This window comes from Vibrio sp. R11-SG3-ISO9 (genome assembly GCF_059834255.1).
This window is the reverse complement of the sequence record NZ_JCBDGU010000052.1, coordinates 173,015-230,685: the sequence shown is the minus strand read 5'-3', so window position 1 is coordinate 230,685 and position 57,671 is coordinate 173,015. Positions and strand designations below refer to the sequence as shown.

The 57,671-nt window shown below is 45.7% G+C and carries 53 protein-coding genes (2 of these 53 running past the window's edge); 26 read left to right on the top strand and 27 right to left on the bottom strand.

The window, feature by feature from the left end; translation table 11 throughout:
- Positions 1-519, top strand: partial view of a sodium/glutamate symporter gene (gltS, locus tag AC6R05_RS20180; RefSeq protein WP_032553627.1) — the 3' portion only. It extends 708 nt beyond the left edge of the window; only the last 519 of its 1,227 coding nucleotides appear in the window; the start codon falls outside the window, past its left edge; it ends in the stop codon at positions 517-519.
- A 304-nt stretch (positions 520-823) separates the two neighbouring features.
- On the opposite strand, the gene norW is transcribed toward gltS, so the two are convergent.
- The 4 genes from norW to AC6R05_RS20160 all read right to left on the bottom strand — a co-directional run bounded on the left by norW (position 824) and on the right by AC6R05_RS20160 (position 5,610).
- Positions 824-1,987: an NADH:flavorubredoxin reductase NorW gene (norW, locus tag AC6R05_RS20175; protein ID WP_500648450.1), complete on the bottom strand. Its 1,164-nt coding sequence runs from the start codon at positions 1,985-1,987 to the stop codon at positions 824-826.
- 1 nt (position 1,988) lies between these two features.
- Positions 1,989-3,506, bottom strand: a complete 1,518-nt coding sequence (gene norV, locus AC6R05_RS20170) for an anaerobic nitric oxide reductase flavorubredoxin (RefSeq protein ID WP_500648449.1) — start codon at positions 3,504-3,506, stop codon at positions 1,989-1,991.
- A gap of 321 nt (positions 3,507-3,827) precedes the next feature.
- A complete protein-coding gene (locus AC6R05_RS20165) occupies positions 3,828-4,484 on the bottom strand; it encodes an NAD(P)H-dependent oxidoreductase (protein ID WP_150868330.1) in 657 nt (218 codons plus the stop codon).
- A gap of 256 nt (positions 4,485-4,740) precedes the next feature.
- On the bottom strand, positions 4,741-5,610 hold the full coding sequence (locus AC6R05_RS20160; RefSeq protein ID WP_500648448.1) for a glycerol kinase: 870 nt from the start codon (positions 5,608-5,610) through the stop codon (positions 4,741-4,743).
- A 541-nt stretch (positions 5,611-6,151) separates the two neighbouring features.
- Here AC6R05_RS20160 and AC6R05_RS20155 point away from each other — a divergent pair.
- The 3 genes from AC6R05_RS20155 to AC6R05_RS20145 all read left to right on the top strand — a co-directional run bounded on the left by AC6R05_RS20155 (position 6,152) and on the right by AC6R05_RS20145 (position 9,920).
- Entirely contained in the window at positions 6,152-8,044 is a 1,893-nt protein-coding gene (locus AC6R05_RS20155) for a PTS mannitol transporter subunit IICBA (protein WP_500648447.1), read from the top strand.
- Positions 8,045-8,184: 140 nt separating this feature from the next.
- Positions 8,185-9,333 (top strand): mannitol-1-phosphate 5-dehydrogenase, encoded by a 1,149-nt coding sequence (locus AC6R05_RS20150; protein ID WP_500648446.1) that lies wholly within the window; start codon positions 8,185-8,187, stop codon positions 9,331-9,333.
- Positions 9,334-9,383: 50 nt separating this feature from the next.
- The gene (locus AC6R05_RS20145; RefSeq protein WP_191907534.1) at positions 9,384-9,920 is read left to right on the top strand and encodes an MltR family transcriptional regulator; all 537 of its coding nucleotides are present in this window, start codon (positions 9,384-9,386) and stop codon (positions 9,918-9,920) included.
- 360 nt (positions 9,921-10,280) lie between these two features.
- Here AC6R05_RS20145 and nagB read toward each other — a convergent pair whose 3' ends face one another.
- Positions 10,281-11,081 (bottom strand): glucosamine-6-phosphate deaminase, encoded by an 801-nt coding sequence (nagB, locus tag AC6R05_RS20140; protein WP_032553615.1) that lies wholly within the window; start codon positions 11,079-11,081, stop codon positions 10,281-10,283.
- 463 nt (positions 11,082-11,544) lie between these two features.
- Positions 11,545-11,898 carry a MaoP family protein gene (locus AC6R05_RS20135; RefSeq protein ID WP_032553614.1) on the bottom strand — a complete coding sequence of 118 codons (354 nt, stop codon included), beginning with the start codon at positions 11,896-11,898 and terminating at the stop codon, positions 11,545-11,547.
- A gap of 156 nt (positions 11,899-12,054) precedes the next feature.
- Here AC6R05_RS20135 and AC6R05_RS20130 point away from each other — a divergent pair, with 156 nt between their 5' ends.
- Positions 12,055-12,945, top strand: coding sequence for a LysR family transcriptional regulator (locus AC6R05_RS20130; protein ID WP_500648445.1), 891 nt, complete (start codon positions 12,055-12,057; stop codon positions 12,943-12,945).
- Positions 12,946-13,057: 112 nt separating this feature from the next.
- Here the strand turns inward: AC6R05_RS20130 and AC6R05_RS20125 are convergent, their stop codons facing one another.
- Positions 13,058-13,261, bottom strand: coding sequence for a hypothetical protein (locus AC6R05_RS20125; RefSeq protein ID WP_032553612.1), 204 nt, complete (start codon positions 13,259-13,261; stop codon positions 13,058-13,060).
- Positions 13,262-13,491: 230 nt separating this feature from the next.
- Between AC6R05_RS20125 and AC6R05_RS20120 the strand changes: the two genes are divergently transcribed.
- The 3 genes from AC6R05_RS20120 to AC6R05_RS20110 all read left to right on the top strand — a co-directional run bounded on the left by AC6R05_RS20120 (position 13,492) and on the right by AC6R05_RS20110 (position 15,867).
- Complete coding sequence (locus tag AC6R05_RS20120) at positions 13,492-14,883, top strand: DNA-3-methyladenine glycosylase 2 family protein (RefSeq protein WP_500648444.1); 1,392 nt, start codon at positions 13,492-13,494, stop codon at positions 14,881-14,883.
- Positions 14,884-14,920: 37 nt separating this feature from the next.
- A complete protein-coding gene (locus tag AC6R05_RS20115) occupies positions 14,921-15,406 on the top strand; it encodes a methylated-DNA--[protein]-cysteine S-methyltransferase (protein WP_152470084.1) in 486 nt (161 codons plus the stop codon).
- Between the two features lie 89 nt (positions 15,407-15,495).
- Complete coding sequence (locus AC6R05_RS20110) at positions 15,496-15,867, top strand: hypothetical protein (protein WP_500648443.1); 372 nt, start codon at positions 15,496-15,498, stop codon at positions 15,865-15,867.
- Positions 15,868-15,961: 94 nt separating this feature from the next.
- Here the strand turns inward: AC6R05_RS20110 and nhaD are convergent, their stop codons facing one another.
- Together nhaD and AC6R05_RS20100 are read right to left on the bottom strand one after the other, a co-directional pair.
- Complete coding sequence (gene nhaD / locus AC6R05_RS20105) at positions 15,962-17,398, bottom strand: sodium:proton antiporter NhaD (RefSeq protein ID WP_500648442.1); 1,437 nt, start codon at positions 17,396-17,398, stop codon at positions 15,962-15,964.
- Between the two features lie 166 nt (positions 17,399-17,564).
- Entirely contained in the window at positions 17,565-17,735 is a 171-nt protein-coding gene (locus AC6R05_RS20100; protein WP_285465375.1) for a hypothetical protein, read from the bottom strand.
- A gap of 530 nt (positions 17,736-18,265) precedes the next feature.
- Here AC6R05_RS20100 and AC6R05_RS20095 point away from each other — a divergent pair.
- The 4 genes from AC6R05_RS20095 to AC6R05_RS20080 all read left to right on the top strand — a co-directional run bounded on the left by AC6R05_RS20095 (position 18,266) and on the right by AC6R05_RS20080 (position 21,089).
- Positions 18,266-19,003: a nucleoside recognition domain-containing protein gene (locus AC6R05_RS20095; protein ID WP_500648441.1), complete on the top strand. Its 738-nt coding sequence runs from the start codon at positions 18,266-18,268 to the stop codon at positions 19,001-19,003.
- A complete protein-coding gene (locus tag AC6R05_RS20090) occupies positions 19,003-19,470 on the top strand; it encodes a YjiG family protein (RefSeq protein ID WP_032553605.1) in 468 nt (155 codons plus the stop codon). Before AC6R05_RS20095 ends, AC6R05_RS20090 begins: the two co-directional genes overlap by 1 nt.
- A 693-nt stretch (positions 19,471-20,163) precedes the next feature.
- Positions 20,164-20,550 carry an MAPEG family protein gene (locus AC6R05_RS20085; RefSeq protein WP_500648440.1) on the top strand — a complete coding sequence of 129 codons (387 nt, stop codon included), beginning with the start codon at positions 20,164-20,166 and terminating at the stop codon, positions 20,548-20,550.
- Between the two features lie 8 nt (positions 20,551-20,558).
- Positions 20,559-21,089, top strand: a complete 531-nt coding sequence (locus AC6R05_RS20080; protein ID WP_150868349.1) for a DNA mismatch repair protein — start codon at positions 20,559-20,561, stop codon at positions 21,087-21,089.
- A 42-nt stretch (positions 21,090-21,131) separates the two neighbouring features.
- Here the strand turns inward: AC6R05_RS20080 and AC6R05_RS20075 are convergent, their stop codons facing one another.
- Both AC6R05_RS20075 and AC6R05_RS20070 read right to left on the bottom strand, forming a co-directional pair.
- Positions 21,132-21,758 carry an START domain-containing protein gene (locus tag AC6R05_RS20075; RefSeq protein WP_500648439.1) on the bottom strand — a complete coding sequence of 209 codons (627 nt, stop codon included), beginning with the start codon at positions 21,756-21,758 and terminating at the stop codon, positions 21,132-21,134.
- 139 nt (positions 21,759-21,897) lie between these two features.
- On the bottom strand, positions 21,898-22,755 hold the full coding sequence (locus AC6R05_RS20070; RefSeq protein WP_500648438.1) for a DUF2608 domain-containing protein: 858 nt from the start codon (positions 22,753-22,755) through the stop codon (positions 21,898-21,900).
- Between the two features lie 331 nt (positions 22,756-23,086).
- Here AC6R05_RS20070 and AC6R05_RS20065 point away from each other — a divergent pair, with 331 nt between their 5' ends.
- Positions 23,087-24,553: a bifunctional NUDIX hydrolase/phosphatase PAP2 family protein gene (locus AC6R05_RS20065; protein WP_500648437.1), complete on the top strand. Its 1,467-nt coding sequence runs from the start codon at positions 23,087-23,089 to the stop codon at positions 24,551-24,553.
- A gap of 93 nt (positions 24,554-24,646) precedes the next feature.
- Here AC6R05_RS20065 and AC6R05_RS20060 read toward each other — a convergent pair whose 3' ends face one another.
- Positions 24,647-25,123, bottom strand: a complete 477-nt coding sequence (locus AC6R05_RS20060) for a YHS domain-containing (seleno)protein (RefSeq protein ID WP_152470091.1) — start codon at positions 25,121-25,123, stop codon at positions 24,647-24,649.
- A gap of 110 nt (positions 25,124-25,233) precedes the next feature.
- Here AC6R05_RS20060 and AC6R05_RS20055 point away from each other — a divergent pair, with 110 nt between their 5' ends.
- A complete protein-coding gene (locus AC6R05_RS20055) occupies positions 25,234-26,058 on the top strand; it encodes a cupin domain-containing protein (RefSeq protein WP_500648436.1) in 825 nt (274 codons plus the stop codon).
- An 84-nt stretch (positions 26,059-26,142) separates the two neighbouring features.
- Here the strand turns inward: AC6R05_RS20055 and AC6R05_RS20050 are convergent, their stop codons facing one another.
- Positions 26,143-27,183, bottom strand: coding sequence for an acyltransferase (locus AC6R05_RS20050; protein ID WP_500648435.1), 1,041 nt, complete (start codon positions 27,181-27,183; stop codon positions 26,143-26,145).
- A 124-nt stretch (positions 27,184-27,307) separates the two neighbouring features.
- Positions 27,308-28,264 (bottom strand): AEC family transporter, encoded by a 957-nt coding sequence (locus AC6R05_RS20045; protein ID WP_500648434.1) that lies wholly within the window; start codon positions 28,262-28,264, stop codon positions 27,308-27,310.
- Between the two features lie 195 nt (positions 28,265-28,459).
- Here AC6R05_RS20045 and AC6R05_RS20040 point away from each other — a divergent pair, with 195 nt between their 5' ends.
- Complete coding sequence (locus AC6R05_RS20040) at positions 28,460-29,071, top strand: TetR/AcrR family transcriptional regulator (protein ID WP_150868362.1); 612 nt, start codon at positions 28,460-28,462, stop codon at positions 29,069-29,071.
- A 126-nt stretch (positions 29,072-29,197) separates the two neighbouring features.
- A complete protein-coding gene (locus tag AC6R05_RS20035) occupies positions 29,198-30,043 on the top strand; it encodes an alpha/beta hydrolase (protein ID WP_150868364.1) in 846 nt (281 codons plus the stop codon).
- A gap of 106 nt (positions 30,044-30,149) precedes the next feature.
- Here AC6R05_RS20035 and AC6R05_RS20030 read toward each other — a convergent pair whose 3' ends face one another.
- Together AC6R05_RS20030 and AC6R05_RS20025 are read right to left on the bottom strand one after the other, a co-directional pair.
- Positions 30,150-32,690: a glycosyl hydrolase family 18 protein gene (locus AC6R05_RS20030; RefSeq protein WP_500648432.1), complete on the bottom strand. Its 2,541-nt coding sequence runs from the start codon at positions 32,688-32,690 to the stop codon at positions 30,150-30,152.
- Positions 32,691-33,061: 371 nt separating this feature from the next.
- Positions 33,062-33,526 carry a DUF2850 domain-containing protein gene (locus AC6R05_RS20025; RefSeq protein WP_150868368.1) on the bottom strand — a complete coding sequence of 155 codons (465 nt, stop codon included), beginning with the start codon at positions 33,524-33,526 and terminating at the stop codon, positions 33,062-33,064.
- A gap of 326 nt (positions 33,527-33,852) precedes the next feature.
- On the opposite strand from AC6R05_RS20025, the gene ppnP reads away from it, so the two are divergent.
- The gene (ppnP, locus tag AC6R05_RS20020; RefSeq protein ID WP_032553586.1) at positions 33,853-34,134 is read left to right on the top strand and encodes a pyrimidine/purine nucleoside phosphorylase; all 282 of its coding nucleotides are present in this window, start codon (positions 33,853-33,855) and stop codon (positions 34,132-34,134) included.
- 402 nt (positions 34,135-34,536) lie between these two features.
- Here ppnP and AC6R05_RS20015 read toward each other — a convergent pair whose 3' ends face one another.
- Positions 34,537-35,382 (bottom strand): pirin family protein, encoded by an 846-nt coding sequence (locus AC6R05_RS20015; RefSeq protein WP_500648431.1) that lies wholly within the window; start codon positions 35,380-35,382, stop codon positions 34,537-34,539.
- A gap of 256 nt (positions 35,383-35,638) precedes the next feature.
- Between AC6R05_RS20015 and AC6R05_RS20010 the strand changes: the two genes are divergently transcribed.
- Complete coding sequence (locus AC6R05_RS20010; protein WP_150868374.1) at positions 35,639-35,920, top strand: hypothetical protein; 282 nt, start codon at positions 35,639-35,641, stop codon at positions 35,918-35,920.
- On the opposite strand, the gene AC6R05_RS20005 is transcribed toward AC6R05_RS20010, so the two are convergent.
- On the bottom strand, positions 35,917-37,074 hold the full coding sequence (locus AC6R05_RS20005) for a GGDEF domain-containing protein (RefSeq protein WP_150868805.1): 1,158 nt from the start codon (positions 37,072-37,074) through the stop codon (positions 35,917-35,919). The genes AC6R05_RS20010 and AC6R05_RS20005 overlap by 4 nt on opposite strands.
- Positions 37,075-37,355: 281 nt before the next feature.
- Between AC6R05_RS20005 and AC6R05_RS20000 the strand changes: the two genes are divergently transcribed.
- Complete coding sequence (locus tag AC6R05_RS20000) at positions 37,356-40,283, top strand: alkaline phosphatase family protein (RefSeq protein ID WP_500648430.1); 2,928 nt, start codon at positions 37,356-37,358, stop codon at positions 40,281-40,283.
- A gap of 40 nt (positions 40,284-40,323) precedes the next feature.
- Here the strand turns inward: AC6R05_RS20000 and AC6R05_RS19995 are convergent, their stop codons facing one another.
- The 3 genes from AC6R05_RS19995 to trhO form a co-directional block, all read right to left on the bottom strand.
- A complete protein-coding gene (locus tag AC6R05_RS19995; RefSeq protein ID WP_500648429.1) occupies positions 40,324-40,794 on the bottom strand; it encodes a GNAT family N-acetyltransferase in 471 nt (156 codons plus the stop codon).
- An 88-nt stretch (positions 40,795-40,882) separates the two neighbouring features.
- Positions 40,883-41,146, bottom strand: a complete 264-nt coding sequence (locus tag AC6R05_RS19990; protein ID WP_032553577.1) for an HP1242/YdcH family protein — start codon at positions 41,144-41,146, stop codon at positions 40,883-40,885.
- Between the two features lie 133 nt (positions 41,147-41,279).
- A complete protein-coding gene (trhO, locus tag AC6R05_RS19985; RefSeq protein ID WP_500648428.1) occupies positions 41,280-42,263 on the bottom strand; it encodes an oxygen-dependent tRNA uridine(34) hydroxylase TrhO in 984 nt (327 codons plus the stop codon).
- A 253-nt stretch (positions 42,264-42,516) separates the two neighbouring features.
- Here trhO and AC6R05_RS19980 point away from each other — a divergent pair, with 253 nt between their 5' ends.
- Both AC6R05_RS19980 and AC6R05_RS19975 read left to right on the top strand, forming a co-directional pair.
- Positions 42,517-43,458: a LysR substrate-binding domain-containing protein gene (locus AC6R05_RS19980; RefSeq protein WP_500648427.1), complete on the top strand. Its 942-nt coding sequence runs from the start codon at positions 42,517-42,519 to the stop codon at positions 43,456-43,458.
- Between the two features lie 232 nt (positions 43,459-43,690).
- Positions 43,691-44,719: a hypothetical protein gene (locus AC6R05_RS19975; RefSeq protein WP_500648426.1), complete on the top strand. Its 1,029-nt coding sequence runs from the start codon at positions 43,691-43,693 to the stop codon at positions 44,717-44,719.
- A gap of 86 nt (positions 44,720-44,805) precedes the next feature.
- Here the strand turns inward: AC6R05_RS19975 and AC6R05_RS19970 are convergent, their stop codons facing one another.
- A complete protein-coding gene (locus tag AC6R05_RS19970; protein WP_500648425.1) occupies positions 44,806-45,063 on the bottom strand; it encodes a DUF2999 family protein in 258 nt (85 codons plus the stop codon).
- 105 nt (positions 45,064-45,168) lie between these two features.
- Complete coding sequence (locus tag AC6R05_RS19965; protein WP_500648424.1) at positions 45,169-46,320, bottom strand: aminotransferase-like domain-containing protein; 1,152 nt, start codon at positions 46,318-46,320, stop codon at positions 45,169-45,171.
- Positions 46,321-46,436: 116 nt separating this feature from the next.
- Here AC6R05_RS19965 and AC6R05_RS19960 point away from each other — a divergent pair, with 116 nt between their 5' ends.
- Both AC6R05_RS19960 and AC6R05_RS19955 read left to right on the top strand, forming a co-directional pair.
- The gene (locus tag AC6R05_RS19960) at positions 46,437-47,306 is read left to right on the top strand and encodes an AraC family transcriptional regulator (protein ID WP_500648423.1); all 870 of its coding nucleotides are present in this window, start codon (positions 46,437-46,439) and stop codon (positions 47,304-47,306) included.
- Between the two features lie 23 nt (positions 47,307-47,329).
- Positions 47,330-47,578 carry a hypothetical protein gene (locus AC6R05_RS19955; RefSeq protein WP_390518281.1) on the top strand — a complete coding sequence of 83 codons (249 nt, stop codon included), beginning with the start codon at positions 47,330-47,332 and terminating at the stop codon, positions 47,576-47,578.
- A gap of 90 nt (positions 47,579-47,668) precedes the next feature.
- Here the strand turns inward: AC6R05_RS19955 and lldD are convergent, their stop codons facing one another.
- Complete coding sequence (gene lldD, locus AC6R05_RS19950) at positions 47,669-48,811, bottom strand: FMN-dependent L-lactate dehydrogenase LldD (protein WP_150868387.1); 1,143 nt, start codon at positions 48,809-48,811, stop codon at positions 47,669-47,671.
- Between the two features lie 238 nt (positions 48,812-49,049).
- The gene (locus AC6R05_RS19945; protein ID WP_500648422.1) at positions 49,050-50,744 is read right to left on the bottom strand and encodes an L-lactate permease; all 1,695 of its coding nucleotides are present in this window, start codon (positions 50,742-50,744) and stop codon (positions 49,050-49,052) included.
- A 183-nt stretch (positions 50,745-50,927) separates the two neighbouring features.
- On the opposite strand from AC6R05_RS19945, the gene AC6R05_RS19940 reads away from it, so the two are divergent.
- Both AC6R05_RS19940 and AC6R05_RS19935 read left to right on the top strand, forming a co-directional pair.
- A complete protein-coding gene (locus AC6R05_RS19940) occupies positions 50,928-51,836 on the top strand; it encodes a LysR family transcriptional regulator (RefSeq protein WP_032553566.1) in 909 nt (302 codons plus the stop codon).
- A gap of 117 nt (positions 51,837-51,953) precedes the next feature.
- Entirely contained in the window at positions 51,954-54,002 is a 2,049-nt protein-coding gene (locus AC6R05_RS19935; RefSeq protein ID WP_500648421.1) for a prolyl oligopeptidase family serine peptidase, read from the top strand.
- 170 nt (positions 54,003-54,172) lie between these two features.
- On the opposite strand, the gene AC6R05_RS19930 is transcribed toward AC6R05_RS19935, so the two are convergent.
- Positions 54,173-55,801 carry an ABC transporter ATP-binding protein gene (locus AC6R05_RS19930; protein ID WP_500648420.1) on the bottom strand — a complete coding sequence of 543 codons (1,629 nt, stop codon included), beginning with the start codon at positions 55,799-55,801 and terminating at the stop codon, positions 54,173-54,175.
- A 13-nt stretch (positions 55,802-55,814) separates the two neighbouring features.
- Positions 55,815-56,309 carry a hypothetical protein gene (locus AC6R05_RS19925; protein WP_032553561.1) on the bottom strand — a complete coding sequence of 165 codons (495 nt, stop codon included), beginning with the start codon at positions 56,307-56,309 and terminating at the stop codon, positions 55,815-55,817.
- A 257-nt stretch (positions 56,310-56,566) separates the two neighbouring features.
- On the opposite strand from AC6R05_RS19925, the gene AC6R05_RS19920 reads away from it, so the two are divergent.
- Positions 56,567-57,671, top strand: the beginning of a protein-coding gene (locus tag AC6R05_RS19920) for a Lon protease family protein (RefSeq protein WP_500648419.1). 1,256 nt of this gene lie beyond the right edge of the window; 1,105 of the gene's 2,361 nt are visible here — the first part of the coding sequence; it begins with the start codon at positions 56,567-56,569; its stop codon lies beyond the right edge, outside the window.

The window sequence follows — 57,671 nt, the reverse complement described above, 5'->3', positions numbered from 1 at the left end:
GGTGCTAAGTACTTAGAGCAGTGGGTATCGACCTTTGAAATCAAATGGCTGATGATTCCAGACTTTGTGTATGCGCTGTTTATCGGTGTGTTCATTACCAACGTATTTGAAGTTACTAAGCTGCATAAAACAGACAGTGAAACGGTTGATATTCTGGGCACAGTGTCGCTTTCTCTGTTCTTAGCAATGGCATTGATGAGCCTAAAACTATGGAATATCTTTGACCTTGCAATCCCGTTCTTGGTGATCTTGAGTGTGCAAGCGGTCGTGCTGGGTTTGTTCTCGTACTTCGTAACATTCAAAGTGATGGGTTCAAACTATGATGCTGCGGTGATGTCGGGTGGCCACTGTGGCTTCGGCTTAGGTGCAACACCAACTGCGGTTATGAATATGGGCTCGCTGGTGAACCGATTTGGTCCATCGCCACAAGCCTTCATGGTGGTGCCGATTGTGGGTGCATTCTTCATCGACATCGTTAACCTGATCATCCTACAAGGCTACATCTCGTTTATCGGTTAATGTAATAATTGCAGTCACTGTTTCAGACAGGCCTTTAAAAGAAAAGCTCCACGTTACGCGTGGAGCTTTTTTTGTAGGTTTGAACTTGGAGTTAGTAACAACTTAGAGTTAGTAACAAAGTAAGGGATTGTTAAGTGCAGGGCTTACAGGCACTTACACTACAATATCGCCAGCCATGTTACCTTATAACTTCATTAGATTTGTAACTCGGAATCGCTCTTCTTGAGTTAGTTGTGGGGCTGTTCGGCTTGGGTTTGAACAGCCCATTTTTTTATCTTCTTATTGCTTGTGTTGCTAGCTAGAGCTAGGCGGTTTGTAGCTCGCGAAATAGGTTAAAGGAAGAAGATGAATCCTCACCAGTGACGACAAATCCCACCATTTTATCGCTTTCATCAAACGCTCGTGCAATGATGCCAGTTGGTTTGATGCTGGCCTCCCAACGCGCATCTGTTGCGAATTTTCCAGAAATTAGGACCGGGTATTTAGGTGTTTTTACCTTGGTCATCATGTGCGGCAGCGAGAGTTTGCTCGATTGACCGAGCAGTTGCTTAGCAAGCACATTGGCCGAGAGAATTGCTGGCTGTAAGTAAGCGCGTATTTGCCCACCAATCTCAGCACAATCGCCAATCGCATAGACATCTGCTGTGCTGGTCTGCATCTGTTCATCAACCAGAATACCCCGTTGAGTCTCGATACCCGCTTGCTGAGCCAACGCAATATTCGGTTTAAGCCCTGCAGCAACGATCACCTCATCAACTTCCAAGGATTGTTTCTGTTCATTGGCGGCCGATGTCGGAGACTCCAGCCACAATGTCTTGTTGGCTTCGTTATCCACTATCTCAGCTGCCTGCAAGTTGGTTTTAATTCGCACCCCTGCATCATTTAGAGCGTTTTCCAATTCTCTAGCAATGAACCTAGGCAGTAAGCTCGCCAGTAGTGATGGAGCAGGCTCCACAATAGTGACCTGTTTCCCTGATGATTGCAGATCGAGTGCGAGTTCGACTCCGATCAGTCCGCCACCGATGACCGCAACGCTATTGGCTGTCTGAAGCCTCTCGTGGCCTTGCGAGAACTCTTGCAAACTGTTCATGGTTAACAGCGAGGCTTTATGCTTTGCTAATGTTGGTGGCACAAAAGTATTCGCTCCGGTTGCCAGCACCAATTTAGAATAGCTATAGCGCTCGCCATGTTCAGTGATCAGCGTGTGCTCGTCAGTATCCACTGAGGTGACGCACGTATTGGTGATCATGGATACACGATACTTGTGCTCAAGCTGCTCTGCTGTATGTGTGACCAAATCACTTGGACACTGCTTTTCACTGAACACGTGCGACAGACTTGGTTTGTTGTACTCGACACCTTGGTCTGCAGTAATGACCGTGATTGGCAGTTCGATATCACTATTGCGTATCATCTTGATGGTTTGTAGGGCAGCGAAGCCACTGCCGATAATAATGATGGGGGCCATGTTATACCTCCACAAACACTTCTTTGCCCAAGTGGCACTCTGGACACAGGAAGCTATCGGGTACTTGCTCCCAAGGTGTGCCAGGAGCGACATCTTGGTTGGGCTCGCCCTGTTTAGGATCGTAAACCCATTCACAAACCGTGCAGCGCCAGCAAGTACAGTCGTCGGCATGGGGAAGGTGCTGCTCTGTTTGCTCACCTTGTTCAGTTTGCTCAGACATAGGAGTGTCAACTTGCTCAGATGTAGGAGCTTCAGTTTGCGTGTCCGATGCTTCTAATCGGGTTACTTGCTGCTCGGCTACTTTAGGCTGGTTGTACGATTCATCTTGGTTCCAGACCTCGGCCAGAGTCGCACCGTAATCAATACACTGACGCAGAGCATCGGTATCTGGCTTCCAATGGATGTGTTGTGATGGGCTTACCTCAAAGTTTGCCTCACGCAAGCGATGGTCAATGCGCTTAACCGCACCACCAGTCCAACCTGATGAGCCAAAGGCGGCGGCTTTTTTATCTGCAAAGCGCAGGCCGTGCATTTCTTCAAGCAAGGCTGCGATTTGCGGCATCATCACGTTATTCATCGTCGAAGAGCCAACGAGCACGCCCTTAGAGCGGAAGATATTGGCGAGAATATCGTTCTTATCATGCTTCGAAATGTTGAACACTTTAATCGCTGTATCAGGGCTGCCTTGACGAATACCCTTGGCGATAGCGTCGGCCATCATTCGAGTGTTGTTAGACATGGTGTCATAAACAATGGTGATGCGATCTTCTTTGTAGGCTTTCGACCACTCATAGTATTGCTCGACAATCTGCGTAGCGTTGTCGCGCCAAATACAACCATGTGAAGTGGCGATCACATCGATCGGCACACCAAGGCTAAATACTTCTTCAATTTTGGCTTTTACCAGAGGGGCGAACGGCGTCAAGATATTGGAGAAGTAGCGTAAGCACTGTTCGTGCAGCTCTACTTGATCGAGTTGGTCGTTGAATAGGCGCTCGTCGCAGTAGTGCTGTCCAAAAGCGTCATTACTGAATAGCACTTCATCACCTGTAAGGTAGGTTGCCATAGAGTCAGGCCAGTGCAGCATTTTCATTTCAACGAAGATAAGCTGTTTACCGTTACCAATGTCTAGGGTATCGCCCGTTTTCACGGTGCGGAAGTTCCAGTCAGGCTGGTGGTGGTGGCCTACGATCGAGTTAACGCCCGCTTCAGTACAATAAACAGGTGTGTTAGGAATTTTAGCTAACAGCGCTGCGAGTGCTCCAGAGTGATCTTCTTCGGCGTGCTGACAGATGATGTAGTCGATCTCATTAAGGTCGATCTCCATTTCTAGGTTTGCGAGGAATTGATCTGTAAACCTGTGGTCTACGGTATCAACCAGCACGGTCTTCTCTTCACGAATCAAGTACGAGTTGTAACTTGTCCCTTTATTCATGTGGTACTCTTTGCCGTGGAAATGCTCTGTTTCCCAGTCGTGAATACCAACCCAGTGGACATTTGATTTAACGTGAATTGTCATAACGATACTACCTTATATGAATGTTTCTAAGGTCTGTATTGCATCAGTTGTGCCATGTTTTTAACTTATTGATAGATATAAAATTATTGATTTTAATGGCTTTGTTTTGAGTCTGAATGACTCTGGGTGTTTTTGAGTCTAATTAAATGCTATATGTCTTTTAGACTTGGGGTGGCGATGCGATTTTTTCTTCATATAGCGTTAATGTATTTTGTCTTATTCTCTGTTTCCTCTCTTCCAAATACAAAAAAGGCCAGACGTGTGTCTGGCCAAATAAAGCAGTGCAGTGTGCGATTATTAATCGCGACTCTTAAAGACGGATTATAGAGTCTCTACAACTTGTTCTAGTGCTAGGCGTGCCTTTGGTAGGCCGTGGTTGTAGTCTTCGCCATCTTTGTGGTAACCGATAGCCAGTGCAACATCTACAACGTGACCTTCTAGCTCTTCAGCGAACTTCTCACCGATAAGTGCTGAATCCACACCTTCCATTGGAGTCGATGCAATACCTAGACGCGCTAACGTGTGTAGGATGTTACCTAGAGCAATGTAAACCTGAGCTTTAGTCCAGTTACCGTTGAAGCCTTCTTCGTCAGTATTCATGTCTGCGAATGCGTAAGCACCCATGAACATGTCGTACATGTCTGCAGGTAGGTGGCCAGAACTTACTTCAGCATCTACACGCTTAGCAAATTTCTCTTTTGTGAATTTAGGGTCGTGAGCAAATAGAATTGTGTGAGACGCTTCTTTCGCATGCGGTTGGTTAAACTGGTGCATGTTCTCAAACGTGTCGTGGAAGCGTTGTTTTGCTTCGTCACTCTCAATGATGATGAATTTCCAAGGCTGAGAGTTAATGGAAGACGCAGATAGACGCAGTGCTTCTTTGATGATTTCCATATCTTCCGCAGAGATGCGTTTGTCAGCATCGTATTTTTTAGCAGTGTAGCGAGTGTTCAAATCTTTGATGATTGGATGAGTCATGTTGGCTCCTAGTATCTATATGAATAAATGTTTTAGGGTTTAATGTTCAGTAACGTCAACAATAAACGGACAACCTAACTGGTCATCGAACATGCCCCAATGATCGAGAATCTGCGGTAGCTCAAATCGATGGGTGTAAGATAAAGGAACTCTCGAAGGAGAAAAATAGCGAAGATCTCAAATGACTATGGACTTAAATATCCATAATCATGTGAGCTATGTTGTATTATGCGTGCCACAGAGAGTCGAAAGCGACTTAATAGGCCTTAATGCCGAATTGTCGTAAAAGAGGAGGGAGCACACTGTCGAGGTTAGGAATATCTTCTGGGTAGATTTCTATTAGATCGAAGCCGTGCTCTTTATAGACTTTCTGTGTCGTTTCTTTTTGCGTGTTGTCTATGGCGCCTTTGTCACTACCCCAAAACTGGATATAGACCTTGCCCGAGGGTAAATAGAAATCACTGACGATTTCGGTTGCGATAGGTAGCGGGCGCTCATAAGCATGGACGACACCAGCCATATAAAGCCAGTTATCGATGATAAGTTCACCCTTTGAACGAACATAGTGCCCATCCAAGGTGCGATGCTTGGCTTCAAATTTTTGTCTAAAGCTAGAGAAAGAGACATCGGTTGAATGGCTTTCAGCATCTTTACCGAGAAACTCAACCACAGACTGTTTCAAGCGTTTGTTCTTCGCCACAATATCGTGCCAAACCACAAAGGCGTTATTGGTGGCCTTGTCCTCTCTCTGTTCTCCGCCAACCTTTAGTCCGGTATTGGTAATGTGCCATCCATCGTCTTCACGGCGAATCCAGCCCAACTCATTGAGGAGTAGATTAATCTTTTTGGCACTTAACTGGAGGGACTGGCCCAGCTGCGTCGCTGTTAGGGTAGTTCCTGCTGTAGAAGCGGTATCGATCAATAGGTTTTGTGGCCAAACGATAAATTGCCCAAACTTTGTGTGATCGACATATTCGCCCCCAAACGCTTCACCACGTTCGGTCAATACCCATTTATCTCCACCACGCACAATATAACCAGCACTCTTTAATTGGCTAAAAAGAGTTTTAGGTTCTAGGTCTTTCAGCTTGGCAAGCGCTGATGTTGATAGCTTATCTGATGTCATAAAGGGCACTCTTGTGAACCGTCGGAATCTGAAGTGTTTAGCAATCCTCTTTATATCATTAATTGTAAAGAAGGAGAGTAGGAGTTCTGGCGAACTGTGGCACTAAACTTCAATTAGCGTTCAAAGCTACCCATACGTCAATTGTGTAATTAAATTACATAAACAGCAGTTTAACTCACTTTGATGCATATAAAATGAACTTGGTATGCTGTGTTTTTAATCTCTGATCTATGCTTAATTGAGCTCTCTTAACTGAAGTGTGATCTTGATCGCTATTTATTTTTTATTGCTCGAGAATAAAGTGTGATCTATATCTCATGTTATTGATATTTATTCTCATTAATTTGGTGGTGTAATTTAGATTCAGCCTATTTTTGTGATCAAAGTCATCAGCGTTAACTCCTTGTTGTATTTTGAGTGTGATCTGAATCACCAAATTGGCGTCGACGTGCGTTTTAAAAATCTTGTGTTAGATTTTACTCAACTTTTGAGCACACACTTTCGGTCATTTGACCAACCAATACACTACGGGGTTCTACCTATGTTATCACCAGAAGCTAAGATCAAGGTTCAAAACTTTGGTCGATTCTTATCCAATATGGTAATGCCAAACATCGGCGCATTCATTGCGTGGGGTTTCATTACTGCACTATTCATTCCAACTGGTTGGCTCCCTAACGAAACGTTAGCGTCTATGGTTGGCCCGATGATCACTTACTTGCTGCCTCTACTTATCGGTTACACCGGTGGTAAAATGGTTGGCGGCGACCGTGGTGCGGTAGTAGGTGCTATCACAACAATGGGTGTTATCGTAGGTACGGACATTCCAATGTTCATGGGTGCGATGATTGTTGGTCCTCTTGGTGGTATCGCAATTAAGAAATTCGATGAAGCTGTTCACGGTAAAGTGAAAAGCGGCTTCGAAATGCTAGTGAACAACTTCTCTGCCGGTATCATCGGTATGATCTGTGCGATTATCGCTTTCCTAGCAATTGGTCCTGCAGTAAAAGTTCTTTCTGGCGGTCTAGCTGCTGGTGTTAACGCAATGGTTGAAGCTGGTGCACTTCCTCTAGCATCTATCTTCGTTGAGCCTGCGAAAATCCTATTCCTAAACAACGCAATCAACCACGGTATCTTCTCTCCGCTAGGTATTCAGCAGTCTGAAGAGCTTGGTCGTTCAATCTTCTTCCTAATCGAAGCGAACCCAGGTCCAGGTCTAGGTCTACTACTAGCTTACATGGTGTTTGGTAAAGGTAGCGCGAAGCAGTCTGCTGCGGGTGCATCTATCATCCACTTCCTAGGTGGTATCCACGAAATTTACTTCCCATACGTTCTAATGAACCCACGTCTAATCCTAGCGGTAATTGCAGGTGGTATGGCTGGTGTGTTCACTAACGTAATGTTCAGCTCGGGCCTAATCTCTCCAGCGTCTCCGGGTTCTATCTTTGCAATCCTACTGATGACACCAAAAGGTTCTTACATCGGTGTGATTCTATCGGTTATCGCAGCAACAGCAGTATCGTTCCTAGTTGCGTCAATTCTTCTAAAAACATCAGCACAAGATGACGACGAAGATTCACTAGAGAAAGCATCAGCACAAATGAAAGACATGAAAGCGTCTTCTAAAGGTGCAACAACAGGTGCAGACATCAACCTAGCAGACGTGAAAGCAGTATACGTAGCATGTGATGCGGGTATGGGTTCAAGTGCAATGGGTGCAGGTCTACTTCGTAAGAAAGTAGATGCAGCGGGCCTAGATATCACAGTAACCAACTACGCGATTAACAACCTGCCAGCTGATTCACAAATTGTAATTACGCACAAAGATCTAACGGACCGTGCACGTAAAACAATTCCAGGTGCAATGCACATGTCTCTAAGCAACTTCCTAGACGGTGCGGTTTACGACAACTTGGTAGCAGAGCTTGTTGAGGCACAAAGCGGTGACGCAAAAGCAGCACCTGCGGCAGCGCCAGCACAAGAAGAGTCAAAAGAAGAGGGTCTAGCACTAACTAGCGATGCAGTATTCCTTGGTCTTAAAGCGACAGACAAAAACCAAGCAATCAAGTTTGCCGGTGAGCAACTAGTAAAACTTGGCAACGTAGCACCTGAATATGTCGATGGCATGTTCGCTCGTGAGGAACTGGTTTCAACTTACCTAGGTGAGTCTATCGCAGTACCGCACGGCACGATTGAAGCAAAACAGCACGTACAAAAGACCGGCATCGTATTCTGTCAGTACCCTGAAGGTATTCAGTGGGGTGAAGACGAAGATGATATCGCGAAGATGGTAATCGGTATCGCGGCTCAAGGTGATGAGCACAACATGGTACTGATGGCTATCACGAATTCACTTGATGACGAAGAAGCAGTGGAACGCTTGCAGAACACCAACAACCCAGAGGATGTTCTGAAGATTCTAAACGGACAATAAGAAGCTTTAAGTCAAGCTCCTGAGTGAACCGAGGCCAGTCCCCCCTGGCCTCATTTTCCCAGTCTAGATAGCTCACGGTTTAGAAGTATGTTGTTGAACCGTCATCTATACAGATTACATAGTTAAAAGGTCTAAAAATTATGAAAGCGTTACATTTCGGTGCTGGTAATATCGGTCGTGGTTTCATTGGTAAGTTGCTTGCTGACGCAGGTCTTGAAGTCACGTTTGCAGACGTTAATGAGACTGTGGTTAATGCGCTAATCGAGCGTAAAGAGTACCCAGTTAAGATTGTTGGCGAAGAGTGTGTTGTGGAAGTAGTTAAGAACGTAACAGCAGTAAACTCAGCGACAGGCGCAGTGGTTGACTGTATCGCTGAGTCAGACCTAATCACAACGGCTGTTGGCCCTACTGTATTAAAGATCATCTCTAAGTCGATCGCACAGGGTATTGAGAAGCGTGCAGCTGCAGGTAACACTGCACCAATGAACATCATCGCGGCTGAGAACATGGTTCGTGGTACTAGCCAACTTAAGGCTGCAGTTCTTGAGCACCTATCTGATGAGATGAAGGCGTTCACTGAAGAGAACATCGGTTTCGTTGATTCAGCGGTAGACCGTATCGTACCGCCAGCAGAAGCAGGTGAAACAGATCCTCTAGCGGTAACTGTTGAAACGTTCAGCGAGTGGATCGTAGACGAGACTCAATTCAAAGGTGAGATTCCAAGCATCCCTGGTATGGAGTGCACGGACAATCTAATGGCGTTTGTTGAGCGTAAGCTATTCACGCTAAACACGGGTCACCTTGTTACGGCTTACCTTGGTGTACTTGCTGGTCTTGAGACAATTAAAGACTCTATCGAAAACGATGAGATCCGTGCGCAAGTAACAGCAACGATGGAAGAGAGCGGTGCGGTTCTAATCAAACGCTACGGCTTTGATCCAGAAGCTCACGCAGCTTACATCCAGAAGATTCTAGGTCGTTTTGCAAACCCATACCTTCGTGATGAAGTGGACCGTGTTGGCCGTCAACCAATCCGTAAACTGAGCCCACAAGATCGTCTAGTCAAACCACTGAACGGTACGCTAGAATACGGCTTACCAAATGAGAATTTGATTAAAGCGATTGCTGCGGCATTCCATTACAAGAACGAAGATGACCCTCAAGCGGTTGAACTTCAAGCAATGTTCGCAGAAAAAGGTTTTGCTGAGACATTAGCACATTATTCTGAGCTGAATATCGACTCAGAAGTTGTTAAACTAGCGGAACAAGCTTACCAAGCATTGAAATGATAAATCATCAAAGTGCCACTCCTGTGGCACTTTCTTATTACAGAGCCGTTATGCCGATACATCCTAGCCATGAAACAGAACTCCTAGAAGCACTAGCAGAGGCGACTACTGCCAATGCTTGTTTTATGGCGGCTTACGATGCTCTGGATGATACGGTCGATGCGGTTCTAAAAGGCATTTTCCAGAAAGATGACACAGCAGTGAAGTTTGTTGTCGAGCCTCTTCTTAATAGCGGAGGCCCGCTAGGCGAAATCATGGTTCGCGCGAAACTGCTGCTGGGTTTGGGTGTAATCAGCAAAGAAGTCTATGATGATCTGGAGATTTTTGTCACTTTGAAAGAGTGGGCGAAAATTCAAGGTGATGAGGTTTCCTTCACTGACCCTAATGTTCTGTTTGAGTTGAATAAAACCCATGCCATTCAAAAGATCATGCCGATTGAATACGATGCTGAAATGGTTGAGTCGATGTCGGGTCCGATGCTCGATATGTTCATGGGTCGCCATAATCAAAAAGTTCAGTCGACTATTGTTTTGGCGATTACGGATCTCATTAACACTCTTTGCCGCGATAACGCATTGATTGTTTAGTCACATTCTGCATTTCAGCTGTCTATTTTCTGTGTTTTAACTAACTTCCTTCTTAGTTTCAACTACCTAATTGCACTGCTTTCCCTTTCTTTAAGTATTAGCCTTTGAGTGTAGTCAGCTCGGCTTAGATCAACCTTCCCCTATGGGTTGCCAGCTTGAGTTAGGGAAAGCTCGCTTTCTTCATTATCTCTCTGTTTTAGAACTTCTTTTCCTTTTGACTACCGTATTCGACGTTCGCAAATTTGTTCCCCGCTATTGTCATGAAGGCCAGTATTTGAGTTATCGATAGGCGTTACTTAGTGAAATAGCAGGCACAAAAAAAGCCACCGAAGTGGCTTTTTATTTCAACAAGACCTCAGATTATAGGTCTTGGATGTTCTCAGCTTCTAGCTCTTGGAAGTAGCGTAGAGTCTTAACTTTTAGCTCTTGTTGAGCTGGCTCATCAGCAACGATGATAGCTTTACGGTGCATTTGTAGCGCTGTAACAGTCCACATGTGGTTTACAGAACCTTCGATAGCAACTTGTAGAGCTTGTGCTTTGTTGTGACCCATAGTCAGGATCATTACTTCTTCAGCGTCTAGTAGAGTCGCAACACCGATAGTTAGTGCGTATTTTGGCACTTGGTTGATGTCGTTGTCGAAGAAGCGAGAGTTCGCGATGCGAGTCTCTTCAGTTAGCGTCTTGATACGAGTACGAGAAGCTAGAGAAGAACCTGGTTCGTTGAATGCGATGTGACCGTCGATGCCGATGCCGCCCATGAACAGGTTGATTTTACCGTAAGAACGGATTTTTTCTTCGTAAGCTGCACAGTGAGCGTCGATGTCTTCTGCTTGGCCGTCTAGTAGGTTGATGTTCTCTTCTTGAATATCAACGTGGTTGAAGAAGTTTGTGTACATGAAAGTACGGTAAGACTCAGGGTGGTTAGGATCGATACCTACGTACTCATCCATGTTGAAAGTAACAACGTTTTTAAAGCTAACTTCACCCGCGTTGTATAGCGCGATTAGCTCTTTGTAAGTCGTTAGTGGTGTGCCACCAGTAGGTAGACCAAGAACGAATGGACGATCAGCTGTTGGGTTGAATGCTTTGATTGCGTCAACGATATGACGAGCTGCCCATTTACCTACTTGTGCCGCGTTGTTTAAAGGAATAAGTCTCATTTTTGTAGCCCCTAAGATAAATAATTTATAGTGTGCTGAAACATTAATTCGCATTATAAAATAAGTGATCTGTTTCTGCCATTGTTTTAGGTCAAATTTTTAGTTTTTTAATGATATCTGTGACAGTAAGTCTCAAAATTGCACAATATGTATAGGGATATTTATCTTCGTTAAACAAGCTTCATCTGCTTGTCATAAAAGGAATTTTTGATGGGCTGTGAGCTGTGAATTAGTGTATGGCTGGAGATATGAAAACGGTAAATTTTTTTGGATTGAAAATGGCGTAAATGGGTAGTGGAGCTTGAATGGAAAGCGTCGATGTGCAAAAGCCTGACAGCGAGCTTAATAACGCTATCATTATGAAATTTATAAAAATATTGTAAAGGTAGCCTTATTCGCTACACTTGTAGAAGGTGTGTTAGGAAGTAAGCTCAAGGCGCAAAAACACCTTGAGCTCAGAAGATTAATCTTCCAACACTAACTCGCTGTCGTACTCTTCTCTTGGCACTTCGCCACGTTTGCAGCCATTAAGAGTGTGGAAGCGACGACGCCCGCGAGCAAGCTGGATGTATTTCAACCAAACACGCTCTAACTTAGACTTCGCCTTGTGAGGGTGCGATAACACTTTCACAAAGTGTTTTTCTTCAGCATTGATCGGTGCAAGTTCACCGGATTCAAGTGCTAGCATGGTATCACCAAACAAGGTTAGGATTTCTTCTTCGACAAGAGTAAAATCACCTGACTTAGCAAACCCTCTTGGGAATTTATTGGTGTCATAAAAACGTTTTTTTCCGTGTCGGAATTCGGTCTCAGACATAACAGCCTCAGTAATGTGGTTGGATTGAAATTAGTGTTTTTGTTGCTCACGCGAAAATATTGTTAAAAGGCAAAAATGGAAAACAAAACGTTTTTGCCCTTACGATAAACAATCCTAGATCTGCTAGTTAGCAGATTTATTACAGAGATGTATTTGATGGATGTGAAAGTATTTAGAACCTTTCTAGAGGTTGCAAGGGTGCGCCATTTCGGTCGTGCCGCTGAAAACTTGTATTTAACTCAAGCGGCCGTGAGTGCCCGTATCAAGCAGCTTGAAGGCTATTTTGATACTCAGCTTTTTATACGCGATCGCAACAATATTAAGCTGACCTCCTCTGGCGAGCGTTTAATTGGTTATGCAGAAGTGATGGTCTCAACCCTTCAACAGGCTAAGTTTGAGCTCTCGTTGGAAAGTGGTAAGGCGCTGCAATTAACCTTGGGCGGTACACCAAATATCTGGGATGCGTATTTACAGAACTGTTTGAGTGTAGTGACAGACTCTTTTGGTGGTTACGGCTTCATGGCTGAAGTAATGGGTCGTGAACAACTTAACCGCAATCTGCTAGAGCGCACGCTGGATATGGCTTTCGCTTTTGATCAGATTAAAGCTGAGGAGCTGAACTGCAAAAAGGTCGCGGATTTGGTTCTAGTCTTGGTGTCGACCGAGCCCGATGATCTTGAGAGCGTATTCCAAAACAAATATGTGTATGTTGATTGGGGCACTCGTTTTGGTTCAGAGCATGCTGAGCGTCATCCAAAAGTTCCCGCTCCTTACTTGCGCACGTCAACAGCGCGTATTGCTTTAGATTTTATTCTCGAAAAAGGCGGCAGTGCTTATTTGCCAGTATCTTTGGTTGAGCCGTTCATTGAATCAGGGCTGCTACATAAAGTGAAAGGTGTAGAAGACTGGTATCGTCCTATTTACTTGAGCTACCGCAAATCGAGCTCCTCTGTGGATGCAATCATGCAGGTGGAAGAGTTGGTGAAAGAGATTGATCCATCGACAGCTTACACATTGCAGCAAGCAGCAGACACTACACCTGAGTAACCATTGTTGATTGGTGAAAGCGAACACCACGCTACATATGAAGAAATAATGGCTCCCGATTGGGAGCCATTATAGTTTTAAGCCAGCGAAGGCGAGTGACACATGTGAGATGTCATAAATTCATTAAGTTCTCAATGGACTCTTCTAACGAGTGAGACATGTAAGAGTGGATTTGATGACCGTCAGTGGCGTCGATCTCAATCATTGAGATGCCGCTCTGGGAAGTATCTTCGAGAAAGCCAAGAGACTGTTCGACAGACTGACAGGTGAGAACTTGCTTGTTCTTGAGAACAATGCGACAGGTGTGCAGATCCATAGCCAATTATTCCTTTTTATTCAGCCAGCCTCGGCATCTTAAGCGCCAAGTGACAGCTGTGACGTTGCGAGAGAAACCTTTCTTTCCTTTTAAGGGTAGTTGAACTATGTGAAAAGCAAATTAAAAAATTCAATTTATTGCATATTCAGTTCCGGAAATGGCTAGCGTTCGCTCCGCTTGGCGGTACACTTTAATTCATCACTTGACGTTATAGGTTTAAAGGTAGGTATATGGAAGGCAAGATTCATCAATACAGCGATCTCAGCAGTGCTCAGTGTCAACAAGCGCGCTTAGCTAGAGACGCTCGTTTTGATGGTCTGTTTTTTATTGCGGTGAAAACAACGGGTATATTCTGTCGCCCTATCTGCCCAGCTTCACCACCGAAAGAGCAAAACGTTGAGTATTTCTCGAACCAAGCACAAGCATTGCAAGCGGGTTATCGCCCTTGTTTACGTTGCCGTCCCGATAGTGCCCCTTTTTCACCAGCATGGAAGGGCGTTGAGACCACTTTTCTGCGAGCGCAAAAGCTGATTGAAGAGGGCGGTTTAGCAGAGGGGAGCAGTGCGGCACTTTGTGCTCGCTTGGGTATCTCCGATCGCTATCTACGTAGCTTGTTTAGTAAGTACATGGGCGTGTCGCCTAAGCAGTATGCGATCTATAACCAGCTTATGTTCGCGAAGCAGCTACTTCACAACAGTCAAATGAGCATTACTGATATCGGGTTTGCTTGCGGGTTTAATAGCACGCGCCGTTTCAATGATGCCTTTGTTAAGGTTATGAAGTTGTCGCCATCGCAGATCCGAAAGTCTGGATCTGACAATGCGACGACCAACACTGTGCGCTTGCCTATTAAGGGCTCGATTAATTGGTCTCATATGCTGAACTTTTATCGCAAACGTATGATTGAGGGTGTTGAAGAAGTTGGTGAAAATTATTATCAACGCACAGTGACCATCAATGGAGCCACTGGTTGGTTTCGTATTCACTGCGTTAAAAATAGTAAGCAAACAGGCAGTGTGTTGGAAGTGGAGTTTGAGCTTAGCCAGATGAATCAGCTGCGCAATCTGATCCGCCAGATCCGTCGTATGTTTGATCTCGATGTCGACATTAATCGCGTTGAAGCGCACCTAGATAATGTAGATTCTACTCTAATTAAAGAACCCGGCATTCGCATTCCAGGTGTATGGTCGCCTTGGGAAGCGGGTGTGCGTGCGATTTTAGGTCAGCAGGTTTCGGTTAAAGCCGCTATCGGTCAGTTGAATTTATTGGCTACGCAGCTATCACCGAAAGAAGGAACTCTCTACTTTCCAACCCCTGAACAAGTGTCGCAGGCTGACATCAGTTTTCTAAGAGTGCCGCAGAGCCGCAAGGACACCTTGCACCGATTTGCGGCTTATATGGTTGAAAACCAGCATCAACACCCAAGTAAATGGCTTGATCTGAAAGGGATTGGACCGTGGACTGTGCAATATGCATTGTTGAGAGGGTTGAGCGAACCGGATCACCTGCTCACTGGCGATTTGATCGTGAAGAAATTTATTGATCAACACGCTAATATCACAGCGAACAAAGTCTCACCATGGGGCAGCTATGCGACATTCCATTGCTGGAGCCATTTCTAAACATTGCGGTTTAGTACTGAGACGAGGATAAATGACAATGATTAAACGATTTACTTACTACACTAGTCCGCTGGGGATTGTGACGATACAAGGCTGCGATGATGGGTTATTGGGTGTTTGGTTTGAAACTCATACCACTAAGCCAGAAGAGCTTGGCTTACAAGATGATGCGTTCCCGCTGTTTACAGAAACTAAACGCCAACTCGATGACTATTTTTCTGGAAAACTGAACCATTTCTCAATACCTGTCGCGGCTGAGGGGACGCCATTTCAGCAGTCGGTTTGGCAAGCGTTAATGCGTATTCCTTTTGGTGAAACATGGAGTTACCAGCAGCTTGCTGATGAGATTGGTAATCCAAAAGCGGTTAGAGCTGTGGGTTTGGCTAACGGAAAAAATCCGGTTTCCATCATAGTACCGTGTCATCGTGTGATCGGTAAAAACGGCAAACTAACAGGCTATGCTGGTGGTGTTGAGAGAAAGTCAGCGCTGCTGAAATTAGAAGGTAATCTATCAATAAGTTGAATAAATGCTCTTATTGTTTTCTGGTGTTTCTATAATTCCGTGCTTATCATTTACAAATTACGGAAGAAATATAAAAGCAGAAAACCTCTATGAACCGACAAATGATTACGGCGATTGGGTGTAGCAGCGTTTTATTGACTGGGTGTTTGAGCGAAACAACGAAACCATTTGAGGTCCCTCAATTGGTCCTTTTCAGCGGTATGTACGAAAACCCAGAGAACGAGAGCTATTTGATCTTTGAATCGGGTAAAGTGCGCTACCAAACCATGGATACTAGCGTCACACGCGACTACAGCGTAGATGACGACTTGATAAGCATCGAACTGAACTCAGCGAGCAGCAAAACGGGCCCTGGCTTGGTGATGCGTATTCACAATGATGGAAAAAAACTGACTTGTAACGGTTGTCCAGGCATGCAGCTGAGCAACGTTTGGACACGCGTTCCTGAGTCAAAACAATAATCCGCCGAGTAGCCATTGAACTCACTCGGCGGTCATTTCTATTTCACGCGCTTTACTCCATTTTGGCCCTGCCAATAACAGATCACTTTGGGTGTCAAAATAGGCTTGAGTTCATCGCGAGATGTACGGCAATACTCAGTGCATAACCAATTGCGATAACAGGCATCCACTTAAGATGACCAAAGAAGGTGTACTTGCCGTGTGCTGCGCCCATCAACGCCACACCTGCGGCGCTACCAATTGAAAGCAAGCTCCCTCCAACCCCTGCCGTTAATGTAATGAGAAGCCAGTTACCGATCGACATGCTCGGCTCCATAGAGAGCACTGCAAACATCACCGGAATGTTATCGACAATCGCAGACAGCACTCCCACCATAATATTGGCCCAAATTGGGTTCCATTGGCTGTACATGACGCCAGACGCTAATTCTAAGTATCCGAGTAGGCTCAGGCCGCCAACACACATTACAACGCCATAGAAGAATAGCAGGGTGTCCCACTCGGCGTGTGAAACACGTCGGAATACATCAAAGGGGACCACTGAACCTAAACGCTTGAGTGCCGCTTCGTCGTGGTTAGCAATCGCAATTGCTTTCTTCTTGGCTAACGATTTAGGTAGGGTTTTGCGTAGGAAAAAGCCAAAGAACTGTAGGTATGCTAATCCCATCATCATGCCGATCACTGGTGGGAAGTGAATCACAGCGTGGAAAGCCACTGCGGTCGCTATGGTCATGATGAATAGGAATACAATTCGTTTGGCACCGCGTTTAAGCTCCACGTGCTGGTGAACGGTGTCTGGCTGTGTGGTCGGAACAAAGTAAGACATGATCAACGCTGGCGCGAGATAGTTGACCGCCGACGGAATGAACAGCGGCATAAACTCGGAGAAGCTCACGTAGCCCGCTTGCCAAACCATGAGTGTCGTAATGTCACCAAATGGGCTAAATGCGCCGCCCGCATTAGCTGCAATGACGATATTAACGCAGGCGAGGTTAACAAACTTCGGATTCGAACCTGCGACTTTAAGCACCACGGCACACATCAGTAACGCCGTGGTTAGGTTGTCGGCAATCGGAGAGATGAAGAACGACAGAATGCCCGTAAGCCAAAACAGTGAACGGTAGTTGAACCCTTTACCCACCATCCAAGCCTGCAGCGCATCAAATAGGCGACGCTCTTCCATGGCGCTGATATAAGTCATGGCCACCAATAAGAACAGTAGTAATTCGGCATATTCCAACAGGTTGTGCTCTAGTGCTTGCTGAGCCACTTCGATTTGTTGGTAATTTTGATAGGTTAAGCCAATCGCAATCCAGATAAGACCAGCCGCGAGCAGGACCGGTTTAGACTTTCTCAATTGAAGGTATTCTTCCATCATTACAAATACATAAGCGATGGCGAAGATGGCAAGACACAGATAGCCGATGGAAGATTGCGTGAGGTTGAGCGAATGAGCCGCGCCTACCTCACTGGCAAAAGATAAAGAGGGAAGAATCGCCAAGAAAAAGGCGAAAATCTTTGTGCCTGCCATAATTTACGCTCCATGTAATTAGCTGAATCAGTACGCGTAAAAGCGTAGACCCAATTATTCGAGCGTAGTGTGATAGAACTCTTACTAATTCAATTGGTTAATGTTTGAAGTCATAAAAAGAAAAAGCTCTATCAACGATGGTTGATAGAGCTTGATCTTAATCGCCCTAAGCAGCGCTACATTCAAAGATAACGGCTTGGTCGACGGCACACACTTCTACTGGCCAGCCGTAAGACTGGTATTCTAGTGCAAGTTTGTCAGCAACAACGCGTGAAACGGTCGCACTGATCCACATGCCTTTGCCCATTACTTGGTACTTTAATGTTCTCATTTCCATAACAACCACTGCTCTCTTTCCTTCCGATTGGCTGATCGCAGTCTATAGCAGCTATCAAGGCCGAAATTTCGCATTCAGCTCAGATCTTTTCTATTAAAGCTCAGGTTTTGCTGTGCCTGATTTACCTAATTATCAGTATGAAATACTGTTGATTTTTGAACTAATATCACTAACTAAGTGACTGTATTTAATAACAAAGATAAATAGGGTGAAAATAAGCGTAAGAGATCTCTCACATCACTTTCAGAGATAATTAGAATGGGATGTTATATATTTTGAGGGATTGATATTTTTAGTGGGTGAATGTTGAGTTTTTGCGTTTTTACAAGGATTGGTTTTGTACTCTAAATATTAAATTATTAATGGTTCTAATGTCTATATTTAAAGCTTAATCACAGTTCCAAATGTTGCCTGGTTTGTGATTGGTAATATTATCGACTAATTGATTTTGGTCATTAATCTCTACTGCATAAGTTTGCACTATCTATACGTGTTCTGTTCCACATAAAACAAGATGTATAGAGGCGATTATGACTAATCCTGTTCAAACCGATCGCAAAGTGACGATTGGTTGTTATATAGCTCTCGCATTCGCGATAGTGTTCTTTTCCGGGCTGCTTAAATCTAACGAGTGGTATGGTGTTTTTGATTTTACTACTCTAAACGGTTCATTCGGCAAGGTCGCTTATGATGTTAGCGAGACGGCTGATGGCGTTCAAGCCGCGACGGCTTCCTTGCGAGGTAAAGGCGGTAGCGGCGCGCGTGATGGCTTCATTTTTGCGTTAACTTTGATTCCTACCGTGATGTTCGCGCTAGGGATGATCAATGTTCTGGAACATTACGGCGCGTTAGATGCTGCACGTAAACTGTTAACGCCTTTGTTGCGTCCATTGATGGGCATTCCGGGTAACTCAGGCTTGGCGCTCATCGCGTCTTTACAAAGTACCGATGCCGGGGCGGCTATGACAAGGCAGCTCAAAGACGAAGGGCATCTGACCAAGCGTGAAACTGATGTCTTTACCATGTTCCAATTCACGGCGGGAGCTGCCATTGTGAACTTCTTCTCCTCTGGCGCCGTGCTCTTTACCCTAACCACTATCGATGGCTCACTTGCGGTCTCATCTTCTATCGGTCTTGCCGTTGCGGTGATGTTTGTCTTCAAGTTTGTCGGTGCCAACCTATTCCGTATTTATCTGAACATCACAGAAGGTAAAGAAGATAAATCGGACTCAAGTAAAAAACAGAATATGACTGAGGAGGCAGCGTAATGAGCGAAGTAAAAGCAAAGAAACCTATGGTGACGGATATTTTCGTTGAAGGCGCTAAAAAAGGCTGGGTGATCGCGACCACTTCGACGTTACCAAACGTGTTAATGGCGTTTGTAATTATCAAAGCGTTGCAAATCACTGGTGCACTCGATCTGATGGGCAGTGTGTTCGCCCCTATCATGGCTGTGTTCGGCCTGCCGGGTGAAGCCGCTGCAGTACTCATCGGAGCTTGGATGTCGATGGGTGGCGCTGTAGGCGTTGTGATTACCCTATTTGACCAAGGCATCTTAAATGGTACCCATATCGCGATCTTAGCCCCTGCGATCTACCTAATGGGCTCTCAGGTGCAGTACATGGGACGTATCATGGGTCCTATCGGTACTGAAGGGCGTTACATTCCAGTGATGATTGCTATCTCGGTGCTGAATGCGTTTGGTGCGATGTTAGTGATGAATGTGCTTTTATAGCCACTTCATTGTTAGAGGCTGAAAGAGATTATCGACGGTTGAACACGATAAATAACGAAGTGCGACAGTGGCGATGTTGCTTTGGTTTCTAAGATTCTGGTTTCTAAGATATTGCTCTGGTCTCTAAAAAGATAAACCCCGCTTGGCTTTCACCAAACGGGGTCTGTTCTTTTTCGTAGCCGTCCTGCTACCAACGTTGTTTCTTATTTATATTTAAATAAGGTAACGTATGCTCCCTGCATCGTTCCTTGACTTGGTTAACTCCATTAACCTATCCAATTCATCGCCTTCCTAGCGGTGTCCTTGACCTTATCATCCTGATAAGCAACTCTTCCTAGAGTACAACTTCCTTGCTGATAACCCTTCCTGTGTTATCAAATCTTCTTCCTGAAGATACCTAATCCGTTAGGCTTTTTCCTGTTCCTGCCAACTCCCTGTCGACAACTTAATTAAACACCCTAGTGACTTCACTCGCAATGGAGGAAATTTATAATTTAGCTCAATAAATAGAAAGAATTGTGCGCTGATCATTAGAAAACAATAAGTTGAGTTTGTTTTTTGAGTATATTCTGCGAAGCTTATTTGAGATCTCTCACAGCAGTTGTGAGAGATCTCTTACAAACTGACGAGCAAGCTTGATACCTCTCTAAGTTGCTCATTATCTATTGTTATCGCTTAGAAAAAGGAAACACCATGGTTACAGCGTTATACGCCTCTTTACTCGCCCTTATTATGCTTTGGTTAGCCATTGAAGTGATCAAGCAGAGAAGAAAGAATCAGGTCGCCCATGCAGATGGTGGTGTTGAATCGCTGCAAATCGCTCGCTCTGCGCAGAGTAACGCGATGGACTATATCCCGATAACTGTGACTCTACTGGCATTGTTAGAGTTCAATGGTGCCAATGTGTGGTTGATTCATATTATCGGCATCGCTTTTATCGCCGGTCGTATTATTCACGGTAAAAGTATTCTGGCGCGTAGTCTAAAAGGCAGAAAGCGAGGCATGTATTTAACCTTTGGCAGCATGGTGTCTCTGGTTGTCCTAAACTTGATTTATCTTCCATTTGATAAACTTATGTAAGGATTGCCATGGCGTTACGCCTACCTCCACCATGGATGATTGTTTTAACTGGCTTGGTGCTCAATATTCTGGCCATTGTGGTGTCGAGTCTAGTACTCGACAAAATGGTGGTTGAGCAGGCCCAATATCGTGAGCGTCAGCAGGGTAACATCTACTCTATTCAGCTGGCATGGAACACCATAGAGACTTTAGAACGTAAGCGCGAATCCATGCTGTTACACATGGACATCAGCACCTCATCCAACTCTGCGGTCACACCTGAGTTGGAGGAAGCGATGCGAGGTCAGCTAGGTGTGTGGGTCAGTGGGGATGTTCCTGAGATCACCGTCGAAAACCTTTCTGAGATCATGATGATGATTAATCAAGCTCAGCAATCTCAACGAACGCGCATTGACGATTTCTATCTTGATAATCTAACCCTATCTGAGCTTCTTCAGGCCCTCGAAGAGCAAATGACGTTATATAAAAACATCGCCCTTTTTCTGCAGATCTTTGGCTTGGCTTTGATTCTTGCTCGCGACTTGGCGAGGCGTAATTAAAGCAGTGGCTGGTAAATTCTCTGACGAATGAAAAACAACACTCTATTGGCTCAAATTGGGGTGCTGTTTCCCTTGGTACTTTGGTAACTGATTTTTGAGTTTTTGAAAGGTGCTAAAGGCGTTGTTCGCCGACAAGCGATTCATTAGCCAATCAGGCAGTATCCCACCTGCGTTTGCATAGGCGGTGTAGTTGATGTGTGTGAAACCGTTAGTGAGTGGCTGCAGAGTCCAGATAGCATCCACATCGCGAATACGAATATACCCAGATTCGTTTGCAAGGTAGTTCGACGCGTCTTTGATAGTCAGGGTAAATTGACCCTCTTCCACTTCGTATTTGGAGTAGGTAACCATGTCTCTGTCACGGGCTGGCCAAGGGGCTTTGAATTGCGTATAGACAATGTTTTCGTTAGAAGAGATCTGCATCAGCACTTCACTGTGCGATACATTATCGATCCAGTTGGGTACATTGTCGCTGTCTTCAAGTAATAACAAAAATCCGGAGTAGCTGGTTTCGACTTGCATTTGAGCTCGGACTTCTACCAAGCCATTGCCGTGGTCGCGTTTATGTATTGTTATACCATCTTCACTTTTGACAAAAGTCCAAGGTGTAGCAAAAGCTAGCGTTGAATAGGTGAAAAGGCCAACGGCAATGCTCCGAAGTAGTATCATTCTTCTTCCTGAAAAACAGAGACTTATTAAGGAAGAGTATAGGATAAACTTGGCTGGAATCGCGAGGCTTTGATGGTAGCAGATAAAGAAAAAGGTCGTGGAGCTCCGCGCCCCACGACCCTAAATGTAGCGGTCTAGATTATTGCCCCAAACACGCTTCCCCAAGTCGAGCTGGGGCAATTTTATCAAGAACTACATTTAATTCTTTCCAATCACTGGCCATTTTGTCTGCCTGCTCTTGAGTCAGAACAGAGCCATACTGTTTCATACGATCGTGTTCCACTTTGGTGTAGTGGAAGATTGTCATATCGACAGAAGCATCATCTTTATAGGCTTTTTCCATATTGACGATGTTCTTTTTGCTGTCATCGATAAAGACAATACTGCTAAAGCTTTGGTCTGTCTTGTCTAGGATGTACTCCAGCATCGTGCCTTTGTTCATACCTGTCGTCATCATGATGCCGTTGATGTAGCTCAGAGGACGTTTTGGATTATCGATATAGATAGGCAGTTCGTCAGAGCCTTTCTCTTTCAATGCAGTACGTGTCATGTCGTATTGAGCACGAGCCATTTCACGTTCCGTTGCATAGCGGTAATTTGGTGAGCGTGATGTCAGTGCCATCACAGTCAGACCTTTGTCTTGCCAACCTTTTACGGTTGCAGGTGCGTCGTTTTCAATGATTTTCATTGGAACTAGTTCGTAAAGTAGACCGATAGAGTCTTCAAATAGACAGCCTACTTTGTCTTCCGCTGACGGTTTTACGTCTAACTTGCCGCGTTGCCATTGGTACCAAATGTCACCACCGATATCGCTTGTCGATGTAAGAAGCGTGTTGTCGATATCGATAACGATCAGCGGGCTTTCACCTTTCGCCGTCAGTTGACTGACTTTCTCTGCGACATCCTGGAATTTGTCTGTTTCTTTTACAGTAACGTCTGCATAAGCGTTACCAGCAATAGAGAGCGCACACAGAGCAGCGAGTTGTTTTAGTTTCATTATGTTTTCCTTTAACTCTAGTTCCCTTCCGAAAGGCACCACTGATAGCCTTAAATGTTCCGGAAGTTGTGAAATGTTATAACATAACAATCACGAATCACTTCAGTATCAACAATTTTTGCAGTAAAAAACGTTGGTTCGATCACATTGGGATGGTTAGAAGGAAGGAAAGCAGTGTTTTAAGTGCGCAAGCAATTAACCAATAGGAATGGTGAACAAGTTCCAATGTTGTTTTGGTTCAGAGAATAGAACTGATTCTTATTTTAACTGGATATTGAAGCAACAACATTCATAATGGCGGCCATATTATTTCAATTATGGGCGCTTTATTTTGCAACATGCCTTACTGCCACTCTTAGTCTTCATCAGCGTACTCAGCTCGTCGGTCTTTGCTCAACAAAACCGGGATTCGCAACCGGTTAAGCCTTATCAACCCAAAGGCGCGACCTGTGTTATTCATAATGGAGAAGGTCAAGTCGTTCTGGTTCAAGATTACCTGACGCGCACGCTTTCTCTGCCAGGCGGATATATCGATAGTGATGAGACCTTTCAAGCTACCGCGAAACGAGAAACGTACGAAGAGACAGGGATAAACGTCGACGTGGGTGAGCTGCTTGATATTGACGACAATCGAGTTGTCTTCGCTTGCCAGCCCAAAGAGAGCATTGGCTATATAGATCCGGCTATCGAGAACCGTTTTGGTGCTGAAATCATCCCAGCTCTCAACTCCAAGCATTTTGGCAAAGAAATCCGTCAGGTTTATCTTGCTCCTTTAACGCCAGCTGTTGTCGATAAGTACCGTTATCCAATTGATATCGACGCTCTTAAGTCTTGGATCGAGACGGGTCACATCAGTACTTTTCATGTGCTTGATGACTTGACCGATGGAGCAAGTGGGCTTCATACCAAGCAACTGCCGTTCATGGGCTCTTTCCAAGCTTGGGTTAAGTCGATGCCCATCATTCCTAGCGTGCTCACTTTTGGTAATGGTTTAGGTGAAGGGGCATTTGCGGTTGGATTGTTGGTTCTGTTGTTACTGCTGTTGCCTTTACGCTATGGTCTGACGTTTGCTTTTGCTTTGTTGGCGACGGCTTATTCGGTCAATCTCCTAAAAATGGGTTTCGCAATCCCACGTCCTTTCTATTTACTTCCAAGTTTGCAGCAAGCCCAAGCCAGCGGATTTAGTTTTCCTAGCGGCCACACAACCCAAGCGGCGGCAGTTGTTGGGTTATTACTTGGTTGGATAACAAAGCGAGGTGAGCAGCATGGCTATATCAGTTTAAGTACAACGATAGTTAGTTGGTTTGCACTGTCGCTTATTGCCGGCGCTGCTAGGGTTTGGTTGGGTGTTCATTACCCGACAGACATTGTCGTTGGAATCGGCTTAGGCGGCTTGATTGTTGTGATATCGCTGAAGGTTTACCGGTTTGGATATGCTAATCAGAAGCGTTTAATTGAATCAAAGCGTTTGTGGCTGCTGTTATTGGTGGTCTATTTCTTTGGTACCTTGCTGTTGTTGCAACCCCTTTACGTGTTCTCATGGTTTGCTGCACTTGGGCTGTTCATTGCATTGTTGGTGCGTAGCGACCGATCGGAAACTTTGAAATTTAACCCTTGGCAACAGGTTATTGCTTCGATAGTCGGTGTTGCGGTCATTGTGGGAACGAGCCTGTCTTTAGTCTCGTCTGCAACAACCAGTATCGTGCTATTAGCCGTAAACGCACTGGCTATCTTGATTGGGATGCTCTGGATCTTGATTGGTGCACCTTATCTCACGCGACGCTTTAAGCGTGGATAAAGAGAGACGCTGATCGATATGGAAACAAAAAACGGAAGAGTCATACTCTTCCGTTTTTATTTAAGGGCAGGGAAGGGAAACGGCAGTGTTCTTTTAGAGCTTGCTAGCCTCAACGGTCTTGATAGTTGTCCAGTTGGTGTTGGCATCTTGAATAAAGACTTGAGTATCTTCTAACCAACGTTTTTGAACGGACTTATCTAAGTTCAAGTAGAGCTTACCGTCCTCAATTTTCCATGCATTAGGGTCTGTTTCGAATTTCTTACCCATTGCTACACCAAATGCACAGTAGCCGCCGTATTGTGGCGCATATGCTTGTGGGTTGGCGCGGAATTGGTCGCGGTTTTCGCTGCTTGCAAACTGGTAAATGGCATTTTTATAAGTGGCCGTATATTCAGGTGAACCTTGTACTGCGCCTGCATCCGTAAAGTAGGCTACAGGATCATAACCTTTAATCGCCAAATCATTGCTATCGACGCTCATGTCGATGTCTGCTGCCATCACTGAAAAACTTGCGCCAATTAGTGCTGCTGCAAGAGTGAATTTTTTACCTGCTGATTTGATAGGTGACATAGCGTATTCCTTGTCTCTGTTTGGTTAGCTTGTATGAATAAATTAGCGGACTTGTCCGGTCTATAGAGAGACAAAAGACCTAAAAAGTAAGCGAATCGTTCGGAGATGCTATGGACCTGTTGTCACAACTGATGGAATATTTTTCGATACGCACTGGTGTGTTTTACTCCGGTCGTCTTTGTGGAGCGTCATCTTTTAATGGAGAGCAAGGCACACAGGGGCACTTGCATGTCTTGACTCGAGGGGAACTCGTGTTAGCCCGAAATGGCGGTGAGCCTAAACAGCTTTCTGAGCCCTGTATTGTGTATCTACCCAACAACACCTCACATGCAATAGAAGGCGTTGGGGAGGGGGCAGAATTGGTATGTGCTAACGTCGAGTATCGCTCTGGACAGACAAACCCACTGCTGTCTGCGTTGCCAGAGGTGATCGTGATTCCCTTTAAAAGTGCCCCGAATTTGAGCCATGTAATTGATGCGCTGTTTCGCGAGTCGACGCAGCAATCTTCGGGTCAGCAATATTTGATGGATAGGCTGAGTGATGCCTTAATAGCGCTGATTTTTCGACACCTTATAGAGGAGCAGAAGATCAACAAAGGGGTCTTTTCGGCACTTGCTCACCCGCGTTTAGCTTCCGTGGTTTCTGCTATACATCAGCTTCCTGCTCGTCACTATTCTGTGGCTGAGATGGCCTCTCTTGCTGCTATGTCTCGCACTCAGTTTATTGAAACATTCAAACGAGAAGTCGGGGAGACTCCGGGGGATTATGTCCAGAAATGGCGAGTTTCCGTTGCTCAGTCGTTGTTGTTGCAAAATAAACCCATCAATTGGGTCGCTGATGAGGTGGGGTACACAAGCTATTCAGGGTTCTCACGCGCTTTCCAGCATGTGGCAGGTGTATCCCCACGGCAATGGCTGAAAGAGAGCTCAGATTGATGAAAGGTGCGTTTGAAAAGGGAAACCCGCTCGTTGATTACAGTGAGCGGGTTGGTTTTTGAATAGGTTATACCAGACAACAAATCAGCGAAGCAGCACACGACGCAAAGGGCTTTTTTCAAGCGCGACGACTAAGCCGAAGCTGAGAATGATCGTCATGCTGTAAGTGAGAATATCTTTAGACAAGCCTGTAATACCGAGCATTCCGCAAATATTAAACATCACGATGATCAGCAGTAGGTGGCTCACATAAATACCAAGCATACGGCTGGAAATAGCCTGAATCCAACGCTTGTCACCAAGGGTTGGGTTTGCAAGCAACCACATAAACACGCCGATGCCCCACAGTGCCGTGCCCGCTAAGAAGTCATTGATATTGAATGCGACATCATATCCCATCAACCAAGCCGCTTCGCCAAAGTGGATTGCCATTCCTAATGTGGCCATCGCTATGGATTGCATGGAAGTGAGTCGCCAACTGTTTTGTCGAATCATAAAGCCAACGGCGACTAACAGTGTGCTAAAGAAAGGACCGTTGCGTGTGAAAATCGGCGCTTCCAATTCAGTCAAAGGTGCGTAGCTACCCGCCAAGATGCCATAGAGGTATAACACCAGCGCCAAAGGCAAGATCGCTTTGGTTAGCTTCATTTCGATGAGTACTGCGAGAATCGCAACCGCGCAGATGAGAGCAGGGATGAACCATAAGTGCACTAAACCACCTTCGAATAAGCTATTCAGTGGTGTCGACATCAGGAAACCCCAGTAGCCTTCTCGCTCAGTTAGGTAACCAACTTCCATAACTTTACCGAGATTGAACGGCATCAGTAAGCTAATGATGCTCCAAGCTAACCAAACCTTGAGAAGAGGCTTGGAATAACTCGTCAATGTCTCCCATGGCGAGCGCATGAGCTTAGGTTGAATGAGGTAACCAGAAATTAGGAAGAACAGCGGAACTGCAAAACGAGCCGCTTGGTTGAGGGTATAACCTACCCATGGAACCTCATCGATTAATGCATAAGAGAGGGCCATTTGGCAGTGTAAGCCGATGATCGCCAAAATAGCCACGACACGGCCTAACTCTAGGCTGGCGATGTGTGTAGACGGTTTTGAACTAGCGGTAGACATAACAAGACTCTTAGAAAAATTTTCCCAAAAGTTAGCAGTGTTCTTGGGTTTTGCTCTAGCTTTAAATCAAAAGAAAGTGTGGTTTCTACCCAGTCAAAACCTGTTTATTTGAAGCGACTCGCAGCTATATTAATCCAGTTGCTTTCAAGGTGAATATACCCAAGGTGCAAGTGATTAGTGACATCACTGTTGTCAGTGCAATGATATTGGCAGCCAAGGTTGAATTTCCTCCCATTGCTCGCGCCATCACATAGCTAGCGGCGGCGGTTGGGGCTGCGCTCATCAGGAATATCAGCCCGAGATCTTGCTCTTTAAAGCCAAAAAATAGCGCCGCGAGGGTAATGGTGAGTGGCGCAAGCACCAATTTATAGCTGGTGGCAAACCAAGTTGAGGCTTGGTCTTTCTTTAGAGAGCCGATATCTAACGATCCACCAGTACATAGAAGTGCGAGTGGCAGCGTCATATTGGCAAAGTACTGACCGGCATCAGACACCATTTTGGGGACGGGAATCGATAACGCATAGAACACGACTCCGAGCGCGATGGCGATGATCAAAGGGTTCTTGGTCAGGGTTTTCACGATAACTTGTACTGCTTGTTGACCGGACTCTTGGCCTTTTGGTGTCAGAGCAACCACGGCTTGAATATTGTAGAGCACAGTTAAAGAGGCGACATAAATCGCAGCCAGTGCAACGCCGTCGTTACCGTAGATATTTGCCACATAGGCTAAACCTATGATGGCGGTGTTTGCTCTAAAGCCCCCTTGCACGATGACACCTTGATCTTTTGGCTCCGAAAAAGCTAAGCGAGTCGACAGCGTAGTAAATAGGAAAAATAGGAAATTAGCGACGACTCCGAATACCACCAACTTGCCGCTGGCAGCGAAGTCATGATCAGACTGAACGATACTTAAGAACAACATTGCAGGTAGGGTGACCTGAAAGACCACTTTTGAAGCGACGTCGATAAAGTTCTCATTGATCAATCCAATGCGCTTGAGCATGACGCCGAGTACTAACATCAGGCAGATAGGCCCAGTGATCGAGGCGGAAAACGCGAATTGTTGCCAAAGAGAAGTCATGTGCAGTCCTTGCAGGAGGTGAAAAAAGAGCAAATGCAGCGTTAAGCGACGATGAATTTAAACGCATTGAGTACTGTTGCATTTTTCCACAAATCGAAGTGACACAGAAATCAAATTTTGAGTAGAACCAAATAATAATTGCAAAAAAGAACGAACGTGCTAAAAATAACAGGTCTCAATTTGATGTGATGAATGATGAGCAAAGGAAAAATTACTAAAGAGCATATTTTAAGTCATGCATTTGCCCTAGCGAGCGAGAATGGTTTGGAAAGCCTGACCATCGGCGAGCTGGCGAAGCAATGCGGCATGTCGAAAAGTGGTCTTTTTGCACATTTCAATTCTAAAGAGAACATGCAGTTAGCGGTACTTGAATACTCGAATCAAGTGTTCACAGAACGCGTCATCATGCCCGCTCGTGAGTTGGGTGATGGCGATATTGAGGCGAAACTTAAACAATTACTCGACAACTGGCTTGGCTGGAATCACTCCTTTCAAGGTAGTTGTATGTTTATCGATGCATGGAAAGATGTAGGCAGTGACAAGTCGGTTATCCAACAAGCGTTGCAGAAAACCATCGCAGTCTGGATTGACTACCTGACCATTCAGATAACCAAAGCTATCGATAACCAGCAATTTCGAGCTGACTTAGAACCGAAACAGGCGATCTTTGAGTTGTATGGCTTGTATTTAAGCGCAAATTTATTTTACTCGCTGCATGGTCAGGAAGCGAGCCATAGCCACTTTTGGAGTGGAGTAGAGCGTTTAATCGCGAGTTGGAAGCGAGAAATCGTTACGGTAAGTCGTTAAAAAGAATACAGACAAACTGGCTCCCAATGTATGGGTGCCATTTTTTAGAATAACAAAAAGCACGGTCGTTCTTTTTCGGCTGAGCTAACAGGCCAACTCACTATAGAGTGGACAAAAGGAACGGTCATGAGTGACAAAATTTATTTCAATACCTCAACAAAATTCAGCATTAAACGCAGCCTGATTGGTGCGACAACTAACTTGCACTACATTCTTGCGCCAAGCCACGCAAAGAAAACCGCGCGTAAGCTGCTGCTAACGCCTGTGCGTTCAGAGCCGAAAAATAGCGAGCCACAAGGTTTGATCAAAGGTGAAGTTGCAACCCGCGACGGTGTGCTGAAAACCTATACACTTGGTAGTGGCCCGGTTTGGGTACTGACGCATGGTTGGTCGGGTACTGCGAGTCAGTTCTACCCTCTAATGGAACACATTGCGGCCAAAGGTTTTACCGCTCTTGCTTACGATCACCCAGCTCACGGTGGTAGTGATGGTGTTTATGGTCACATTCCTGCATTTGTGAACGGCTTAGAAGCGATTCTAGATACTGTCGAAGACGTTGCCGGTTTAGTTGGACACAGTATGGGTACCGCTTCGGCTCTGGAGTGCAAACACGCGAAGCTTGAGAACAAGCCATTGCTTTTGATCGCACCAGTACTGGATTACTTAGACAACTTGTTCGGCAGCGTGGCTCGTTCAGGTTACTCCATGAAGCTGTTTGAAGCGGTGGTGGGTGAAGTTGAAGAGCAGTTTAACTACCCAATCCAATCGGTTGACCCTTACGGTAAACTGGCGCTTCGCCAATCGAATACGATTATCGTGCATGATGAAAAAGATAAGTTCACCAAGTACTCGGTCTCTGAACGCGCTGCAAACGAGATGGAACGAGTGACTTTGGTGACCACGCAAGGTCAAGGGCATGGTCGAGTGATGAAGTGTCCACAAGTCTTTGAAAGTTTCGACGCATTGATTTAATCGCGTCGCTCTAGATAAATGTTACGAAGAAGGCCAATCTGCAATGAGATTGGCCTTTGGTTTTAATTGAGCCTAGGTTTTAAATGATCATGGGTTTTCACTAATCTCAGTTAGCACAGCTTGCTGGGCCAATCTCTTTCCAAACACCCCATTGACCAGATTGTGAAGGATCGTCTCCTTTCGTCCACCATTTCGCTTCCCAAAGTGTATTGCCTTGAGTTACTTGGTCGCCACCATTGTAGATAGTGTTTGCATCCCAAGCATTGCTACATGTGCCGCCGCCCGTTGTTTTCTTAAGAACCTTCACCGACGCTGAAGCCACAGAGGTTTCGCTCCCATCACTGACTGTAACAGAGAAGTTCAGTAGTGTGTCTTGAGTGTACTCAGCGGCAACGAAACTTACAGAGGCACCTTGAACCGTTGCGTTAAGCTCTGCGGGTACATCCCAAGTGAAGCTCAATGTATCGTTGTCCGCATCGGTTGAACCCGATGCATCCACGACCACAACATCGCCAGCATTGACTTCAGCCGGTGCAGAGATAGCAGCGACTGGAGCTGTGTTCACTGGACCAGTGTTCTTCGGTGTTACCGTCACAACCACAGTGTCTGTCGAAGTTGCGCCGTCGTTGTCCGTTACAGTAAGGCTAAAGGTGAGCGTCTCTTGTTGCGCCACTTCAGCAACATCGAAGCTTGCAACAGCGGCATTAGCGTTAGTCAGTGTTATTGCTGTACCGCTCACTTGAGACCAAGCGTAACTCGCAATGGTGCCATCGCTATCTTTTGAAGCGCTGCCATCCAGAGAAACAGAAGCTGGGCCTTCAACTGATTGGTCTGCACCTGCCGATGCGGTGGGTTTGCGGTTAACTGGGTCTGTCGTACCACCGGCTAAGCCTTCGTGCATCGCATTTAAGATATCGCCATTGTCTGCATCAATCTCCCAAGAGAAAAGACCAGCTAAGCCAAGGCTACGCACATAAGCCCCTTTCGCTTTCACAGAGCGGTCGTCATCAAAGGTGATCAGCTGACCTGAGGTACGGTTCCAGACGTAAGGTGCTTCCGCTTGCTCGTCGTAGCCGTACTCAAAGCCATTAATGCCTTGATTGTTTGCCCCAAGCATATTGGCTTTAATGCCTTTGTAGTCGATAACGCCATCTTCCCAAACACCTTGTGCAGTGCTGCCCTTAAGCTTGCCGTTACCCACACCTGTCATTGGATCAGTCGGATCGCTCAGAGTCGATGGAAGTACGCCTTCCCAACCTCGGCCATACATCGCTGTACCAACTACCAATTTGTTCGCAGGAACGCCTTGAGCCAGTAGTAATTGAATACCATTGTCTGTGGTGTAAGCTGGCCCTTTGTACGGTTCGCCATTTTCATCGATACCACTGCCATCACATTGGCCAGGACGCATGAAGTTGCCACAGTTGAGTGCAGTTTGATGACCTAGCACATTGTTCCAGCCGCCGTAGAAGTCGTAGGTCATTGCGAAGATGTAATCCATGTACTGAATCGCTTCGCCATAGTTGACGTCTTCAATCTTGTCATAACCAACACCAATCGCAGATGTGAGCTCATAGGTACGGCCTGTTTCAGCTTCGAGCTCGTCTAGCATTGCGCGTAGCTCAGCCATTAAAGCAATGTAGGCAGGACCGTCGTTCACTGGGTCTCCCAAATCAGCGGCAGCACCGCCACCACCTGGGAATTCCCAGTCGATATCAACACCGTCGTAGAACTTCCAGGTGTTTAAGAACTTTTTAACGGAAGCGACGAAAGTGTCTCGGTTGGCTTTGGTCGTAAAATCAAAGAAAGGATCAGACAGAGTCCAGCCACCAATGGAAGGGATGATTTTCAAGTCTGGATTACGCTGTTTCAGAGCCATCATCATCGCGTAGTTGCCTTTGATCGGCGTGCTGTATTCATGGCCCGCTTGGTTAAAGCTTTTTTGGAATGCGGCCCAAGGGTCGTGAATTACAACCTCATAATCATTGACGCCTTTACACGCTGTCATGAGCGCGTTGAAGCTGTTGCCGCCGACAGATTTCACTGACTCGTTCGGACCACAGATTGGGATAAAGCCGTAAAGGATGTGGGTCAGATTATCAGCAGGTATGTTGTCGACAGTATAGTCTCGACCATAGATACCCCATTCAACAAAGTAAGTACCCACTACCGTATTAGGATCAGTGTTGTAAGTCTTATTGTTTGGGTCGATGTTCATAGCGAGTGGAGCAAGGTGAGAACCATCGGTATCGGCAATGGTGATTTGTGCTGGTGCACTTTTGCTACATCCTGTGGCATCACAAGCCTCAATTTCCATCTGATACAAGCCACCTTGGCCGTATTCAAATGACGCGGTGGTTTGACTGCCAGTGATCGCGCCCGTCGCCACTTTTACGCCATCAAAGTAGATGTTGTAAGTGTCGCCAGAGGTGCCACTCCATTGGTTAAACTTAACCGCGATCTTGGCTTTGTCGTGGTATTTAACCATGTCGTTGTAGCCAGAGGTTGTCTCCATCGCGAGTTCAATCTTAGAGAACTGCAGGTTATTAGAACCATACATATCAATGCTTGGTGCGGTAGGTGCGGCCAGTGCGGTGCCAGATAGCGCTAGTGCTATGCCGGTCGCACACGTGTTTAAACGAATCATATTTTTCTCACTCCTTGAATGTGGTTGAAGTACACAGCGATCAGTTAAATCGGTTGTTACTTCATGTCAGCCCCTAAGGTGGGGCGTCGAGTTCAGTATTCGAGAGAGTTTTAATTTCATAAGTGAAAATAAATCCGTTTTCGATGGACAACGAAAAAATCACAACTTGTTACAAAGTTGTTGCGCAGCGGGTGAGAGGTCGAGTCCATGTTTTATAAAATTATTGCAGCTAGTGGAAAAGTCTCATAGGTGAGCTTTTACGACACGACGTGATGCAATATTTTGAAGTTACATGTTTTTATGTTGAAAAATGGAAGTGATGTGGTGTTTTTGAAAGCCACTTATTTCTAAGTGCTAAATCGAAAAATGGCCTATTTGCTGAATTGTTCGGCCAAAGATGCGCGTCTTTGCTGCACGGCGCTGCTGTTTAGAGGGATAGCTGTGTGCTCGTATCCTTCTTTTACAAACTGTTGTGTTGGAATCTCAGGTACTAGACGTTTCAATTGAGGTGAATTGAAGGTACCACTTATCGCATACACGGTTTCGCCTGACCCGGTATTGATGGTGATGGTTTTGCCATTGAACTTGAAGTTGGTACTGATCAGGCGATGGTTCATGACCACACCTTGCTCTGATAAAGAGAGAATATCGGTGTCATAAGGGGGCGCACCTACCTCAATCCATGTGCCGTAGACATTGCTCGGATCGATAAACTTCTGATGAGTTTGATAAGCGGTATAACTGGCAAAGACGGCTGCGATAAGCCCGGCCAATAAAAGCAGATAAAACAGCGCCTGAGTCAATAAGTCCCTGCTTTTCGAATCCTTTTGTCCCATTTTGATGGCTGTTTCCTTCATCTACCAAAGGACGATTTTATTTATTGAATACTCAGTTTGCAATCAAAGTTGTCAAAGTTAGAAGCAGGATCGACATTGTGAAGCAAACTCACACTTCGGGTTAGCAGCCGTTTGCTTCGAGCTAATACCAGTTTGGTACCTAAGACGATACTGGTGCGAGTTGATTGAACACTCAAAAGCACTAACTTATGACGATTAATTGCTTGTAGGAAACGGGTGAATTAGTTAAAACAATCAAGCACGTAATTTTGGTGATGAGGCATTTAATAAGCTCACGCCGTTCTGAATAAAGACAAGGAAGTACAATGATTAAAGAAAATACCTATTTCGATGGTGGCGTTAAGTCTCTTGGTTTTTCACAAGAAGGTGAAGACGTCAGTGTAGGTGTGATGCAAGCGGGTGAGTTTACGTTTGGTACCGCAGCCCCAGAAAGAATGACAGTAGTAAAAGGTGCGCTAACGATTAAACGTGTTGGTGAAGACGATTGGTCGACGTTTAAATCCGGTGATTCGTTTGAAGTGGCGGGTGACTCTTCGTTTGACGTTAAGGTAGCTGAAGCAACAGCTTACCTTTGTGAGTACCTGTAATGCTATTGGTTGCTGAGTTCTCTTAACGACCAAGAAAAAAGCCACGCTCTAAGTGAGCGTGGCGAATCAGTGAACGATATTCTTGGCAGTGGATAACGTCACGTTTTAGCTGTCTTCTAGGGCGTGTTGACCTTTCGTGGTTAAATTTTGTTCGAGATAAAAGCGTTTTAATCGCGGCGAGGGAGAAGTAGCCTAGTCATTCTAAGCAAATCTCCCTCAACAAAGAGTAAAACGCTTTTAGCCGAACCCTTCGGGCAGCGTTTGCTGGTCATTTCTACTGCGTTATCGGCTTCTCATGTAGGCTAGCTACACATCAAAGCCTCTGTCTTGTATAAATACCCAGCAACTCGCTGCAAAAACCAACTCGAAAGATCAACACGCCCTAGTAAGAAGACAAAATTCTTAATAGGTTTCAAAGACACCATTGTTAAAGTCATGGATAGTCTGTTCTATCTCTTCCATGCTATTCATCACAAACGGTCCATAGTGAACAACGGGTTCATTAATGGGCTCTCCTGAAAAAATTAGTACGCCAGATTCCTCGTTCGCACTCATCGCCAGAACTTCAGCCTTACTCAATAACGCCAATTGTCCTGCGATCAAAGCTTGTGATCCTAAATCAACCGAACCTTTATAAACATAAACGAACGCGTTGTGATGGCGCTCTGTTGTGAGTGTCAGAGCTTGGCCTGATTGTGCTCGCCAGTCCGAAACATTAACTGGCACTCCGGTAGTTTGAAGAGGCCCAGCTAACGGAGTGCCTTCAATTGATGTATTTCCGGCGATGAGACGCAGCAGTCCGACCTCTTGGCTACGGAACTCAGTCACTGTGTCACTCTGAAAATCATGGTATTGAGCAGGCTTCATTTTGTCGCGGGCGGGTTGGTTAATCCAAATTTGGAACCCGTGCAGTGAACCTTCTTCCATCATCGGCATTTCGCTGTGAATCACACCGCGACCTGCCGCCATCCACTGAGCACCGCCACTGCGAAGCTCACCAACATTGCCCATATGGTCCTTGTGTTGGAAGTGACCTTGAAGCATGTAAGTCAGAGTCTCGATGCCGCGGTGAGGGTGCGGTGGAAAGCCACCCACATAATCTTTGCTCTCGTCGGATTTGAGTTCATCAATCATCAAAAAAGGCGAGAAATTTGCGTTGTTAAAACCCGCTGCTCGTTGGATCTTCACACCATCACCGTCGGACGTGGCATGAGCATTCATGATTTGCGTAATACGTCGATTTTCCATGGTTATTGTCTCCAAACGTTTCAATACCCATAGTCTAAGCAGGAAGCCTCTCTTCAAACAGAGTGCAAAATTGAAGGGCTTGTTTGAAAAATTCGAACAAGTGAAAAGGGCCGCAACATGAAGACCCAAAGGAACTGAAAGGGGTTTTAAACAACATAGGCTAGAGCTAGTGTGATATTCGTCCACTTGAATATCAGAAAATTCGCGATTACTGACTATACTTACAATAAGGGATAGTCTAGCCAAGGAGGCGACGATGGCTGTGCAATCTAAACACAACGATAGAAGTGGCCGAGTTGGTTTTGAGAACGACTTCACCACTGACCAACGTCAGCGTTTTACTGAGGTGGCAAACGCGGCATTTCGACGTAGAAAAAAGAAAGAAGAGCTTGATAGACCCTTCTTTCAATCAGCGAAAAACGCGGCTTTGAAACCCGTTCTAAAACCAAAGAAAATGAGCCCGAGTAAACAACGTCAAGTCGTTTGGATAGTGATTATCGGACTTGTTAGCTTATGGGCTATGTATATGGCGGGTTAGCTGGATTGTTGGTGTAATGCGGTGACATTACTTGGTATTGTCTCTACGGATTTGCACGGCTCAAAACACTTCATGTCTTCAATTAAAGGCGTTGTCAGGTCGTCTTGATAATAAGCGAAACGGTTTTTTCCAGAGTGTTTGGCAAAGTACATTGCTTTGTCTGCACAGCGCGTCAATTCAGCAAGATCTTTAGCATCAGTCGGGTACATCGCAACACCGATACTCAAAGTGAGCTTACCGACTTGGTTATTAGTTAAATTCTCGTTTTCAAATAGGCCGCTGATTCTCTGCAAAATACCATCCAAGTCCTGCTTGCTTCTTACATCATAAAGCATCAATACAAACTCATCGCCAGCGAAACGAGCAATCGAGTAATCGTGTTTATGAGTCGATCTGTCTTTGTTGCGGACATTGTTTTTCAGGCGTTGAGCGAAATGCTGCAACACACTGTCGCCGACGTCATGTCCAAAGCTGTCATTGATGGTCTTGAAGTTATCAATATCTAAGAACACCAAAGCAGTGACACTGTTGTTGGGGTTGACAGTGTTGAGTTTCTCAATTGCCCAACGTTCAAAACTCCAACGGTTAGCCAGCCCAGTGAGTTGATCTCGATAAGCGAGGTCCTCAATCCCTTCTTGATATAGACGCTGAATATAACCAACGGCCTTGGTGTAGTAATAAGAGGAGACATGGCATACGGCGCTCATGGTTACCAAGCTAAGTGAAAATCGGTGAGTGCTATTAAACGGCAGTGCGAATTTATGAGGTATCAACGCCATCAAGCCGCTAAGAAACAGTAAGAAGGTGACGCTGAGAATTAACCCCATGCGAAATTCGTTAATAAATATCACTGCGGCCAAAATCGGATAGAGCCAAAGCATTCGCTCCGGGATGGTTCCACTGTAGAGAAACAGCACCACACCTTGAACCAGCAATACACAGCTCAGCAAGATCTCACAATAGTGCGGCTCTTGGACCTTTTTTATGTAGATGGCGTTAATTACGGCAATAACGGCGAACATCATTTCAAAGACGGACAGGGTGTAATAGCCATCCTGGAAATAAGCCCACGTATAGAAAATGAATAACGCTGCAGAGGTAAGCGAGAAGGAGTAAACGATTTTCTGTTTTCGAGTCGAACGAATATCGGCCATCTCTTCTAAGTGTCTTCCGACCAACTTGTTCATTTTGGGTGCCGTAGTGGAAATCAATGCCCTAATCTTAGGTTAAATTGCTCCAATAAATGATACAAATAACATCTAATTGTGTGATTAGTCTCTAAGTTTCATATAAATAAATCAGCAATTAAGTATTAATCTGCTCAATAACAGACAGCCTGTCATTTTTTCTCGCCGCAAACTAAGGTTGACTAATGAGTATGGAATGAAACAATACGCCGGTTTTATAAATCGATTGCTAAGCCAAAGGATACCCAATGAATAAGCTTTTTCGTTCTCACTGTTCAGCGGCATTGCTAAGTGCATTACCACTTAGTTTGGTGGCGGGAAGTGTGCATGCGCAACTTTCAGAAACGCCTGTGATTGGTGGTGTCTTCAGTTCAAGTGAAGTTTTGAAAAACCAGGTCGTTTCTGGTTTGAGTTACTCGGCAACTCTGACTCGTGATGCGGCTCTGTTTACTATCGCTGGTGTGACGTTAGATGCTTACATAATGGCGCTTCCTTTGGATGCGAAAACCAAGGCGCGCGTGATTGCTCAGTTATCAAATCCTGCTTACTCAATTCCGTTGGGGTACTTTCTTTATAGCTATTACGACCGCTACGCGGGCATTGGTAATGAAGATGTGTTCAAAGAGTATCTGACGACGATTTACGACGAAACTACGCTAAAGGGGTTTGAGCATAGCTTGTACCACTTTGGTGATGCACCTTCAGAGAAAGAAGTACATTCTGAGAATCACCAACATCCTGATACTTCAACAGAAGCGACGGGGCACCATGAGGGGATTCGAGTTGATGATAAGTTCATTGCCAATATGGTGGTGATCTACGATGCATTATTCGATATCGGTGTGTGGCGAGACATGGATACCTTGCCAGATAGCTATACCTATCTGACAAATAGTGAAGAAGATCTGGCGATCATCAATAAAATCCAACCAATTGTCGTGGGTTTGATTGAAAAGGCTGCGAAAGGCATGGAGCCAAGCGACATTCGTTCAGCATTGATGACCATCGTCGAAGATGGCAAGCCTGAAAATGCCGATAAACCGAACAACAAGGCGCAAGCGCTGACAGTTACCCTGATCGATTTTGTTCGTCTCAATTTGCTTAAGGCCTATCGCCAGTTTGTCTTCAAAGATGAGAGAACCGAAGCGCTCGATGATTGGATGCAGCAAGCCTTCGACGACGATCCACAAGATTTGATTGAGTTTCTCTCTTCGCAACAAAACCGTCGCTTTGCGGTACAAGTGACCGTTGATGGTTTGCAGCAAGGTTTGATTGAGGGTTTGGTTGATCCTAGTGCGCCGTTTATCTCGGTTGCGAATCAGCATCATCAAAATCGTGAGCAGTATAAACCTAAGCTCGAACCGGTGATTGAACCGCCGCATGTGCAGCAGGTGAGCTTTATGGCGCAACTGGCTAAACAGGCGTATCAAGACCAGCACTACCTGCCTTTCTTTAAGAAGCTGTATAGCGAACATAAAACCAATATTAGTCGAGTGGGGGTATCATCGACGCCGACTATCAGTGTTCGCAATCTACCGATCATTAAAACTGGAGCTCGTGTTTCAGGTGAAGGCGGTACAGGGGTGCCGAACTTTCATTTTGTTGATCGAGACATCGACCGTGCTTACTACTTCTTTGGTAATGATGCGCTGCAGTTAGATGTGCTAATGGCGGACAATAAGGTGCAAACCATGTTTGATCGCCTTAACTACCTAAAAACATTAAATTGTAACGCTCAATACGATTGGAATGCACATACCACATACGATGGCCTAGTGAATCTTGGTTTTGGTGAATCTCTGCGTGACTACGGTGAGAAGCGCTGCTTGAAAGAGTTAGAACAGCGAGCGGATGTAGAGCTGACTTTAACGGAAATGCGCCAAGCGTTAATCGAAGATATCCAATCTTACCAAAGGATTTCAGGCTTTGATCTTTTCACTAAGCTTGCCAAAAAAGCACAGGTTGAACAGGCGATATCCCAATACACTGAGTTAGATGGACAAGGCATGCCGGATTACACCCTGATCTATAACCCTTGGCCGGATCATTTTGCGCACTTCACGGGCCCATTCAGCGACGAAATTCTTATGCCTACCGGTGAACTTAATCGTTTGGATTACTGGCTGACGCAAGTTGAGAATACCTATAAAGCAGCAGGCGTGTATTCGCGAACTCTATGGGGTATGGCCGGAGACCACGGTTTAACACCTGTATTCTACGCACTGAACCCAGAGAAACAGGTATTAGAAGCTTTACAGCAAGAGCTTGATTCCCCAATCGTGGTTGAGAAGATTTCGTCCGATGAAGGGGAAGGACCGAAGATCACTAACGCTCTTGATTACCCAAGCCTTAAGGCGGTGGATGTAGTCGTCGCTTCTACTGCTGGTGGTAATTTTATGATGGACTTCTTCAATTCACAGCAGGGTTGGAAGGTTCAACCTGTTTACCAAGAGCTGACCGATTGGGCTCCATTAGCTGCGCCGAAAGGGACCAGTATCGATATCATTGATCAGATAGCGAAACGTCTACCTGAATCGCTAGACTATATGGTTGTGCGCGAGGAAACTTGTAATGCGGATAGTTGCTCGGTACGAGTGATTGGTAATCGTGACAAACAGCGTTTGGATGAGCTGATCATCCGTGAAGGGGACAAGCTATTCTATGAATCATTAGAATCTGGCCTGCGTCCGAAGCTTCTGAATACTCAGCAACTTAACCCTTACCTTCCTCAACCTACGGATTCTGAGTTTGCGGTTTATTCTCGTCTAGTTGATAAGTGTTTGAATCGCGCCGTTAAGTCTCAACCGGCGACTTGGTGCAGCGCTAACGAATGGACACAATTGACTCGCTTTACGCCAAGACCTGATTCAGTAAACCAGCTAGCTAATATCTATTTGGAAGACAGAGCCGGTAGCGTGAACCTGTTCCCGAAAGAGGGAATTGGTTACAACACTAAGGTTCCAGGGAGACACGCTGGTGAAGATTATCTGGAAAAAGACGCTTTCATTGGTTTCTGGGGAGAGCCAATTGGCGAAAACTCAACCCCACTGACTATCGAAGCGAATGGATCACTGGCACCGACCTTGTTTGAATACCTAACCGGTGAGCAGGTGGTGGCTGGGGAAGATGGCTGGGGCTTCCCATCTCTAATCGATAAGCTTGATATTCGAAAGTAATCGGTTGAAAAGCTTTCTGAGACGGTCTTCAGAACTGTCTCTACTTGGTGACACGAAGCGCTAGGCTGACAAAGTCCGCTTCGCTGTCATCGGTTATCTGATAGCCCAACCTTTGGTAGAAAGCGATCGCTTGCTGATTGCGCCTAAAACTCGAAAGGGTGATGGTTTGACGCTCTTCTTTAATGGTGAGCTCTTGGATATCTCTCATTACTCGATACCCTAGCTTTCGATTTTGGTATTGCGGGAATACGATCAACAAATGCACGTGATAGGCTTGCTGGTAAGGTTTGTAGCAGACTAATCCGACTCGCTCATCTTGGTCGTGTATCCAATAAAACCAGTCCGGTTGATAGTCATTGTTTATCCGCTGCCTCTGAAATTCATCATCCCATCCAAAGACGGCTTCAACATGGGAATAAAGCGCCTCTTTTATCACCGAAAACTGCGTCTCGGCTTCTGAAGGAAGAATGGGGGAGTAGCGTAATGGAAGTGATTCGATACCTTGTCTCATTGTTGAAAGAACGTCCCTGTATCTATGTATCTATGTATCTATGTATCTGTGAACCTATGTGTTGCTGTGACTTGAATTCGGTTTCTTGTTATTTGGATTCTTCAGCAAGCTGGTGGTGGCGAGATAGCTGCTTGTAAAGTGTGTCTTTCAGTTCCATGCGTTCCACTTTTAGATTGTGCATGTTGTCGTCATCGATTGGGCTACCAGAAACTTCAAGTTCGCGAATGGTGTAGTCGAGTTCGTGGTATTTCTGCATGTTATTTTTGAACTTCGGGTCGTCGTGGTTAAGCTGAACGATATCGAGTTTGAATTCAGGGAAGTCTAGGATAAAAGCGTGGTTTTCATTGAGCATTCTAGTGTCCTCATTAATGTATTTGCTTACCAGTATAGAAGCATAACCATTAAAGAAATGTGTCACTGAACGCAAAGCTCGAAAGCAATAAAAAAGGGCACCAAAAGTGCCCTATCTATCTCAAAAATAACAATTATTTATTGTTCGCTCGCTGTTGAGCTTTCTTTTCAAGTTTTTGCTGTTTTCTCTGTTCGATCAGCTGTGCAGCATCACCACCGACGTGAGTTTCACCGCGAGCAGCAGAAAGCTGTACCTGCTTTTCACGCTCTCTAAAGCGTTGCTTCTGTTCTTCTGTGTGTTTGTCGATACACTTAGGGCAGCTTACGCCTTTTTCGAAATCAGCAGACTGCTTGTCTTCTTCAGTGATTGGTAAGCGACACGCGTTACACACGTCGTAGCCACTCTTTTCTAGCTGGTGGTTAACCGCAACACGGCCATCAAACACGTAGCAGTCACCTTCCCACATGCTCTCTTCTTCGGGCACTTCCTCAAGGTATTTTAGGATACCGCCTTCAAGATGGTACACCTCTTCAAAGCCTTGCTCTTTCATGTAAGCCGTCGACTTTTCGCAACGAATACCACCGGTACAGAACATCGCTACCTTTTTATGTTTAGCAGGATCTAGGTTGTCCTCAACGTATTGTGGGAACTCACGGAAGGTTTCCGTATTTGGGTTCACTGCGTTTTTGAAGGTGCCGATATCGACTTCGTAATCGTTACGAGTATCGACCAGTACTACATCAGGATCTGAGATCAGTTCATTCCAGTCTTTTGGTTTCACATATGTGCCCACAACATGGCGAGGGTCAATGCCCTCAACACCCATGGTCACGATCTCTTTCTTGAGCTTAACTTTAGTACGGTTGAACGGTTGTTGTTCATTGAACGACTCTTTATAGACAACATCTGCTAGACGTTCATCAAGCTTGAACCAAGCAAGCAGTGCATCGATTGACGCGCGTGAGCCCGCAACTGTGCCGTTAATGCCTTCTTGGGCAAGCAGTAGGGTGCCACGGATTTGGTTGTCGAGAAGCAGTTGAGTAAGTGGTTGGCGGATATCTTGATAATCATCCAGTGCGACAAACTTGTAGAGTGCGCATACAACATATTGAGACATGATTTTTCCTTTCGCGAGCTGGAGCGTAATTCCAGAGCAATCTCACTTGTCAGTGAGGGATTTATAAATGGTTTTCGGCGTGAGTATAGCTAAGCTTGTCGAGCACAAAAACCAACCAAAGATAGGGCTATATAACACCGCAAACCGTAGGGCTTTTTGTTTTTGATGGGATAACCCTTTTTGGGGCAATTAAGGTGACTTTTTGCTAGAAAAGTATAATGGTTAAGGAATGATATAACTTAGGTACATGTTGATGGTGACTATAGAGCAGCAACTTTCTCGGCTTGATCTTAATTTATTGGTCTCGCTGAGCGTTTTGATTAAAGAGCGTAATGTAACCCGTGCGGCGCAAACGCTTTATCTATCGCAGCCAGCGATGAGTCGAACGTTAGGGCGGTTGCGTGAGTTGTTTGACGATCCGCTTTTCTATCGAGAATCCAACGGGCTAGTACCGACGCAAAAGGCATTGGATCTACAAGAGCCGTTAGAAGAGCTGATGCGAAGTATGCAGAGCCTGATCGCTAAGTCGGCCTTTACCCCACAAGAGTGTGACCAAACCTTTGCGATCTCCTTACCGCCGTTGATGAGTGGTTTTGTCAGCATTCCACTGATAACAGCCCTTAAAGAGCATGCCCCAAAGGCGAGCTTGATAGAGTTCCCTATCGCGAAAGAGTCAACACAGCAACTCGCGAATAGAGATGTCGATTTCACGATTCATGTTGAGCAGCCTGAGAATGAATCAGAATATCCATCTCAGTGTATAGCGACTACTTATCCTGTTTTGTATGTATCGCGAAATCACCCGTTGGCAAAGCAGAAACAAGTCACGCTGGAGCAGTGCCTAAGCTATCGTTTTGTCGATATGAGTCTGGATATCCGTTCTTCGTATAGCTTGGCAAATCCGCTCGACAAGTACTTAGCCAAGCAAGACATAAAAAGAGATGTCGCCTTTCAAAGTAGCCAGCTAAACTCCTTAATTGCTGTGATGCGGAGCACCGATACCATCATGGCTTCTTCCGACAAGCTATTGACCTCTACTTACCTCAAGGAGCAGTTGGTGCCGGTGTTCTCTATGAAAGAGTACCCAGAGTTGTGTGTGAATATTTATCTCATTGAGCATAAACGAACCTTAGACAGCGCGCCTCATCAGTGGTTGAAAGCTCTAATTCTATCTACGCTGAAAGAGTTGTCTTAGAAAGGGCGGAATGAGTGATATGCGTTTGGTGCATTTCTTAGATAATTATGAATCATTTCCGGTAATGATACTGAATCGCTAGAGTAGTCCTCAAGTTGTTAGCCCGCACTGGATAGCAAAGTCTTATAAAACAAGGCTAAGCCGCGAGCCAAACAGTTAACTTTGATGACTTATCGCTAGCGCACAAATCGGATTTGGCTAGGTAAGTTCGACTCTAAGAGAGAGAAGCATTATGAAAGCTATTAAACGATCTCCAATCGCTCACGTTTCAGGTGTTGTTATCGCAGGCCTGTTAATGTCGACTCCAGTGTTGGCTGCACAGCAGAACGCCATCGAAGTCACGGCGGAAAACTTCACTCATGCAGAAACTGCTCGCAACTACCGTAACTGGGCGAGCAAAGGCGCGACTCAAGAGTTCGTGAAGATGCAAGGATTACCACCACGCGGTAAAGCTGCTCCTACCGTGCAAATGAACGATGATACGCTCTACGGGGTGGCGATTGTGAAACGCGTTGATGGAAAGGTCACCTTCTCGATTCCAGAAACGGATAACTACATGGCGGTGCAAGTGGTGACTGAGCGTGGTCACGGCCAGCATTACGTGGTAGAAGATGGCACTTATCAACTGCCGGTCGAGTCTGAGTATGCGTTTCTTCTTTACCGTTCAGGTACAGAAAATGGTATTGAAGCCGCTAAGGCATCACTGGATAAAGTGAACTCCTCTCAGTTCAATTTTGCTACAGACTATAAAACGCAGCCGTATGATTATGACGAGGTAGAAGCTTGGGTACAGGCATTTACCAAAGAGGTCAACGATACCAGTAACTTTACCTACACTTTCCCAAGAACGTCAGACAAGGTGACAGATCTGCACCAATGGAACTTGGAAAATGCAGCGGGTTGGGGTGGCGCAAGTCCAGAGGCGTTTGTAGGCAATAAATATTCGAACAGTCCGAAGATGAAGGCCGATGTGTGTTACACCACGACCTTCGAAGATCCAGAAAACAAGTTCTTCACTTCGATTACGGCTTATGATGGCGACAAGTATCTGATGGAAGGTGTGCGCAACATCAACTCTCACACTTGGGATAAGAACGAGGATGGTACGATTACCGTCTCTTTCAACTGTGGTGAAACGGCGAAAAACAACATCGATACCCAAGGACAAGATTATACCTTCACATCTCGTCACTATGGGGTGAATCCAAAAGTGATGGAAGCAGATAAAGACCCAATCATTTCTGCTGTGGTGACTCAATAGCAGGTTGAATAGACCGCAACAAAAAACGCGCCCAATAAGTTACGTAATAACCTGTTGGGCGCGTTTTGCATTAGGTGAAAGCTGCATTAGCCTTGCTTGTTTAGTTGCTCTTTTGCTGCTTCTACTTTTGAGAAGTCTAGGCCAAGCTCTTCTACTGCTTCTTTGATAAGTGCAGGGTTTTGCATTACTTGACTCATAAGAAGTTGTAGCTTCTCTTGAGGCAAGCCAAGCTGGCTAATGGTTGCCATTGCAGCTAGCGGGTTTTCAGTCAACGTTTTGAAAATGCTGTTGATCTGCTCATCACCGATGTTGTTCTCTTTTAATAGCGCAATAATTGGGTTCATTACCTTACCTTTAAACTAGCGACTGTTAATTTGGGGGCATTTTAGCACTGGCTGCCATTAGGATGAAACAGCAATCGCCCCATTCGTCATCAACTCTTCTAGAAGTTAGCTAATCGCCGCTAAGCCTTCTGCTAAGCGAGACACTGCTTCTCGCAGTTCATCTGGATTCGCATTGGTGAAGTTAAGGCGCAATGCCGCTTTGGCACCGTTTGCATCTGGGTAGAACACAGGGCTTGGTACAACTGCTACGCCGTTACCGAGTAGGCTCTTAGCCAGTTCAAAAGTATCGCACTCTGGAATCTCAACCCAAATGAACATGCCACCATTAACAGGTTTCAATACACAACCTTGAGGCAGCTTCTGCTCTAGTTCAGAGAACAGCACCTCGTAGCGAGACTTGTATAGGTTGCGGATGTTCTCCATGTGCAGGCCAAAATCTTGGTGCTTAAGAAGACCAAGCAGAAGCGCTTGCATTGGAACGCTTGAATGTAGGTCAGCGCCTTGTTTAACCTTGATAAGTGGTTCAAGGTAGCTGCGTTTGCCAGTTACCGCGCCGATACGCAAACCTGGAGAAGCAATCTTAGAGAATGAACGCAGTACGATTGAGTGATCTGGGCAGAACGACGACACAAGTGGTAGCTCTGAGCCCGTAAAACGCAGTTCACGATAAGGTGCGTCTTCAATGAAAGCGACGTTGTATTGTTCACAAAGCGCAGCGACTTGTTGGCGGCTTTCTAGAGTCCAACATACACCAGTTGGGTTATGGAAATCCGGTACCGCATAGAACATCTTAGGTGCCTGCTGTTTAAAGCAGGTTTCTAGCTCGTCTAGGTTTGGTCCGAACTCGGTTTGAGAAACGGTCACAATGTTCGCTTGTACTAAGCCGAATACCTGCATTGCACCTAGGTAGCTTGGCGCTTCCATTACAACCGTATCGCCCGGATCAACATAAGCACGAGCGATCAAATCTAAACCTTGCTGTGAGCCTGTACAGATCATCGCAGTGTGTGATTCTGGCAATTGGTAGGTATCGCTAAGGTGATCGATCAGCGGGCCGTAACCTGCGGTTGAACCGTATTGAAACACTTCTGGCATGTTCGCCAAGTTTTCTAGGGTCGGCTTCATCAGCTCAATCGGAAATGTTTGTTCATCTGGCAGACCGCCGGCCAACGAGATGACGTTTTTGTCGCTCGCGGCGGCAAGAATTTCGCGAATATAGGAAGACTGGATTTGTTGTAATGATTTTGCGATTTCCATGTGTAGTTATCTCGTTGTGTCTGCTTTTTTTGTTTATCCAGTGATATTACATGGCATTGAAAAAATCGATGTGTCCATTTATGCTCTTAAATATGTCCATTTATGCTATTTAAAGAATGTCACGCCAACACATATCCAGAATTAATGATGTGCTTTTCTACATTCATCAAGACATCAGTAAAGATTTGCCCGCTAAAGAGTTAGCTGAAGTCGCCGCTTATTCAGAGCAGCATTTTCACCGAATCTTCAAAAGTGTGGTGGGAGAGTCGATTCATCAATACATCCGCCGTACCCGAATGGAGTATGCGGCGAATCAATTGATGTTTGATACAGGGTCATCCGTTGCCGAGATAGCCAATAAGTGTGGTTTTAGCTCGCTCTCATCGTTCAGCCGCGCATTTAAGGCGACCTTTCATATGGCGCCGGGGGAGTGGAGAAAACACGATTTACAGACGGCAGAAAAGCCGTACCTTAAAGATGCTGAGATTGCGGCGGGTTACCATCGTGTCGCACAAAAGGAACTGCCTGCTCCTAAGATCATGGAGGTGGCACCGCGTTTGGCTGCTTATGTGAGACATACTGGTTACAATCGTTCGATACGTAATGCTTGGCTTATCTTAAAAGCGTGGGCAAATGCTGAAGAGCGCGATTTTAGTCGTCAATTTGGTTTGCATCACTCAAACCCAGCGTGGGTTGAAATGGACCAATGTCGTTATGTTGCCTGTATTGCGATTGATGAGCCGATTAAATATCGCAGTGTGGTTAATCAGATGGTGATACCGGGTGGCTTGCATGCGGTGTTTCGTCTTACTGGTATTTATGGTGAACTGTTGCCCCAGATTAGTCAGGTTCTAGAGCAGTGGTTGCCAAGTTCAGGCTTCAAGCAGCGTTCGACACCGGCATATGTTCACTATCATCAAAACCACTTTCTCAACAGTGAAGAAGCTTTTGAGTTGGACTTCTATCTCCCTGTCAGCTTTTACTAATTTCAATTCGTTAAGGAAACGCGATGTATCTTGTTCTCTACTGCCACAACATCGGCAGCACCGACTTTTCATTTTTTGAAACAGAGGATTTTGACCCAGATGAGGGTTACGTAGTCCGTGGTAAATGGCCGAATGAGAAGGCGTTTCGTGACTACCTGAAAACGGAGTTTGGTGATATGAGTGACTACAAGGTGATTGATTTGATTGCCCAAGGTGCTCAGGCAGAAACGTTAGATGCGAAGGCGCTTGCAGATCTCGCTGAACAACTGTGATCGTCCAAGTTACAGGTATAAAAAAGGCCACACTCCGGAGGTAGAGGTGGCCCAAATGTTTTCTTAGGCTTCCGTCTTACTTATTGTCGCTTACTTGGTCAAGTTAACCAGTGAATCGCGGGTAAGATCTTTTATTGTTTTCGCGCCTGTTAGCGTCATCGCTACACGCATTTCTTTGTCGTAAAGGTCAAGAAGGTTCTCAACACCAGCTTGGCCTTGTGCTGCTAGTGCGTACACAAATGAACGACCTAATAGAGTACAGTCTGCACCCAGTGCCATCATACGAACCACATCAAGACCTGTACGGATACCAGAATCGACCAGAATCTTAGTGTCCCCTTTTACTGCATCGGCAATCGCAGGTAGGGCTTTTGCACTTGAAAGTACGCCGTCAAGCTGACGACCACCGTGGTTTGAAACCACGATACCATCGGCACCAAAGCGAACTGCGTCTTTTGCATCTTCTTCGTCAAGGATACCTTTGATCACCATTGGGCCATCCCAGAAGTCACGAATCCATTCGAGATCCTTCCACGAGATAGATGGGTCAAAGTTATCACCTAACCAGCCGATGTAATCTTCTAGCTTGGTTGGTGTGCCACGGTAAGTGGAGATATTTCCAAGGTCGTGTGGTTTACCAAATACACCCACATCGAATGCCCAGCTTGGATGACGCATTGATTGGAAAATGCGACGTACAGCTGCGTTCGGGCCGCTCATGCCTGAGTGCATATCACGGTAGCGAGCGCCTGGTACTGGCATATCTACAGTGAACACTAGCGTAGTTACACCCGCCGCTTTTGCGCGCTCTAGAACGTTCTTCATGAAGCCACGATCTTTAAGTACGTAAAGTTGGAACCACATTGGGCGTTCAATCTTAGGTGCCACTTCCTCGATTGGACAAACCGATACTGTCGACATCGTAAATGGGATGCCTTTGTTGTCTGCTGCTTTAGCCGCTTGAACTTCACCGCGACGAGCGTACATACCTGTTAGACCAACTGGGGCAAGTGCGATAGGCATTGCTAGTTTTTCACCGAACAGTTCTGTGTCTAAACTCAGTTCCGACATGTCATTAAGAACACGTTGCTTAAGCGCGATTTCAGCTAGGTCTGCTGTGTTGCGGTGCAGAGTGTGCTCGCCGTAAGAACCACCATCAATGTAATGGAAAAGGAATGGAGGTAGCTTAGATTTGGCAGCAGCTCGGTAGTCTGTAGATGCGGAGATAATCATAATCTTTATCCTAAGGTTAGGGCTCGCCTCTCTTCGAAGGCTTACTCTGTCGAATGTGGTGCCGGTTGGAACAGGCGTTTGGAAATAAAATGGCGTCAACGTACACAGTAATTGCTAGGTTGCTGGCTTCCAGAAGGTGCGTAGTCAACGAGTAACCAGTACAAACGTTCGCGGTGTCGGGGAATGAACGCTGACGCCAAGTTGGGTGGCGGTGATATGAACACCGCCGAATTTAAGCTTAACGCATTAGAGCGTCAGTAACGTTGAATCCGTAAATAACCACAAGACCAATGATGCCTGTCATTACTAGGTAGTAGAACGTTGGGATAACTGTCTTACGTAGTGTTGCACCTTCGCGGCCTAGTAGACCTACTGTTGCTGATGCTGCAACCACGTTGTGAATCGCAATCATGTTACCTGCTGCAGCACCTACCGCTTGTAAAGCAACCACTACCGCACTCGAGATAGTCAGCGTTTGAGCAACTTCGAACTGGAATTGGCTAAACATCATGTTCGATACTGTGTTTGAACCCGCGATGAAAGCGCCCAGAGCACCCACTGTTGCACTCAATGCAGGGAAAGCAGAGCCTACAAGGTCAGCGGCGAAGTTTGCTGTTGTTACAGGCATACTCGCTAGGTCAGCTGCATTCACTCCAGAGTTGATGAAGATACGAACCATAGGGATAGTGAACACCAGTACGAAACCTGCACCAATCAGTGTTTTACTTGATTCACCGAATGCTTTCGCTAGTGGCGCAGCGCTACGGCCTTGAATCAGAACAGCAACCAGAGCAACGAATACTAGGATACCGCCCGGTAGGTAAAGAGGCTGAATCGCAGTGCTCACGCCAGTTTCACCAAGAATGTTGCTGAACGATAGGCTAACGCTCTTCAGGAAGCCTTTGAACTCAGGGCTAACACGGCTAGCAACAAGAGTGACAGCAAGTAGTACGTATGGAGCCCAAGCGCGAGCCATGCTCATCTTCTGCGCGCCCTTGTTCTCATCAAGGTCGATTTTTAGAGAACCTAGCCATTCCGCTGGCCACTTGTCTTCGCTCTCGAAGTCCCACTTTGATTTTGGTACTAGGAAGCCACGTTTTGCTGCTGTAACAACAATTGCAAGACCAATTAGACCACCAATTAGAGATGGGAACTCAGCACCTAGGAACACGCCTGTTAGTGCGTAAGGGATGGTGAACGCTGCACCTGCAAATAGTGCGAACGGTAGAATGTCTAGGCCTTCAGTCCAGCTCTTGTTCTTACCGAAGAAGCGAGTCAGCATCATTGCCATTAATACAGGAATCATCACACCGACAGTTGCGTGAATCATCGCAACGCTTGATGTGATTTGTTGTAGGTAAGCGTCCCATGTTGAGCCATGAGCTACTAGGCTTTCACCGATGTTATGTGTATCTAGACCCTTGTTTACACCAACGATGATAGGCGTACCTACCGCACCGAAAGAAACTGGTGTAGATTGGATCATCATACCCATTAGTACCGCTGCAAGCGCAGGGAAACCGATAGCAACCAATAGAGGTGCCGCGATAGCTGCTGGAGTACCAAAGCCAGATGCGCCCTCAATGAAAGAACCGAAACACCAAGCGATGATGATGGCTTGTACGCGACGGTCTGCTGAGATGTCGGTGAATCCGTTACGAATTGTTGTAATGGCTCCGGTGTGCTTCAAAGTGTTAAGTAAGAAGATAGCGCCGAACACAATCCAGAGAACCGATACAGTGATACCAAAACCTTGGAATACAGATGCCAACACACGAGTGCTCGACATGTCCCAACCAAATAGTGCGATAAGTACGGTTAGACCAAAGGCCACCGGCATCGCTTTCTTCGCTGGCCAATTTAGGCCAACCAGCAAGATAGCTGCCATAACTATTGGCGAAAATGCCAATAGAGCTAATAGAGTTTCATTCATGGGTACTTCCTCGTCCTTGCCTCAATCCATTTAGGTTTGAAGTGACTTACACGTTATTGTTTTTTGTTATTACAACGGCAGTGGTTGTAATGGGTTTGTTAATTTGGCGTGAATTTACCCCTTTATTTTTTATAGATATAGGGAAATAATGAAAATAATTAATTCCAAAATTGGCATAATAACATGCGTGCAGACGACTTAATCCTGTTTTCACAGGTAGTAGAAATGGGCTCATTTAGTAAGGTTGCGGAGCAAAATAACCTTACAAATTCGGTAGTTAGCAAAAGAATCGCTCGTTTAGAGGAAGAGATAGGTGTTCAATTATTATATCGCACAACGCGCAAATTAACGCTGACTGAGGCGGGCAAGGCGATCTTGCATGGGGCCAAAAATGTGAAGCAGGCAACCCAAGAGGCTATGGACGCTGTTTCAGGCTTTGGTGAAAATGTCAGCGGTCACATCAAAATGTCTGTCCCGAGTATTTCTGGTGATTTGATATTGGCCGACGCTGTGGCGGAGTTTTGTAACATGCACCCGGGTCTAACTGTCGATATGTCACTCGATAATCGCTTTGTTGATCTGGTGAACGATGGCTTCGACTTGGTGATTCGTACCGGATATCTGGAAGATTCAAGCTTGATTGCGCGCCATATTCTCGACTCGCAATGGGTAGTATGCGCTTCGCCTTCTTATATTGCTCGCAATGGTAAACCACTCATCCCGACCGATTTAGTCAAACACAATTGTTTGCAATATGCTTACCAGACAACCGGCGCAAGTGAGTGGCAGTTCATTCGAGAGGGGCAAGGTGATAACAAATACATAGTGCGTGTTTCAGGCTCGTTCTCCACGGATAACGCGACGGCTCTGAGAAAGGCTGCGTTGGGTGGACACGGCATTGCCTATGTGCCGCGCTGTTTGGTTTATCACGATATCCGCAACGGCCAGTTGGTGGACTTGTTTCCAGATATCGTTGGTAAAAAACTGGGCATCTACGCGGTTTACCCTTTTACCCGTCAACCACCGAATAAGATCAAGATGTTGATTGAGCACATTCGTGCCCGCTATTTGGCGATTTCGCACTACTTTTAATTAGTTGGTCTTTAGTTAAGGTTACGTTTTGGTGCAATTGGTTACTTGATTTAGCCGCATCAATTCGTCATCTTATTTGCGAATTATTATCATTTGAAATCTAAGGAAGAGGGAAGAATGAACAACAACGCCTACCCACATACAGAGCAGCAGAGCGTCTCTGACGACTACTTTGGTACGCAAGTAAAGGATCCTTATCGCTGGTTGGAGGATGATACTAGTGAAGAAACGGCTGCTTGGGTAGAGTCGCAAAATGCCCTGACGTTTGGTTACCTGTCTGATATCCCTTTTCGAGATGCTTTGCGTGAACGTATTGCTAAGGCACAGGACTACAAGAAGAGTTCTCAACCTTTTGTACGCGGCGAGTATACCTACTTCTATAAAAATGATGGGTTACAAAATCACAGCATTCTTTATCGCAGCAAGGATGGCGGCGAACCAGAAGTTTTCTTAGATCCAAACACATTCTCGCAAGACGGAACTACCTCATTAGGCTCAGTGTCATTTTCCAAAGATTATAGCTTGGTGGCTTATAGCATCTCTGAAGGCGGCAGTGACTGGCGCAAGATTTTTGTAATTGATGTAGAAACCAAGCAGCAGCTAGAGCCAGAAATTGTTGATGCAAAGTTCACAGGCGTATCTTGGCTTGGTAATGAGGGCTTTTATTACTCTAGCTACGACAAACCCGATGGTAGCCACCTTTCTGCGCGAACTGAGCAGCATAAGCTCTATTATCACGAGCTAGGAACGTCTCAGAGCAGTGATAAGGTGGTATTTGGTGCCAAACCAGAACAAGCGCATCGTTACGTCCATGGATACACCACAGAAGACGACAACTACCTGATCATTTTGGCTCAAGAGTCGACATCGGGTAATCGTATGTTCTACATCGATTTATGTAGCAAGTCGCAATCAATCCACACAGTGGTCGATCACGTCGACAGTGATACCCATTTGATTGATAACCAGGGTAGCCAATTCATTCTGTACACCAACCTTGATGCGCCAAACGGTCGTGTGGTGAGCCTAGATACTGAGACTCAGCAATGGAATGATATTATCCCGGAGCGAGAGCAACCGTTGGATATCACAACCGGTGGTGGTTACTTGTTGGCACATTACATGGTGGATGTGCTGTCAAAGTATGAGCAGTTTGATTACCAAGGTAACAAAGTGCGAGATATCGAATTGCCAGCGCAAGGAGCGGCAAGTGGACTCGGTGGTGAGCGAGAGCAAAAAGAGCTTTACTACACCTTTACCAACTATGTGACGCCGCCAACCATCTTCTCGTTTGATGTAGAGACGGGCGAGTCTAACGTGTTTGAAAAATCACAAGCGCCATTTGAGAGTGAGCAATACCAGTCAGAGCAAGTGTTCTACAGCTCAAAAGACGGCACTCGAGTGCCAATGCTTATCTCTTATAAAAAGGGGACTAAGCTTGATGGCGCTGCACCAACGATTTTGTATGGTTATGGCGGCTTCAATGTCAGCCTCCCTCCTTCGTTCTCTGGCAATGTCGCGAGCTGGCTGGAACTTGGTGGCATCTATGCAGTTCCTAACCTGCGTGGTGGCGGCGAATATGGTAAAGCGTGGCACAACGCTGGCACACAGCAGCAGAAACAGAACGTGTTTGATGATTTCATTGCAGCGGCTGAGTTCTTGATTGAGAACAACTACACGAGTTCCAGCAAATTAGCGATTCGAGGCGGCTCTAACGGTGGCTTGTTAGTTGGAGCTTGTATGACTCAGCGCCCTGAGCTGTTCCAAGTGGCACTGCCTGCCGTTGGTGTGCTGGATATGCTGCGCTACCACACCTTTACCTCAGGTGAGGGTTGGGCTTATGACTACGGCACGTCTGCGCAAAGCAAAGAGATGTTCGAGTACCTACTGGGCTATTCACCTGTACATAATGTTAAAGAAGGGCAATCTTACCCGGCTACATTGGTGACAACAGCGGACCACGATGATCGTGTTGTACCCGCGCACTCATACAAGTTTATCTCTGAGCTGCAGCTTAAACACCAAGGTGAGCAACCCGTGATGATTCGTATTGATGTGAATGCGGGCCACGGAGCAGGTATGCCGCTCAACAAAGCGATTGATCTATCGGCTGATACTTATGCCTTTACTCTTTGGAATATGGGAATTAAGGAGTTGAGCGTTTAGCTATCGCTCATTCTTTAGGTGTAAAAAAGAGGTACAAAAAAAGTCGCATCCGTGCGACTTTTTTCATTTTTGGCGGCCAAACCAATTTGCTATATCCACTCTGTAGCAATCCATTAATGCAAATTTTCAGAATGTATTTATATGACGTTGTTAATGTGAATTAGTTCCACTTACGCAGCATCTTTTTTCGGTTTTTCATCAAGATCGAACGACGCATCGATGAGTTTTTGCGTGTATTCATGCTGTGGATTTTGGAAAATGTCTTCCGCTGTACCTTGCTCCATCACTTCACCCTTCTGCATCACCAAAACACGATCGGATAGGGCTTTTACCACCGACAAGTCATGACTGATGAACAAGAAGCCAATGTTGTGTTTGGCTTGAATGTCTTTAAGAAGATCAATCACGGTTAGCTGTACTGAACGGTCAAGTGCCGATGTTGGCTCATCCAGCAAGATGAACGAAGGCTCAAGGATAAGCGCTCGTGCAATCGCGATACGTTGACGTTGTCCGCCTGAGAACTCATGTGGGTAACGGTTGATTGAGTTTGGTTCTAAGCGAACCTCGATCAGTGCTTTACGTGCACGCTCCAAACGCTCTTTCTTAGTTAGATGAGGCTGGTGGACGGTCAATCCCTCAGTGATGATCTCACCGACCGTCATACGTGGTGATAACGAGCCGTATGGGTCTTGGAACACCATCTGCACATCTTTCTTAAGGTTGTGGCGCTCTTTATCCGTTAACAGACTCACGTCTTGGCCTTTGTAAACAATGCGACCGGTAGATGGCAGAAGACCGATTAGAGCACGACCTAAGGTCGACTTACCTGAACCTGACTCACCAACAATACCTAAGGTTTCACCCTGCTTAAGCTTAAGCGAGATGCCTTTCACAGCCTCAAAGTATTGGCAACGGCTTTTAATAAAGTGCGGCTTAACGAGGAACTTAACGCGAATATCGTCCGCTTCCAGTAGTTGTGGCGCTGACTCTTCAATCGGTGTTTTTGAACCTTTTGGTACTGAGTTGATCAGCATGCGAGTGTATTCGTGTCTTGGTGCTTCAAACAGCGGGACAGTCTCGCCTTCTTCGACCAATTCACCCTTACACATTACTAATACGCGATCCGCGAAGTGTTTTACCACACCTAAATCATGGGTAATGAACAGAATCGCCATACCCATCTTGGCTTGGATCTCTTTGATAAGAGACAGCACTTCAGCCTGAACGGTCACATCAAGTGCCGTGGTTGGCTCGTCGGCGATAAGAATGTCTGGCTCATTAATCAGCGCCATCGCGATCATGATGCGTTGTAACTGACCGCCAGAAAATTCGTGTGGGTATTTAGTGTAGGCTTGGCTTGGATTCGGTAGGTGCACCAGATCAAACAACTCTAAAACGCGCTCTTTGGCTTGCGCTTTTGAGACGTTGCGGTGACACATGATCGCTTCTGCGACTTGAATGCCGACACGTAGATAAGGGTTTAGCGACGTCATCGGTTCTTGGAAAATCATGCCGATACGATCACCACGCACCGCTTGCATCTCACGCTCAGATTTATCGAGAATCGATTCGCCTTCAAACTCGATGTACGACTCTGGATGGATGATGGCGTTATCTGGTAATAGGCTCATAAGAGCGTTGGAAGATACCGATTTACCAGAACCGGACTCACCCACAATCGCGAGGGTTTCGCTTGGGTTGAGCGTGAAGTTAATGCCCTTTACCGCATCAATGATTCCATCATTGGTTTTAAAACTCACGGAAAGGTTATTGACCTTAAGGATGGCTTTGTCTGACATGATACGTCCTTATTCAGTTTAAGACATTAGGTGATGGGTAGGTGTCGTGCGTCGACTTTAATTGTCCAAAGTAGTGATGCGCTCTTTGAAGTTGCTCTAGCTCTAGCATCCAGTGAGCGTTGCGTTGTGCGCTACAAAAAGCGATCAAATGTCTGAGGAGTTCTTCGCTCTGCTGTTCTAGTAGCGAATGAGTACGCTTGATCAGGGAGTTATCTTCTAAAGAAATGAACTGCATCAAGGCGTAGGTTTGATTCAATGTGTCAAAGGCATCTTGCTGCTGACCCAGTTTATTGAGGATTTCTGCTTGAGAAATACTGGCGTCACGCAGTCCTGTCAGTAAACAAGCGAACTGACAAGGTTTGACATCGTTTTGGAAAGCGGCATTTTGAATATGGTGTGGAAGCGAACTCAGAACATCGCCGTACAGACGTTGAGCTTCTGGCCAATGGCCCTGCTCCATGAGTTGTTCCGCTTTAAGGTAGTGCATCCAGCATCGTTCTAAATCCATCTTCTCAGCCTCTAAATTATAAGACCAAAGAATGTTAATGATATTTATTATCAAATGCAAACAAAAACCATTTGGTTTGTTTCAAATGTTAAATCATTTTAGTGTCACTGATTTCTGTTAGTTTCATTGATTTACAGCGAAATCGTTCGTTATTTGTTCAGTTGAACCGTGATGTAGCGTAAGTCACTAAATTTAGAAGAAATTACATCTACACTTATTTGAACTATACCCATAAGAAAAGGATTAAGGAGGCGGCGATGGCGATTCAAAGACTCAACTCAGAGCAACTGTATCAGGTAGCTGAACTTGAAAAGTTGCCTTGTAAGTCGACCAAGGAACTGGCTCCCATTGATGAGATAGTTGGACAAGAACGCGCGCAGAAAGCGGTCGAGTTCGCTATGTCGATCAAGGAAAAGGGTTACAACATTTATGCGATAGGCCGTAATGGTCTTGGTAAACGAACCATGATCTTGCGTTACCTTAATCGTCACCCACAAGAGCCGGACCAACTGTTTGACTGGTGTTATGTCGCGAACTTTGACGATATTCGTACCCCAAAGGTGCTCAAGTTACCAAGTGGTGTGGGTATTAGTTTAAAGCAAGACATTGAAAAACTGATGCGCAAGCTCCTAAAAGCGATGCCGTTGGCGTTTGATAACGAGATGTACTTTGGCCGCGCAGATACGCTGAAGAACCAACTTGCAAGCAAACAGCAGGTGGCACTTGAGGCGATCAGTCTAGAAGCGAAAGAGAAGGGTATTAACCTGACTATTACCTCGAAAGGTGATTATCAGTTTGTGGCGATGAACGGTGAAGAGCTGCACACGGAGGAGACCTTCGACCAACTCTCTGTTGAAGAGCAAGAACAGTTCGACAAGAGTATTGATGCACTCGAAGTAGGGTTGCGCACCATCTCTAGAGAGCTCACTGAGCTAGAGGAGACTTACACTGAGAAGATCCAGAAACTTAATGACGACACCACTCGTGATGTAATCACTCACTTTATCAAACAGTTGAAGCAGGATTACAGCAAGTATCCAGAGATCAAAAAGTATCTTACGGCACTGCGCAAAGACATCGTCGAGAATGCGGAAATCTTCCTAGAAGAAAGCAATGAACAGGCGGAGATCGCCACAGCGTCTCTAGATAAAAAGCTGCCTCGCCGCTACAAAGTCAACGTATTGGTCAGCCAGAAAGAGCAGCAACTGCCAATCGTTGTCGAAGACAATCCGAACTACCACTCGCTGTTTGGTTATGTTGAGACGGCGACCTTCAAGGGGACGGTATTTACGGATTTCTCTTTGATTCGTGCTGGTAGCTTACACCGCGCGAATGGTGGTGTGTTGCTGATGGATGCGGTGA

Bases quoted from the DNA above. Each gene is read 5' to 3' on its own strand.
- norW (WP_500648450.1), bottom strand. From the start codon at position 1,987: ATGGCCCCCATCATTATTATCGGCAGTGGCTTCGCTGCCCTACAAACC.
- norV (WP_500648449.1), bottom strand. From the start codon at position 3,506: ATGACAATTCACGTTAAATCAAATGTCCACTGGGTTGGTATTCACGAC.
- AC6R05_RS20165 (WP_150868330.1), bottom strand. From the start codon at position 4,484: ATGACTCATCCAATCATCAAAGATTTGAACACTCGCTACACTGCTAAA.
- AC6R05_RS20160 (WP_500648448.1), bottom strand. From the start codon at position 5,610: ATGACATCAGATAAGCTATCAACATCAGCGCTTGCCAAGCTGAAAGAC.
- AC6R05_RS20155 (WP_500648447.1), top strand. From the start codon at position 6,152: ATGTTATCACCAGAAGCTAAGATCAAGGTTCAAAACTTTGGTCGATTC.
- AC6R05_RS20150 (WP_500648446.1), top strand. From the start codon at position 8,185: ATGAAAGCGTTACATTTCGGTGCTGGTAATATCGGTCGTGGTTTCATT.
- AC6R05_RS20145 (WP_191907534.1), top strand. From the start codon at position 9,384: ATGCCGATACATCCTAGCCATGAAACAGAACTCCTAGAAGCACTAGCA.
- nagB (WP_032553615.1), bottom strand. From the start codon at position 11,081: ATGAGACTTATTCCTTTAAACAACGCGGCACAAGTAGGTAAATGGGCA.
- AC6R05_RS20135 (WP_032553614.1), bottom strand. From the start codon at position 11,898: ATGTCTGAGACCGAATTCCGACACGGAAAAAAACGTTTTTATGACACC.
- AC6R05_RS20130 (WP_500648445.1), top strand. From the start codon at position 12,055: ATGGATGTGAAAGTATTTAGAACCTTTCTAGAGGTTGCAAGGGTGCGC.
- AC6R05_RS20125 (WP_032553612.1), bottom strand. From the start codon at position 13,261: ATGGATCTGCACACCTGTCGCATTGTTCTCAAGAACAAGCAAGTTCTC.
- AC6R05_RS20120 (WP_500648444.1), top strand. From the start codon at position 13,492: ATGGAAGGCAAGATTCATCAATACAGCGATCTCAGCAGTGCTCAGTGT.
- AC6R05_RS20115 (WP_152470084.1), top strand. From the start codon at position 14,921: ATGATTAAACGATTTACTTACTACACTAGTCCGCTGGGGATTGTGACG.
- AC6R05_RS20110 (WP_500648443.1), top strand. From the start codon at position 15,496: ATGAACCGACAAATGATTACGGCGATTGGGTGTAGCAGCGTTTTATTG.
- nhaD (WP_500648442.1), bottom strand. From the start codon at position 17,398: ATGGCAGGCACAAAGATTTTCGCCTTTTTCTTGGCGATTCTTCCCTCT.
- AC6R05_RS20100 (WP_285465375.1), bottom strand. From the start codon at position 17,735: ATGGAAATGAGAACATTAAAGTACCAAGTAATGGGCAAAGGCATGTGG.
- AC6R05_RS20095 (WP_500648441.1), top strand. From the start codon at position 18,266: ATGACTAATCCTGTTCAAACCGATCGCAAAGTGACGATTGGTTGTTAT.
- AC6R05_RS20090 (WP_032553605.1), top strand. From the start codon at position 19,003: ATGAGCGAAGTAAAAGCAAAGAAACCTATGGTGACGGATATTTTCGTT.
- AC6R05_RS20085 (WP_500648440.1), top strand. From the start codon at position 20,164: ATGGTTACAGCGTTATACGCCTCTTTACTCGCCCTTATTATGCTTTGG.
- AC6R05_RS20080 (WP_150868349.1), top strand. From the start codon at position 20,559: ATGGCGTTACGCCTACCTCCACCATGGATGATTGTTTTAACTGGCTTG.
- AC6R05_RS20075 (WP_500648439.1), bottom strand. From the start codon at position 21,758: ATGATACTACTTCGGAGCATTGCCGTTGGCCTTTTCACCTATTCAACG.
- AC6R05_RS20070 (WP_500648438.1), bottom strand. From the start codon at position 22,755: ATGAAACTAAAACAACTCGCTGCTCTGTGTGCGCTCTCTATTGCTGGT.
- AC6R05_RS20060 (WP_152470091.1), bottom strand. From the start codon at position 25,123: ATGTCACCTATCAAATCAGCAGGTAAAAAATTCACTCTTGCAGCAGCA.
- AC6R05_RS20055 (WP_500648436.1), top strand. From the start codon at position 25,234: ATGGACCTGTTGTCACAACTGATGGAATATTTTTCGATACGCACTGGT.
- AC6R05_RS20050 (WP_500648435.1), bottom strand. From the start codon at position 27,183: ATGTCTACCGCTAGTTCAAAACCGTCTACACACATCGCCAGCCTAGAG.
- AC6R05_RS20045 (WP_500648434.1), bottom strand. From the start codon at position 28,264: ATGACTTCTCTTTGGCAACAATTCGCGTTTTCCGCCTCGATCACTGGG.
- AC6R05_RS20040 (WP_150868362.1), top strand. From the start codon at position 28,460: ATGAGCAAAGGAAAAATTACTAAAGAGCATATTTTAAGTCATGCATTT.
- AC6R05_RS20035 (WP_150868364.1), top strand. From the start codon at position 29,198: ATGAGTGACAAAATTTATTTCAATACCTCAACAAAATTCAGCATTAAA.
- AC6R05_RS20030 (WP_500648432.1), bottom strand. From the start codon at position 32,690: ATGATTCGTTTAAACACGTGTGCGACCGGCATAGCACTAGCGCTATCT.
- AC6R05_RS20025 (WP_150868368.1), bottom strand. From the start codon at position 33,526: ATGGGACAAAAGGATTCGAAAAGCAGGGACTTATTGACTCAGGCGCTG.
- ppnP (WP_032553586.1), top strand. From the start codon at position 33,853: ATGATTAAAGAAAATACCTATTTCGATGGTGGCGTTAAGTCTCTTGGT.
- AC6R05_RS20015 (WP_500648431.1), bottom strand. From the start codon at position 35,382: ATGGAAAATCGACGTATTACGCAAATCATGAATGCTCATGCCACGTCC.
- AC6R05_RS20010 (WP_150868374.1), top strand. From the start codon at position 35,639: ATGGCTGTGCAATCTAAACACAACGATAGAAGTGGCCGAGTTGGTTTT.
- AC6R05_RS20005 (WP_150868805.1), bottom strand. From the start codon at position 37,074: ATGGCCGATATTCGTTCGACTCGAAAACAGAAAATCGTTTACTCCTTC.
- AC6R05_RS20000 (WP_500648430.1), top strand. From the start codon at position 37,356: ATGAATAAGCTTTTTCGTTCTCACTGTTCAGCGGCATTGCTAAGTGCA.
- AC6R05_RS19995 (WP_500648429.1), bottom strand. From the start codon at position 40,794: ATGAGACAAGGTATCGAATCACTTCCATTACGCTACTCCCCCATTCTT.
- AC6R05_RS19990 (WP_032553577.1), bottom strand. From the start codon at position 41,146: ATGCTCAATGAAAACCACGCTTTTATCCTAGACTTCCCTGAATTCAAA.
- trhO (WP_500648428.1), bottom strand. From the start codon at position 42,263: ATGTCTCAATATGTTGTATGCGCACTCTACAAGTTTGTCGCACTGGAT.
- AC6R05_RS19980 (WP_500648427.1), top strand. From the start codon at position 42,517: ATGGTGACTATAGAGCAGCAACTTTCTCGGCTTGATCTTAATTTATTG.
- AC6R05_RS19975 (WP_500648426.1), top strand. From the start codon at position 43,691: ATGAAAGCTATTAAACGATCTCCAATCGCTCACGTTTCAGGTGTTGTT.
- AC6R05_RS19970 (WP_500648425.1), bottom strand. From the start codon at position 45,063: ATGAACCCAATTATTGCGCTATTAAAAGAGAACAACATCGGTGATGAG.
- AC6R05_RS19965 (WP_500648424.1), bottom strand. From the start codon at position 46,320: ATGGAAATCGCAAAATCATTACAACAAATCCAGTCTTCCTATATTCGC.
- AC6R05_RS19960 (WP_500648423.1), top strand. From the start codon at position 46,437: ATGTCACGCCAACACATATCCAGAATTAATGATGTGCTTTTCTACATT.
- AC6R05_RS19955 (WP_390518281.1), top strand. From the start codon at position 47,330: ATGTATCTTGTTCTCTACTGCCACAACATCGGCAGCACCGACTTTTCA.
- lldD (WP_150868387.1), bottom strand. From the start codon at position 48,811: ATGATTATCTCCGCATCTACAGACTACCGAGCTGCTGCCAAATCTAAG.
- AC6R05_RS19945 (WP_500648422.1), bottom strand. From the start codon at position 50,744: ATGAATGAAACTCTATTAGCTCTATTGGCATTTTCGCCAATAGTTATG.
- AC6R05_RS19940 (WP_032553566.1), top strand. From the start codon at position 50,928: ATGCGTGCAGACGACTTAATCCTGTTTTCACAGGTAGTAGAAATGGGC.
- AC6R05_RS19935 (WP_500648421.1), top strand. From the start codon at position 51,954: ATGAACAACAACGCCTACCCACATACAGAGCAGCAGAGCGTCTCTGAC.
- AC6R05_RS19930 (WP_500648420.1), bottom strand. From the start codon at position 55,801: ATGTCAGACAAAGCCATCCTTAAGGTCAATAACCTTTCCGTGAGTTTT.
- AC6R05_RS19925 (WP_032553561.1), bottom strand. From the start codon at position 56,309: ATGGATTTAGAACGATGCTGGATGCACTACCTTAAAGCGGAACAACTC.